Genomic DNA, 57,671 nt, shown 5'->3' with positions numbered 1-57,671 from the left:
CATTAAATTGATCAATGGCAGCAATCACAGCTAAATTAATTGCCGGTGCCCCTTGTGAACCACCAAAAATTAATAAAGTTGGCTTATCATCACGTAATCCAAGCGTTTGCCATGAAAAGTCAGACTTAATATGTGCAACCTGTTGTGCACGTGGATTGCCGACAAGCACCGCTTTACCTGCGGGAAACTGTGATTTAGCTACGTCGAAAGCCACACCAATCTTACTAGCACCCCGTGCTAAAAATTTATTAGTCATTCCTGCAACAGAATTTTGTTCGTGAATAACTGTTGGAATGTGCATCCTTTGTGCAGCGTAAACAACCGCCCCAGCAACGTAACCACCGGTACCAACCACAACATCTGGTTTGAAATCTTTGATAATTTGTTTAGACACCTTAACAGCTTTTAAAAACAAATTAACTGTTTTAATATTATCTAATGATAATGACCGCTTAAAACCCTGAACAGTAAGTTTTTTGAATGGCATGCCCGTTGCCGGTACAATACTTGATTCAACACCACGTTCTGATCCAACGTACAAAAATTCAACATCAGAATCATGCTGTTTAATGACTTCAGCTAATGCCAAAGCAGGATAAATGTGTCCACCAGTTCCACCACCTGATAAAATTACTCGCATATTATAGCCTCAATACTTTCTTCAACTCGGCAACATATTTGTCACCACGTTCTTCAAAACTTTGATACTGATCCCAACTAGCAGCCGCTGGTGATAATAAGACAACGTCACCAGATTCAGCTAATTGCAATGCGACTGGCACAGCATGTTCAGCGTCTAAAACTGTGATAATCGGCTTATGGGCTTCACGTGCTAATGCTACAATCTTTTGTTGTGTTTCACCAAAAGCGATCACCACCTTGACGTGTTTTAAATTAGGCAACAATCGCATTAGATCATCACCACGGTCCAAGCCACCGCCAAGCCAAATCGTAGGTTGTTCAAAACTATTCAATGCTGTTTGTGTTGCTTCAATATCTGTAGCTTTTGAATCATTATAAAATTGGATACCATTATTGGTAAATAAATATTGCAAACGATGTGGCACACCACCAAATATTTTTAGCACCTGTTTAATTGCTTGATCACCTACACCAGCTAATTTTGCCACAGTAGTTGCTGCTAGGATATTTTCCAAATTATGAGGTCCTACCAGTTTGATTGCCGTTAATGCCATCAAATGGTTATCATCAATAATCAAATCTTGACCATCAGTACTGCTGATAGATCCAATTGTCTTACGAGAAAATGTCATGACTTGTGCACGTGTTTTAGCTGCAAACGAATTTGTATCTTGACCATCAGCATTTAAAACCAACATCTGATTTGATGACTGATTCTTGGTGATTTGAAATTTAGCAGCCACATAATTTTCTCGCGTACCATGATAATCTAGGTGATTAGCAAAAATGTTAGTAATTAAGGCAATATCGGGTTGGATATCGGGCAACCCCATCAATTGGAAACTCGATAACTCAAGCAACAGTGTATCATCTGCACTCAAATCATCAACAACTTCACTTACTGGTGTACCAATATTACCAGCTGTTATTACCGACTGACCATCGGCAATCAACATATCTCTAATCAACGATGTTGTCGTTGTCTTACCGTTAGACCCTGTCACTGTTATCAAACGCCCATGAAATGAGCTCAGTGCGACTTCAACCTCACTCAAAACAGGAATATCTAATGATTGCGCTTTCTCCACTAATGCTGTATCATAACGGATTCCTGGATTTTTAATCAAGTAAGCAAATGAAGCATCCAATGATTCTGGGCTATCGTGTGCAATAAAAATCACGCCTTCAGCCAATAATTGACGATATAAACTATCCTCTTGAAAATCACCGCCATTAACAACTGTGACTTTGGACCCCAAAGCAACAAGACGTTTTGCCGCCGCTTTTCCAGAGCGTGCCCAACCAAATACCATCACTTTTTTATTGTTAAAATCTTGTGTCTTCATAATATCCTTATTTCTAAAATTTTATGTACACGGCAAAGCCGTTTAATTAATTCATATAGAAAATGCCAGCTACTGCTAAAATTGCTGATAAAATCCAAAATAGTGTATCAATTTGCCATTCACTCCACCCAAATTTTTCAAATGAGTGATGGATAGGCGCCATAGGGAAAATGCGTTTGTGCCAAAAATGATACCCGACAGTTTGTATAATAACAGATAAAGTTTCTATCACGAAGATTAATCCAAACCAAACCAATGAAAATGGGATACCAAGTAGAATAGATTCAATAGCTAAACCCGCACCTAATGCTAAGGATCCTGTATCACCCATGAAAATTTTAGCTTTTGGTTTATTGAAAACCAAGAAGCCAACCAAAGACCCAATAACAGCGAAATTAAATATTACAATTGCTTGATTATGCATATTCATCGCCAATATAGTATAAGCTGAATAAACAATTATGCTATTACCAGTCAACAAACCATCTAATCCATCTGTTAAATTTGTGGCATTAGACCAACCAACTAGCCAGAACCAAAGGAAGATGAAATAAAAAATGCCCAAGTGGTAAGTGCCTAACATCGGAATGTACAATGTAAATGGAAAATGTGATAACCACATAATTAGCATAATGGCTAGCGCACTTAATGTTTGAGCGACTAGCTTTGGCTTAAAAGTAAAACCATCATCTGCATGGCGAATGAGTTTCAAAGCATCATCAATACCACCAATTGCAGCATAAGCCAGAAAAGCTAACACTGGTGTTAACATTAGCAAAAATTGGTGAGCTACCAAACTTCCGATTAGTGCACTTAATGCAGCGGCAAAAACAAACAATACGCCACCCATGCTTGGTGTACCAGCCTTTGCTTGATGGTCTGGGCCAAGCTTTCTGATAACTGCTTGCTCCTTAGACTGTTTTAAAAATTTGATGACCGCCGGCATAAAAATTACCGTGACAACAAATGCGCGAGCAAACGCCCATAAATTTTCAGACATATTCTTTCCTTACTTTATTTTTTCTCTTTTAATGTGATGCCCACCTGGCTATTTTTAACCACGAGTTGATCTTTAGCTATACTCTGAGCTGTTACGAATCCTGATCCTGACCAGGTTAATTGAAAACCAACCTGATGAGCAAAGACTTGTGCTTCTGATAAACTCCAGCCAGTCATATCTGGCAAATGTGTATTACCTTTAGCATTCAAAATAACAAGTTGGTTAGTCAAAGATTTTTGGTCTGGTCTTAATGACTGCGCTGTCACTTTCCCTGATGAGCCAACTAGAGCTGTTCGAAATCCTGCTTTATTTAAGGTATCAGTTGCGTCCTTAACCGATTGTCCCGTAACATCTGGCACAGTCTGTTTTGTTGTCTTTGATTTTACCGCACTATCACTATTATTCAAAGCCTGAAGCATTAAAGGTTGAAAAACCTTGTTCATTGTCGTTTGAATGGTAGGGTCTGGGAAAATTTGTGGTTGTTTAACAGCAAGATAAAAGATATATTTAGGATTTTTTTCAGGTGCTAAAACCATCACAGAATGTATTGCATTGTTTAAGCCTTGTAAATATTGACCATTCTCAGATACCTGTGCTGTTCCCGTCTTAGCCGCAATTTGTATACCTGATTGACGTAAATCAAATTCTTTTGCAGTACCATCATCTTTATTTACAACATCAATCATATAACGCCGCACTTGTTTAGCTGTACTTGCTTTAATTGGATTAGCAACGTTGGTTGTTTTCCCTTGTTCAACCACGGCACCAGTGGCCGGATTGACGACCTTATCAACAAAATAAGGTTTGACCTCTTGACCATCATTGGCAATAGCTGAGTAAGCTTGCATCATCTGCAAGGTAGTTGTACTGATACCCTGGCCATACGCCGTGTTGGCTTGGTCAATAGGATATGTAAATGATATGTCTCCACGTTCTTCACCATTCAAACCAGATTCAGTCGGTTGCAAAAATCTGAATTTTTCAAGATATTTACGCCAGGTTGTTGCCCCCATTTTCTGCTCTGTTTTTGCAAAAGCAACGTTGGATGAACGCCAAAATCCTTCACGATACGTCAACATACCTTGATCTTGTCCAAAAGCATCGACTACCTTCTTACCATCAATTAACAATGTACCAGATTGATAGGTATCATTAGGTCGCCACTGACCTTGATCTATGGCGGCCGCTAAAGTGATGCCTTTCATTGTCGAACCTGGTTCAAAAGCACCTTGACTCAGTAAATTTGTCCATAATTTTGGGGAAATAGGTTTGCTATTCGGATTAAAGTTTGGTCGCTGTGTTGCAGCAACAACTCGCCCCGTTTTCGCTTCCATAATTGCAGCTACGGCAAACTTAGGTTTCGTTGTTTTGGATAATTCGTCCATTCGTGTCTCAAGCGTATTTTGTAATGATTCGTCTAAAGTTAGATAAACATCGTCACCATTTTTTACAGTCTTACTCTCTTGAACATTCTCTGTTTGACCATCATATTTTTTAACCCCGTTTTGACCGGCAAGTACAGAATTTTTTGCCGCCTCAATCCCCATAAAGCCAACTTGTGCGGATTCACTAGGATCGTTCCCTTCATTTGTCCTCATTGCACCGATGAGATGAGAAGCTGTTGCACCTTCAGGATATGTTCGTGCTTGTCGTGGAATAAAGTTAACGCCGGGTAAATCAAGTGCCTTAATCTTTTTATATTGTTCAATACTTAAATTTTTACTTGCTTGACCCTTAGTGGATATAAATTCAACTTGATAAGCATCTTTATTAAGGCGCTTCAATATTTCCTTACGACTCATATTAATAACTTTACTTAATTTATCAGCCGTTAAGTCTTTATCAATCACATGCCCTGAGCCATTAACATATTTACCAGTTTTACTATCCTTAACGCGCGCAACTTTTTTACTTAAAACAGCGTACATATCGTAAACAGTTGTATTTTCTGCTAAAACCTGTCCATTACTATCATAGATTTTACCACGAGTAGCTGCGACAGTTTGCTTAGCCATGAAAGCTTGTCGTGTAGCTGCATTTAAATTATGACCATCTACTGAGCCACTAGCTATGACAAAAAGACGCACGCCAAGGCCTAAAATTGCAAGTAATGTTGCACCTAACAACACACCGCCAAAAATTCTGGCGTTCTTTGCAACTTTTTTATTTGGTATCCGTCTAATTTTATTTTTCATAATTATCGATTAATATTTCTTACACTATCATCAGATAGTGTCATATTATATTTTTTAGCAACTTTATCCAAATTTTGTTTACTTGTCTGATCCTGGATATCACTGCGTAAAACGTCATTTGATTCTTTAGTGTCATCAATTTTTGATTGTAATGTATTGATACTAGTATGCGTTGCACTAATTTGGACACTAGAAAATACGACACCAATCATTAATACCATAATGACTGCTGACACAAAAGCTACCATCATCCGCTCTTTTCTTGTCCAACGTGCAGCTTGGTACCTAACACGTGTTGCTGTTTTTGGATTTGTTTGTCTGATCGGTAACGCTTCAGCAGATGTTGAATATTGGTATGCATTTTGTGCCATGACTATAACTCCTATTATTTATTTTCTTTCAATGCCTCGTAACTTAGCAGATTCCGATCTGCGGTTAAGGCTCATTTCTTTATCACTCGGTACAATTGGTTTCCGAGTTAATAATGTATAGTCTGGTTCAAATTGTCCAGGTAATACAGGTAATCCAGGTGGCAAATCAGGTGCCGATGCTTTTTCACGAAACATTTGTTTCACTAAACGATCTTCTAGCGACTGAAACGTAATAACACTAATACGCCCATGCTGTGCCAATAAATCAATAGCCTGTGTCAGTGAATCTTCTAATGCACCTAATTCGTCGTTGACAGCCACACGCAATGCTTGAAATGTTCGTTTTGCGGGATGCCCACCTTTACGACGAGCTGGTGCTGGTATTGCCTCTTTAATAATATCGACTAATTCAAATGTTGTATCAATTGGTCCTTTTTCTCGATGTTGTTCAATTTTACGTGCAATTTGTTTTGGAAAACGATCTTCTCCATAACGACTCAGGACCCGCATTAACTCATGAAATGACCAATCATTGACAATTGTTTTCGCTGTCAAACTTTGACGTTGATCCATACGCATATCGAGCTCTGCATCGTAATTGTAACTAAATCCACGTTGCCCATCATCAAATTGTACTGAGCTAACACCCAAATCGTAAACAATACCATCCACCGCGGACACATCGAATTCAGCTAGCGCTGATGTTAATGTTCTGAAATTTTGATGAATCAATACCAGCTTGCCTTGCGCGATTTCATCAGCATACTGTTCTTGATTATATTGAATAGCTATATCATCTTGGTCAAAACTATACAATGTTCCTGTAGTTAAATGACTTAAAATCAGTCCAGTGTGACCACCACCACCAAGTGTCGCATCAACATAGATACCATTTGGTTTAATGTCAAGCAAAGCAATAGCTTCATGCAACAGCACTGTGATGTGTTCAAATTCTACCATTAATATATATCTCCTTCGATTAGAACTCGAAATCAACTAGTCCCTCTGCAATATCATCAAAATTATTTGCGGTTTCTGATGTATACTCGTCCCAATTATCATCACTCCAAATTTCGAAGGCGTCGCCCGCTCCTGTGACTGTAACAGCTTTATTCAAACCAGCATACTCTTTTAAGTTCACTGGAATCACAATTCGTCCCTGCTTATCTGTTTCAGCTTCAATGGCACCAGCCATTACAAAACGTTTAAATTGACGCGCTTCTTTTTTACCTAATGGTAATTGATTTAATTGTGCTTCTAATTTTTCCCAAACAGGCATTGGCATGGCACGTAAAGCGTGCTCCATCCAACGCGTAACAATAAACTTGTCGCCTAACTGACTACGAAATTTAGCTGGAATAATAAGTCGCCCTTTTGTATCAAGCGTATGTGAATATTCACCCATGAACATCAGGACTACCTCCAGTAGAATTCTATATTACTAATTTACCACATTTCCCCACTTCTCTCCACCTAATTCTCATTTTGTCACACTTTAGTAAATTTTTGTACATAAAAAGCGTTGTTATTGGTTTAATAACAACGCTTTTTTTGTGGGGTTTAGTGGTAGAAAAACCCAATAACTGTGATAATCAGCAATAAAGTGGCACCAACTAGCCCGGTCCATTCCCAATACTTATGCCAAAAGGTAGTCCATTGCCATTTTCTACGCAGTAACACCCATGTAATAATTTCGCCAAACACGAACCAAATCAACATAAACCATAATATCCAACTGGTTCCAAAACGATATCCCATAGTAAAATGTAATGCAACCCACATGGGTATTGGTATAATATCTAATATTTTTATTTTAAAACGTTTCAGAGACGTCCATCTGTTCAATGCTAACCATATTAAACAGATGATTATCGTTCCCAACGGCCAAAACCACCATTGCATTATAAACACCCCATCATCTTATTATTATCTCTAATAACCATACCTAACCATAATCAAAAAGGCAAGTATTCTTTTCTAGTTACTTATGTCTTTTTGATCATTGCATAAGATGTATTTATTATGATAAAATATTTTTGAATACTATTGAGGTGAAACATGACAAATGACAGTAATCCAAGACCTGTTAATACTAAACTACAGGCAGAAATTGACGCAAAATTAAATCAACGCAAAGTCCAAAAGATTGAACCTAAACGTCGTACGCGAATTGAAAAAATGACACTCATCATGTCATGGTTCATGGTCATTCTAATGGTAGGTGGCATGTTTTATGCCGCAGTTAATGCATTAGGTTGGATGTAAAAAAGGTGTTATTCGAAAAATCGAATAACACCTTTTTTTATTCCACAGATATCAAAAATGGATATAATGGTTGTTTACCATTATGTATTTCCACTTCTAAGTCGCTATCAATAGTCAGAATAGATTCTTCAAGTTTTTTTGCATCTTTTTCTTTGGCATCTTCACCATAAATAATAGTAACAATTTCAGAATCTTCATCTAACATCTTTTCAACAGATTCTATTGCAGTTGTTTGTAACTTGTCAGTCACTACTGCTATATTCCCATCAATAATTCCCATCCAGTCATCGTGCTTAATCTCTCGACCATCTAAGTTTGTATCGCGGACAGCTTTAGTCACTTGTGCAGATTTAACTTCAGTCAGCATGGCTGACATGTCCTTAGAGTTGATTGAAACATCCGCTTCAGGATTATAGCCCATCATGGCTGTCAAACCTTGCTGAATCGTTTTTGTTTTAACCACCTTGACAGATACATCAGCTAATTCAACTGCTTGATCAGCCGCCATGAAGATATTTGAATTATTTGGTAGAATAACCACTTGTTTGGCACCACTAGCATTAATAGCTTCGACAATGTCAGCAGTCGACGGGTTCATTGTTTGACCACCAGAAATAACAGTATGCACACCCAAACTCTTAAATAGTTCAGCTACACCCTCTCCCGCTGCGATCGTAATCACTGCTGTATTAACTACTGTTGTGACGTTAGGTATTACCTTGGTAGCTTGAACGGCTTCGGTACGTTGTTCATCAATCACGGCTTGCTGTTGATCACGCATATTATCAACTTTAACTTTAACCAATGAACCAAAATGAGTTCCCCAAGATAACACTTCACCAGGATTTTCTGTATGAACATGCACTTTAACAATCTCATCATCGTTAATAACCAGTAGTGAATCACCTAAACCAGCTAAATGTTGATAAAAATGATCATAATCAAACTTTTGATCATAAGTTGTCCCTTGACCAATTTGCACCATAATTTCTGTACAATAGCCATACTCAATATCATTCGGATCTAGATTACTGTTTGCTTGCGCACCAGCATGAAGCTCTTTCACCATTTGATCTAGCTCAGCATTATCTGGTGCTTTAATATCTTCTTCACTGAAGTCGCCACTTAAAACTTGGTAGAATGCCTGTAGCACAAAAACTAATCCTTGCCCACCAGAGTCAACCACGCCAACTTCTTTTAACACAGGTAATAGATCCGGAGTTGATGCTAACGCACTGTGTGCTGCATCATTAATTTCACGCATAAGTTCGACTAAATCATCGGTTTCGTCAGCCACTTGATTTGCTTTAGCAGCAGCTTCACGAATAACTGTCAAAATTGTGCCCTCTGTTGGCTTCATAACAGACTTATAAGCAACCTGCGCCCCAGACATTAATGCATCAGCTAAATCTCGGGCATTAAGTGTTTCCTTATCTTCTACTGCATTAGAAAATCCACGAAAGATTTGAGACAAAATAACACCTGAATTACCACGCGCACCCATTAAAAGTCCCTTTGATGTTGCTTTTGCAAGTGCACCAATATGTGTATCTAGTGCATCACGTTCATATTGCGCACCGCTTGCCATCGATAAACTCATATTGGTACCTGTATCACCATCAGGTACTGGAAAAACATTCAATTTATTTATTTTATCTGCATTAGCTGCTAATGATGCAGCTGCAGCATTAATCATTTTACCAAACTCAACATTGGTAATAGTCGTCATTTTATCCATGATACTCCTAGTCCATAACGCGAACGCCTTGGACAATCACGTTAACTTCTGCTGCGTGAATACCTAGTAATGCGTCGAGATTATATTTCACTTTTCTTTGAACTGATTTTGAAATTTCGGATAGTTTAGTTCCGTACTGAACAACTAAGTAAACATCTACACCAACACCACTATCTTCTTGATGGACAACGACACCTTTAGCGTAATTTTCACGATTCAAAATCTGATTCATGCCATCACGGAATGTCGCTTTAGAAGCCATACCTACCACACCAGGATTTTCAATGGCAGAGCCACCAACAATCGTTGCGATCACATCATTTTCAATTGTAATATCGCCACTCTTTGTTTTAATTATAATTGCCATAGTACTAGACACAAGCTTAATCGAACACAAGCTTGCATATTTCCTCCTTAAAAAGGTTTGCTTTACCTATTTTAACATATTTCAGTAATGAACACGTTCAGTTCATACTAAAATAAAAAACCACCAAAAAAGGTGGTCGTTTTATATTTATCATACTTCACTAACCAAATAAATACGATTAGAAACGTATTTAAAGATTAAACGCGTTCAATAGAACCGTTCTTTAATCCGGCCTTTAACGTACGTGCTGTCAAATAAACTTTCTTTGCAGTAGCACCGTTAATCTTAACAGTCACTTTTTGCAAGTTTGGTTTCCAGCTACGACGACTTGAATTCAACGCGTGTGAACGTTGGTTACCAAAACGTGTACGTGCGCCTGTAATAACATCTTTTGCCATGTTCGACCCTCCTTTTCGAGCCATTTGTTTTTAAGGACTCTTTCTACAACATTAGTAAATTTTACCAGAATTTAAATACTTTGGCAAGTTATTTCGCATATTTTGCTAAAATATCTGCCAATTGTGCTTTATTATGAAATCCAGTCAAACGCTCAACCACTTCTCCATCTTTTTGGATAAGTAATGTTGGAATAGCACGAATGCCAAACTCTGATGGCATTTCTTGATTTTCATCAACATCCATCTTAACAAATTTAACATGATCAATTTCATCTGATAGCGCTTCTAAAACTGGTGATTGCATACGGCATGGGCCACACCAAGTTGCCCAAAAATCAGTAATGCTGACCCCTTGCGCTGTTTCTTGCTTAAACGTTGCATCTTCTATTGTCTTTACTGTCATGATTTTATCTCCTCAGATTTATCATTAGCTCGATCTATTTATGCATTATCTTTTGTTTGTGTAACCATGATGATGCCAGTATCAAAACTAATATGCACTACTGGTCCAATAAATTCGTTTGATGACCACATTTTGCTGACATTTTTTGTCAGCTGTAATGGGTATTTCCCATCGATGATTTTAAAATTTTCAACATTATTAAGCGGCATGAATCCCAAGTACTTTGTATCTTTAATTTTAGTAATAGTCTTTTGACCGGGCTGAACATAACTCACAATATTCTTACTATCAACAAATTGTATGCGTTCTACAATATGGTTAAAAGTTTCATCAGCCATCAACCATAGATTGCTAAGCAAATGATCTATTCGCCCACCCGTGGCACCAAAAACTTTAATAATGTCAGGATCTTGTTCTTGAGCATATAACAAGGCAAGCTCCGTATCTGTTTCATCTTTCTCAGCTTTAACATGCACAATTTGATTTGATTTCAAATGTGTTTCTAAAATTTCTAGTTCGTCATCTTCTAACGAATCAAAGTCGCCGACTGCCATTAACATAGGAATATGATGTTGATATAAGCGCCAAGCACCTCGATCTGCACCAATCCATATACCTGGTTCTTCAAATAATTTTTGCGGCCATAATTCTGTTGGGCCGCCTGCTAAAATATTAATCTGCATTATTTTGTCAAGTCTTTCAATGCTGCAATTTTACTTGCTGGGTCGACTTTGTCGTACACATATGAGCCTGCCACGAAAACGTTTGCTCCAGCTTCATATGCAGATGCAATAGTATCACCGTTAATACCACCGTCAACCTCAATATCAAAATGATAGCCCAATTCTTCACGGAGTGCCTTTAATTGCACAATTTTATTCAGTGTAGAAGGCAAGAACTTTTGGCCACCAAAACCAGGATTAACTGTCATAACCAAAACTTGATCAACCATGTCCAAAACAGATTCAATAGCCAAAACCGGTGTTCCTGGATTAATAACTACCTCAGCTTTAACGCCTTTATTCTTGATCATCTGTAGTGCACGATGTATATGTGGTGTAGCTTCAACATGCACACCAATAATGTCAGCTCCTGCATCAGCAAACTCATTAACAATTTTTTCTGGATTTTGTACCATCAAATGCACATCTAAAATCATATTAGTTTCTGGGCGTAATTGCTTGACCCAATTGGGTCCATATGAAATTGATGGCACAAAAGTGCCATCCATAACATCGATATGCAAATATTTTGCGCCTGCTGCCTCAACTAACTTAACATCTCGTTCTAAATTTGTGTAATCCGCACTTAAAATTGATGGTGCAATAATTCCTGACATGATACTCTTCTTTCTTAATTAAAAATTCCGGTTATCGGTACTATACTTTGGCTTTTGCGACTTAATTAATTCGTAGAATGCCTTATAGCTATTATACCGTGATTGCGCAATATCGCCAACCGTTACGCTTTCTTTGACAGCACATCCAGGTTCATTAAGATGCAAGCATCCCCGGAAACGGCATTGATTACGAATATCCGCCAACTCAGGAAAATAATCATCTAAATCTTCTACAGGAAAATCGAACACTTCATAAGAGGAAAAACCCGGTGTATCAGCAATCAGTGCCCCCTCAACATCAATTAAAGTGACCTGGCGTGTCGTATGTTTCCCACGACTCAGCGCTTTGGATACAATGCCTGTCTCGAGACCTAATGCTGGAGATAAGTGGTTTAGCAGTGTGGACTTCCCAGCACCAGTTTGTCCCATAAACACCGATACCTGATCTTTAAGATAAACTTTTAAATCTGTCCAAGATACCTCTGGCGATTCTGGATTAAATAGCATGACTCGATAGCCAATCTTTTCATATTGTTCTGCTACTTTTTTTGCCTGTTCTAATTCAATAGAATCTAGTAAATCAACCTTAGTGAAATAGATTAATGGTGTTACATGAGCTGCTTCAAGCGCTACTAACTGACGATCGAGTAAGTTCGGTGCAAAGTTTGGTTCTTTAAGTGCTGTAACAATTACTGCAACATCAATATTTGCTATCGGTGGTCGCACTAAAGCATTCACGCGGTCGTGTATTTTCCAAATCAATCCTTCGTCATTTTCACTTTCAAAATCAACAAAATCACCAACTAATGGTTTTTGTCCTGATTTTCGAAATTCACCACGTGCACGCGCACGTTGAATATCGCTGTTTTCAATTTGTATATCATAATAACCGCTTAGCGATCGAATAATGCGTCCTGTTTTCATATTTTAATTGTAACAAAAAAATAATCTGTTTAATAGATTAACCTGAAGCATGACTATCAATATCTTTTTATAATAAAAAAGCTAGGTTATCGAAGTACCTAGCTTTAATAAAAAATTATTTACGATCCACTGTCACTGTCTTCATCACTTGAGTCATTATTTGAAGATGAATTTGAATCACTACTTGAATCATTGCTCGATTTACTACTACTTGATGATGACTCGCTGGACGAATCTGAATCACCACTGTCGGAACTTTTTGATGATTCTTGAGGGCCTTGCGAGATGGTGATCAATAATACGATATCTTTAGTAATACTTGATCCACCGCGAATAGACTGACTAATCACTCGTCCTTTTTTGGTTTTACTATCATATTGGGTATTAAAATTAACCACAATATCATATCGATTAGCCCAATTTTGCACTTGTTCTTGTGTAGATTTATCAGTGAAATCAGGAACTACAATCTTCACGGCACCAGTTGATACGGTAAAACTGACATTTGTTGATGTGGGATCTACTTTATCATTGGCATCAATTGATTGTTCAATAATCTTGCCTTCTGCTATACTATCCGAAGCACTTTCTTGTTTAGTGATGCTATAGCCTTGTGCACGTAGCTGAGCAGCAATAACAGCATAATCAGATCCCACATAATCACCAAATCGAACCTTGGCATGCCCAGAAGACACGATAAGATTAACCGCATCTCCCTTTTTAGCCTCTAACCCATTTTTTGGTGTTGAGCGCACAACATTTCCTTTAGCAATTGTTTTTGAAGTTGTTGAACTCACGCTTCCCACAGTCAACCCAACTTTTTTAATTCTATTTTCGGCATTATTTTGAGTTAGATTTCTAACATCTGGTACACTCACTCGGCTTGATTGATAATTCAAGAAAATCATAACAGCTGCACCAATAATTAACAAAAATAATAATACCCATCGCCATTTTGAACGATCACGAAATTTAATGCCATTGTCACGTAGCACATGACGAACATAATTCGGTGTACGATCGACCATATTGGCAATGTCTTTAATGGCATAATCTTTTTTACCATATTCAACAATAATGTCTTGAACGGATGGTTCAGAAGACGTTTCATCTGGTAAATTTTTATCAGATGAAACACCCGTTTTTAATTGATCTTGAATCTGAGCCATTGGGATGATTCGCGTATCATCATTTGTTTCAGACATCGGTGTAAAGCGTTCTTCATTAGAACGTCGTGGTGATAGTGCTGTTTTTAAATCGTCGGACATCGATGTCGCACTAATATAACGATCTTGAGGTCGCTTAGATGTTGCTTTTAAAATCACATTTTCCAGCGCTTGTGGAATTCTAGGATCGAAGTCTCTTGCTGATGGCATTTCCGCAGTCGCGTGCTTTAAAGCTACTGCTACTGCTGTATCGCCTTCGAATGGCACCTGCTTGGTCAACATTTCATACAGCATGACACCCAGAGCATAAATATCAGATTTAGGTGAGGCGACACCACCACGTGTCTGCTCTGGTGACAAGTAATGTACTGAACCAATCACAGTATGCGTTTGTGTGATATTTTTACTATCTTTAGCAACAGCGATACCAAAATCTGTAATTTTAACCTGTGTTTGATCATTAATCAAAATATTTTGCGGTTTTAGATCACGATGAATAATGTTAGCATTGTGTGCTGCTTGAACAGCGCTAAGAATTTGAAGCATAATATCAACAACCTGTTGATATGGAATTGGAAAATGGTCGGCAATAAAAGATTTTAAATCTGTTCCCTCAACATACTCCATGACAAGATATTGTGACCCTTCATACTCACCTGTATCATAAATTTGAACGATGTTGTCATGGACTAATTCTGTGGCGGCAACAGCTTCGTGATGAAAACGTTTAACGACATCAGCATCGTCTTTCATATCTAGACGCATCATCTTAAAAGTTACCTGACGCTTTAGAAATTGGTCAAATGCCAAATAAACATTGGCCATGCCGCCTCCGCCAAGTGATTTAATAATTTTATAACGATTATCTATCAATGTATCCGGTAACATATTTACTTTGTTTCCTTTTTATTATCGCGACTTACTAATAATGCTGTCACGTTATCAGGTGCGCCATTGGCATTAGCGACTTGGATAAGCTTACAAGCACGGTCATCTAACGATGTCGGTTCACGCATAACTTTTTTCACTTTGGTTGCCTCAACGACTTTAGGAATACCATCCGAAGTCAAAAATAGCATATCATCTGCTACAAAGTCATGCTGACTAATCTCAATATCAGCGCGACGATCGAAACCTAAAAAGCGTGTTAGACTTTTAGCATTTTCGCTATTTTGATATTTTTGATCAAAAACCTTACCCGTGCGCCACATCTCATTTTCGAGATTGTGATCAAAAGATAGCTGCGCTAACTGGTCATCATGTAATAAAAAAGCCTTGGAGTCACCTAAGTTACCAATAACGACTTGATCATCAAATAAAACAGCCAAAACAAATGTTGTTGCCATCTTTTTTAGGTCGTCAAACCGTTTTCCAGCTTGTAAAATGGCGTCATTTTCCAACGACGTCATTTTTCTTAACCAATCATTGATTGGTGCAATTGTTTCAATTGTTGTTTTTGTCCAAGCATTACCAAAATGCTCTACAGCCATGGCACTAGCAACATCACCACCTTCAGTTGATGTCACACCATCTGCTACCATGACCATAACACGTCCTACTTGGTTAGTAAAAGCCCCAACGTAGTCTTGATTTTCGCTACGTCGCGCGCCTGGATCAGTATAAAAAGCTACTTGCATATAATTATTTTTAACCATTACATTTATTTTTTAATAATAAACACGATCTAACAGAAAATATTTATTTTTTTCGGAGTGTAGCCACGAAAAAACCGTCCGTATGGTAATCATTTGGATACACATGCAACACGTCTTCTGATCGATCTGCTTTTAAATTGTAAACTGTCTGTGTTGGCACAAGTTCAAATTCTGGATGTGTGTTTACAAACTTTGTCACAACATCGTCATTTTCTTGACGTAGAATTGTACATGTACTGTAAACTATCATACCATTATCGGCTAAGCTTTTGCTAACTGAGTCTAGTATCTCTAATTGTAAACGTGATAAATTTTGTACATCTTCTAATGTTTTATCATACCTAATCTCAGGCTTGCGACGTAATAAACCAAAACCAGAACATGGTGCATCTACCAAAATACGATCAAATTTTGTCTCTATTTTTTCATGCACTTGTCGTGCATCCAAAATACGTGCATCAATTTTACCATCAACATGTAGCCTTTTAGCATTGTTTTCAATTAATTTTATTTTATGCGCGTGAACATCAAGTGCTGTAATTTTGGCATCATCCGCAATATATTGTGCTATTTGAGTTGCTTTTCCCCCTGGTGCTGCAGCGGCATCTAAAACTTGTTTAACATCTGCCGTCAGTTGCATACTTTCTACAGGAAGCATAGCACTTTCATCTTGAATAGTTAATAAACCATCATGGTAAGCCTTTGAACTGGCGACATGCCCACCAGATACGACATAAGCATGCGCTGCTACAACTGACTTAATAGCTGTGAATCCTTCTGTTTCTAAACTCGTCACCACATCTTCATCAGTCGCTAATAACGTATTAACTCTTATTGATTGGCTCGGTGCGTCGTTAATAGATTCAATCATCTCACGTGTAGCTATCTCACCATTTTGTTTAATTAATTCTTGAATAAGCCACGTAGGTAAACTTGCTTCTATAGATAAACGGTTAATTGGATCCTCTATCTGCGCTATATCACGTAATCCTTGACGTTGAATGTTATGTAGAATTGCTGTAACAAATTTACCTGTTCCCACGTGCCCTAAAATTTTTGCAGCTTCAATTGATTCGTTAAAAACCGCGTGCTGTGGTACTTTATCCAGATATTCCATCTGAAAAAGCGCTGTATAAAGTAATTCACGAACCCATGGATTAATCTTCTTTCCACCAATAAATGGTTCTAACCAATATTCAAAAGTCAATCGATGTTGGATAACACCATAAACTAATGTAGTCAGCAATCGTTTATCGGCCTCATTTAATTTATGTTGATTAATCACTTGATTAAGTTGTAAGTTGGAATAAGCGCCATTTTTAATCTTAGCTAACGTTTGTACTGCAAGTACACGTGGATTATCACTATAAACACGTTTATCACTCATTAATTGGCTCCTCTGCCCATATATCACCATTTTGCAACTGTCCACCAATACCATTCAGATAAGCATTAATCGCCATCTCAGATTTACCAGCTGGCTGTAGCCTATCAATACGAAGTACTGTCTGATTAGCTGCTGCAATTTTTAGATTTTTTTTAGATTTTTCAACCACACGACCAGGTTCAAGCATTGTTACTTCATCAAGTGGCGTCACTTGAATGAGTTTAATACGTTGTCCGCCAACACGAACATATGCTGGATGTGTTGGATACAGACCGCGCACATGCCAATCTAGTTGCTGGGCTGTTTCTGCATTAAAGTTCAAATTTTGTAATTGATGCGGAATATTTGGAGAAAATGTTACTTTGTCTTCATCCTGTTGAACAGGTGAAATATCACCTGATGCAATTTTAGGTAGCTGTGTCAATACCAAATCCCGACCAATAAGACTTAGCTTTTCAAACATTGTGCCAACATTATCTATTGATGTAATTGGTACTTTAACAACAGCAATCACATCCCCAGCATCCATCTTTTTAACCATATACATCAAAGAAACACCTGTTTCTTGATCACCATTCATAATTGCGTAATGTACAGGTGCACCACCACGATATTTTGGTAACAATGAGGCGTGTGTGTTTACGGCAGCTATTTTAGCTGCATTTAATAATTTTGTTGGTAAAAACTGGCCAAAAGCAGCAGTCACAATAAAATCAGGTGCCATATCGATCACTTGCTGCATTTCATCAGATCCACTAATTTTTTCAGGCTGTAAGACTTTTAAACCATGCGCCAAAGCCGCTACTTTCACTGGACTTGGTGTCAGCAGATGTTTGCGACCTTGTGGTCGATCCGGCTGTGTCACCACAGCCTTAAGATCGTACCTGTCATCAGCCATTAACCCTTCCAAGATTGGCACGGCAAATTGTGGGGTGCCCATTAATACAATTGAAAATGTCATGGTCTTTCCTCTTTCTACTTAGCAACTAACACATCATTATGTTGTCCAACATTAATAAAATATGATATCACTAAAAAATACTCGTTCAACCGAGCATTTAACTCTATTTATTATAACATAGAATATTGTCATGGATTTGTCACATAAAGGAGACTGGTTCACGATCAATACTTAACTTGAAGCCATCTTTAGCTTTTTGTGACCGATCTTGTAATTCTTGTAAGTGTTCATCCATTGCATCACGTTGTTTGAACTTTAAAATAATTTGAAAATAATAACGATTTCGCATTTTTGCAATTGGTTTAGGAGAAGGTCCTAGAATAATGATGTCACTGCCGGCTTGCTTTTTTAACCAACGAGCAATTTGTAACATCTGTTTGGCTGCTTCATTTTCATCAGCGTGGCTCGCTTGAATTTGAACTGTGTAATAGTATGGTGCATAATTACCTGCATGACGCACTGCCATTTCTTGGCGATAGAACCCTTCATAATCGTGATGCTTGGCATAGGCAATTGCATAATGCTCTGGATTAAAAGTTTGCACAAGGACTTCACCAGCTTTTTGTGCCCGACCAGCACGACCACTAACCTGGGTAATGAGCTGAAAAGTTCGTTCACTAGCATGAAAATCAGGTAGACCGAGTGCTGTATCTGCATTCAAAACGCCAACCAAGGTAACATCAGGAAAATCTAATCCTTTGGCAATCATCTGTGTACCTAACAAAATATCTGCTTGATGATCACCAAATTTTTGCAACAATTTATCCATACTGCCCTTTTTACGAGTAGTATCTTGATCCATGCGTAAAACACGTGCCCCAGGTAACCACTCTGCTAATTCTTGTTCCACTTTTTCAGTACCCGTCCCATAATAACGAATCCTTTTGGACCCACAATTCGCACATATTGTCGGTATTGGTTCTTCATGACCACAATAGTGACATTTCAAAGTATGTGAATCCATGTGTAGTGTCATGGCTAAATTACAATTTGGATCTCTAGGCACAAACCCACAATCACGACACATGACAAAACTTGAAAACCCACGTCGATTTAACATGAGTACAGATTGCTCGCCCTTATGAAGCCGATCTAAAAGTTTCTCTTTTAGTTGATCAGAAAAAATTGTTTCTGGACCGTTAACTAAAGTTTCTTTCATATCAATAATCTCAACAGCAGGTAATTGTGCTTTTCCTGCACGTTGGGTTAATCTTAGTAATGTATAAATACCACGTTGCGCACGCGCACGGCTTTCCAGAGACGGCGTTGCAGATCCTAAAATAACTGGGATTTGATAGTATTCACCACGCCAAAGCGCAACATCACGCGCATTATACCGAGGATTGTCTGTCTGCTTATAAGCTACTTCATGTTCTTCATCGACGATAATTAAGCCAATATTATCCAATGGTGCAAAAACAGCCGATCGTGCACCAACGACAATTTTAACGTCACCGCGTTCTATCCGTCGCCACTCATCATATCTTTCGCCATCTGATAAGCCAGAATGTAATACTGCTGTTTGCGCACCAAAACGAGATTTTACACGTCGCACCATTTGCGGTGTTAAAGCAATTTCAGGTACCAAAAATAAAACTGTTCGCCCTTGTTTGAAAACATGCTGAGCAGCTTGTAAATAGACTTCGGTTTTTCCAGAACCCGTGATGCCTTCAAGTAAAAAGGATTGAAACCGACCACTATCAAACGTGCCAGTGATCTGCTCATAAGCATTTCTCTGCTCATCATTTAAAGGTAATGGCTCAGTAGGTGAAATATCGGTAGTCGCAAAGGGATCCCGCAACAACTCGACTTGAGTTATGTAGCACCACTTTTTTTCGACAGCTTGGCGTATCACGGCATCACTGACATCAAGTACTTCTTGCAGTTCTTTTTTGACCCAAGTTTCACCAAAATGCCCCAGAATGAAAGTCAGTAACTTGTGTTGCTGTTTGGCTGACTGCCGCAAGTTTTGCAATTCATTTTCCAAAAATTCAATATCTTCACCAAATTGATACGCACGTTGCGTTTTAATTTTGGCACGATTAGCCACAGTCACAGCAACATCAATTTTATGTTCCTGCCGTAATTTAGATAATAGGGCGATATCCTGCTCACCAAAATCTGACGCATTGTAAGTCATTTGCTCAAGACCTTTAAATAAACGATTGGCTACATCATCATCAACTTCATCTATAATTGATAATACACGTTCGTAATTGGCTTTCAAGGCATTTGGTAACATAGTTTGTAAAATTGAAATACGAAAAGCAAACGTCTCCTGCGCTAAATAATCAGATAAATTAAGTAATTCTGTGTTTAATACAGGGGTCAAATCAAGTACTTTTGTAACGAGACGTAACTGGCTTATTGGTATGTCTGTTGTTGCTCGTAATCCCACAACAAACCCCATAACGTGACGATGACCAAAAGGCACATCAACACGCATACCTGGTTGTAAAGTATTAGTCATACTTTCAGGCACAAGATAAGTGTACGGTTTGTTTGTTTGCATCGTTGGTACGTCAACGATGATTTGTGCATAGTAAAGTTCCTTCATATTATTATTATACCAAACCTGTCTAGCCCTTGAATTTATCTTACCTCAACAGATGCCACTATTAATTAAATCCACAAAAAAATCGATCAATCGACCGATTTTTTGTTTACATATGCGCCTCAATCCATTCCCATACTTGATCTTTACCATATTTTGTTTCAGATGAAAAGAATTGAAAATCACTATCTTCATCATCAAAACCTAATATGCGCTTGATATTAGCTTCATATTTATTAAATTTACTTTTTGATATTTTATCTGACTTTGTTGCCACAATCAAAATTGGAATATTATAATAATGTAACCATTCATACATTGATACATCATCTTCACTTGGATCGTGACGCGCATCAACTAAGCTCACAACGCCACGTAACTGCTTACGTGAAGTAATATACTCCTCAATCATACGACCAAATTCTTCTCGCTGTTTCTTAGAAACTTTGGCATAGCCATAACCTGGAACATCAACAAAATACAATTGATCTTCTACATTGTAAAAATTCAATGTTTGTGTTTTGCCGGGTTGTGATGAGGTACGAGCAAAATTTTTACGTTGAATTAGTGTGTTAGTCAATGAAGACTTGCCAACATTAGACCGACCTACTAGGGCAATCTCTGGCTTGCCATCCGTTGGGTATTGTGCTGCCGAAACTGCACTCATCACCATATCAACATTGTGTACATCCATTATTGAGCCGCCTTTTTCAAATGTAATTCTGGTTGCGCCTGATCAGTCACACTAGCCTTGGTAATGATAACTTTAGCTACATCGTCACGACTTGGAATATCAAACATGACGTTCTTCATCACATTTTCGATAATTGAGCGCAGTCCACGCGCACCAGTGTGACGCTTAATTGCCAGTTCAGCCATTGCTTCTAATGCATCTGGTTGAAATGATAATTCGACATCATCAAGCCCTAATAACGCTGTATATTGCTTAATCAAAGCGTTTTTAGGTTCAGTAAGTATACGTGTTAAATCTTCTACCGTTAACTCATCAAGTACCGTGACAATAGGCAATCGACCAATAAATTCTGGAATTAAGCCAAACTTGGTCATATCTTCTGGTTGCACGTGCTCTAAAATATTTTCAGAATTCAAAGCAACAGCATTTTCATTTGCATCAGAACCGAAGCCAATTACACGTTCGCCCAAGCGTTCTTTGATAATCGTATCAATACCGGCAAAGGCACCACCAACAATGAACAAAATATTCGTTGTATCAACTGCAATTAATTCTTGTTGTGGATGCTTACGTCCACCTTGTGGTGGTACACTAGCAGTTGTGCCTTCCAACATTTTCAATAACGCTTGTTGGACACCTTCACCTGAAACGTCACGAGTGATTGACACATTTTCAGATTTTTTGGCAATTTTATCAATTTCATCAACATAAATAATACCACGTTCCGCTGATTCAACATTAAAATCAGCAGCCTGCAATAACTTTAAAATAATGTTTTCTACATCTTCACCAACATATCCGGCTTCCGTCAAGGTAGTTGCATCAGCAATTGCAAACGGCACGTTCAAAATACGCGCTAAACTCTGAGCCAAATAAGTTTTACCGGATCCAGTGGGTCCAATTAAAGCAATGTTTGATTTTTGTAATTCGACATCTGTTGTTGGTGCAAAATTTTCATTAATTCGCTTATAGTGATTATAAACTGCTACAGCCAATGTTTTTTTGGCATCTTCTTGACCAATAACATAATCGTTTAACTCGTCAACAATTTGATGAGGTGTAGGTAAAGATAATACTGTAGCTGCTTGATCAGCCGTCAATTCTTCGTCAATAATATTTTGGGCCAATGTCACACATTCATTACAAATATAAACGCCATTTGGACCAGCCACAATCTTTTTTACTTCACTAGCAGACTTGCCACAAAAGCTGCAATATATTTCTTCTTCTAAACCTGGTTTTTGTGCCATTTTTTGCTTCCTTCTAATTTTTTAGTCTATCAAAGACTGTTGAAATTACATACCCTCTTATTTTAACAGATAATTAGCTCGCTACCTACTCCTAACTTTAAATACCAATCAATTATTCACTACAGTACTATTTTGCTTTTAAAGGTAAATAAAAAAAGCCTAATGGCTTATTCTATTTACTTCAATTATTAAACTGCTTTTGCTGAATCAGTAACTTTATTAACTGCTTCACGCATCGCAATATCATGCTTCAACAATGACTCAGATAATGTCGCACGTACTTGAGCTTCATCCATGTTGTATTGTGTAGCCAAATTTTTAATTTCTTCAGTTACTTGTGCTTCAGTTGGTTCAATACCTTCAGCATTAACGATTGCTTCAATTACCAAGTTTGTCTTAACACGTGTTGCTGCACCTTCTTCGAATTGCTTGTGCAAATCATCTTCAGTTTGACCTGAAATTTGGAAGAACATCTCACGTGAAATACCTTGTTGTTGCAATTGTGCCAAGTATTGATCCATTTGACGATGAACATCTTCATCAATCATAGTTTCAGGAATATTGTCACCGTCAACAGATGCATTTTCAACTGCCTTAGCGATAACAGCATCTTCAAAAGCTTCTTTAGCAGCTGAAGCTTTGTCGTCTGCCAACTTCTTAGATGTCTTTTCCTTCAATTCTGCTAATGTTTCAACTTCTTCATCAACATCCTTCGCAAATTCATCATCTAATTCAGGCAATTCCTTACGCTTCAATTCATGAATTTTAACTTCAAACAAAGCTTCTTTACCTGCTAAATCAGCCGCTTGATAGTCTGCAGGGAATGTTACCTTAACATCAACATCTTCACCTGCTGAATGACCAACCAATTGTTCTTCAAAGCCGGGAATGAATTGTCCTGAACCTAATTCTAATGAGAAGTCATTAGATTGACCGCCATCAAAATGGTCGCCATCAACTGAACCGTCAAAATCAATAACAACTGTATCGCCATTTTGAGCTTTAACTTCAGCTTCTTGCAAAACTAATTCAGCTTGACCGTCTTGCAAACGCTTAATTTCTGCATCAACATCGCTATCTGAAACTTCTGTATCTTCAGCTGGTACTTCAAGATTCAAATATTCACCAAGCTTGATTTCAGGTGCTGTTGTAATTTCAGCCTTCATTGTCCAATCTTCACCTTTGTTCATTGACACAGGTTCGATATTAGGACGTCCAACCGGTGTTACACCAGCTTCTTCTACAGCGGCTTCATATGCTGCTGGCAAAACGATATCCATTGTTTGTTGGTATAATGCTTCTTCTCCAAATTTTGAGAAAAATAATGCCTTGGTTACTTTACCCTTACGGAATCCAGGGATAGAAACCTCGTTCTTATTCTGTTGAAAAGCTTTTTCTAAACCTGCTTCAACTTGTGCGCGTGAAATTTCAAATTCTAATGTGCCTTGGTTCTTTTGATCCGCAGCTGGTGTCCAGTTAGACATTGTAAGTCCTCCAAATGTTTTAAATACCTTTTAATTTTATCTTAAAAACCACTAAATCACAACATTTTTATCTTATTTGTTACAAGTAATTAATATATGAGCATAAAACGTTCAAATATCAGACTCATAGATTAATTCGAATTTAGACACCTAGAAAAATATTCTTACCTTGCTTAAGTCAGATTTTTCCAGCTCAGCAAGGATACTTTATTATTGCGCTAAGCGGTAAACGTAATAATAGGGATAGTTATTTTTAGCAGCGTATTGATTATACAAGACTTCCTGCACAGCTGTTCCTTTTTGCCCTTGAGTTATGTAGCATGTTGAGATGAACATTGGGTTTCCCAAGTTATTCGTTATGATACCAATATGACCCGCTCCGCCATTACTATGACCTTGTTGACCCCAGATAACAATATCTCCACGTTTTGACATCCAACCATTGCGATCATTGTTATCAATGAGTTGATAAACGTTCTCTTTCAAGTAATCATGGATCGCCTCAGTATTATACAACCATGTATATGGTGTTCCACCAGCGTCACGAATAGCTTGTACAACCGAACCAGAACAATCAGCTGTTCCGTCTGCCCCATTACGAGAACCATACATTGAATAAGTTAGTTTGCCTTTACGACTTTCGAACCAGTTGATTAATTTGTTCGTGTCAACTTTTAAGTTAACCTTGTTACTCTGTAAATCTTGTTCGAGTACATTTTTAATTACCACACCATTATTAAGTTTAATCGTGTACTTCCAATTTGAGTGTGAATGTTGTTCGGATGCGGCATCAATTATTTTGACATTTTGCCCAACATATTTTTTCAAGTCATGATGACCATTAACTGATTGATCAGCATTACTAACAATATATGCGTTAGCGCCTTTTGCGTATTTAGCAGTGCCAAGATTTTTAGATTTAATTGAATCTGAATCACCATCTTTGTTGAAATGATAAATTTTATCACCAATAGTCACTGATTGATTACGTACTTGTTTAAAGTCAGAACCATAATATTCAATACCTGTCTGACTATAGTGACGCAGACCTTTAAAAGCATCGCCATTGGCTTTCATATAATAATATGTGTTACCAGTACGGACATAACTGTCTCGAATTTGCTTATGGTTAACATCATAATATTCCATATTTGAACCATAATGGCGAACACCCGTCATGGCATAACCATTGTGGTCAAAGAACATTAGTGACCCATTTATCCAAGCGTAGTTATTACGCACTTGCTTATAGCCAGTATTGTAATATTCAAGCTTACCTTTGACTGTACGTGTGCCTTTAATTGCATCGCCGTTATGACTGAAATAGTATCTTGACGCGTTGGCAGTCGCGTAATTATTTCGAACCTGTTTGAAATCAGATCCATAATATTCCAAACCTATTTTACTATACTGACGTAGTCCCTTGAAAGCATCACCATTAGCCTTCATATAATAATATGTATTACCAGTACGGATATAATTATTTCGAACTTGCTTATGGTTAACATCATAATATTCCATATTTGAACCATAATGGCGAACACCAGTCATAGCATAACCGTTACCATCAAAATACATTAATGATTGATTTATCCAAGCGTAATTGTTGCGCACTTGAACATGATTGGTACCGTAAAATTCTAAGTGACCATTGGTTTTTCGTGACCCTTTAAACGCATCACCATTCCCAGTTAGATAATATTTTGAACCACCCACAGTTGCGTAGTTATTTCGTATTTGCTTGAAATCAGGACCATATACTTCAACACCGCCGTTATAATGCCTCATACCCGTTAAAGCATGACCATCTGCTTTATCGAAAAACATTAATGATCCGTTAATCCAAACGTAACCGTATTTCATTTGACCAGACTTGACGTCATAAAATACCGTCTTATGTGCAAGTTTCGTCAGGCCTTTTGACTGCGCACCATTACTGGTAAAATTATACCAGTGACCGCCAATCTTTTTTTCACCAACGACATGTTTACCATTAACATAATATTTGGTTGCGCCATCTTCCTTTGACCAACCATCCTTATGTACTGGTTTATTGGTATAACGTTGTAAATCTTGTTCTAAAACTTTGTCTATCACAACACCATTGTCTAAAGTGACTTGATAATAGAAACTTGACGATGACTGATGAAATCGTGTTATTTTGGTTACTTTGCCACCAATACCTTGATATGCCGTAATATTTTTAGCGTCACCATTATACTTAGCATTTTTCTTAATCTCAACGCGATTATTGATACCAAACACATTTGTTTTAATAAAAGCACTGACACCTTGTTCTAATACGTTAGACACAACAACACCGTTATCTAATTTAATATTGTACACATAATTTGAATTGCCATGTTTTTGAGCTGTCGTTTTAGTCACTACACCTGATTGGTTAGCATAACTGCTTAATCGTACGCCATTTGATGTTTTCGCTGCAGCGGTCAAGGTCACTACAGAACCGGTTTTAAATTTAGACTGCGGTATTTGAACAGATCGTGTGGATACTGTTGCGCTAGAATGTGTGCTTTGTTTCGTAGTATCTCTCGAAACTGAATGTTGCTGTTCTACAATTGAACTTAACGATTTTGTGCGCGATACCTGTGAATCATCACTCGAACTTGATGTCTTGGTGCTTGATACCTGTGAAGTATGACTCGAACTTGACGATGACATCACACTCGAAGTTTGTGTTTTTGATGAACCTACTTTATTTTCATCAGCGTTAACAGTAGACAGACTACCTAAAACGCCACCGATGATTACTGTTGAAACGAGCAGTTCTTTCACTCGTAATTTTTTATTTATCAAAACAAGAAAATCTCCATTTCTCCATCTCACGTCTGACGTGATTTTATATAACATGCATATTTTACCATAACTGTCATTCGTTTAAACTTTTATTATAGAAATATCTGCCATATAAAAAAAAGGCGTATAACCGCCTTTTTTATTGATAGGATGTGCTTCTACCAACTTCATAATTTTAACCTTTTAAATATTTTACTTAGTTTGAACCTTATTGATCTGACACACACATCTGAAGTATGTATATCACCATATATTTGATTTAATATTAAGCTTACAAATGCTTAATATTAAATCCTGTCTTCTCCTGAATGGCATCAAGTGCTTGCAAATACCTGGCATAATAACCATACGGATCTTCACTATCACCTTTAGCATCAAGTAAAACAACTTTGTCCATAAAGCCATATTGCGCAATAACTCGTAACAATTTGTTATGAAACTCCCAACGTGAATCCTGATCAGCAGTACCCATATTTCGAAAACCATCATCGACGTATGGTGTGACTGGTGGAATAACTAAAATTAAATCAATTAATTCTTCATCAATTGTATTATCAAATAATGGTTGTAATTGTGCGTTATCTGCTTCGTTTAGCCACGTATCTGCATAAACTTTTGTAACCATTGCATCAGTATCAAAAATAGTTAATCCATTATTAGCTGGTGAATTAATTTCTTGAGAGTTCGCATCATATTGTCCTTGGATTAGCCGAATATAGTCCTTAACCACCAATTCATCATCACTGACATTAGATCGTTCTTGATATTCACGAGCATATTCTTCAGAAAATGGTGAGTTGCTCGTTCTTGCCAAACGTCGTACCAAAGTTGATTTACCTGTTGATGCCGAACCCATGACAGTTACTTTTTTAGTAAAGTGACGACGAAACACACGATTAATATAATCCCAGTTTGCTATGGGGCTTTTTCGGATTGCCGTTGCAGAAATTTTTAAAACGGTTCTATCCATTAAACTGACAGTAAACTGACCAGTTTGTGGCAGCCTTTTCTCCAATTCGTGCTTATAATTTTCTTCCCCAGTATAAAAAGTAATCTTAGCATCTGGATTCACAATATTTCGCTGAACAGTTGTCACCAAAATATGTGTCCACTCATCCCAACCATCAGGCATCTGCGGGATAGCATCTTCATTAATATAATCCACTTTAATAGCAGTTTCGTCACTAAATGCTTCACGCAAGTATCTAAAACGCTTTTCAACAGGTAATCCAATTTGGTACCCTCGGTCACCAGTATACCCAGAAGCAATCACAACGACACCATCATTTAACGCTGCCGCTTTATAAATTTCTGCTTGATGCCCAACATGCATTGGTGCTAACGTACCAAAAAACACACCAATTTTGTCACCAACTAAGTCATCTTTGTATAAATTCCCTGCAAATGTTCTCATGTTAATAGCTACACATAGTACTGCGCCATCACGCAGTACTATACCTCACGCTTTCTTTGTTAGTTTTCGCCACTGAATAATACCATATATTGCGTTAACTGTCAGGGCTAAATTCATCCCCAACATTGCAAATGCACTCGGATCAGCATGTCCTGTCCAAGCACGCCCCCACAAAACAAGTTCCACAAGGTCAAACAGTAACCAAGCATACCAGGATTCTGCAAATTTAGCGGTCTGCAGAATTTGAGCACCCATTGAAATTGTTGTTGTCAAGCCGTCCATATAAGGTTGTCGTGAACCAGCTTGTTCTAAAATTAAGCCAACAATTGCCAGAATTACAATAAATACTGGTACGACAAACAACCACTGTTTACGTGACATATATTTCGTTGTCACCACATCTTGGTTATCTTTTGCCACGTCTTTGTCTCGCTTCATATATCCTAGCCAAGCCGCGACACCAACGAACTGCATGACGACCCAGAAAGCACTTAAGGCAACCTCACCAAATAATTGAGATTGAAAAGCTAAAGGCATATACATTGCCGAATAGACTAATCCCCAAAAATAGTTAGTAATGCGACCCTTTGCCACTAATACAACCGTAATAATATTCATTAATCCAGTTGCTAAACCAAACCAATCATAATTATGATTGTGTGCTACACCTAATCCCCAAACTGTACTTTGTAAAGTAATTAAGACCAAAAAGAGAATCATCTCCGGTAATGTCCAACCAAATAATAACTCTTTGACAATATTTATAGGATTAAAATACCGCCAAAATTGGTTAATGCGCACATTCTTTTTCATTTTCATCGCTCCATATTGTATTTCATATAATTATAGCAATAATATCAATAAAATACTTTCAAAAACAGACTTTAAATCAAATAATCATTTGCACCATAGCACATACTAGGCAAATAATTCTAGATATTGGCTATATCCTTCTTTTTCAAGATCTTTTTTCGGCACAAAACGAAGACTCGCTGAATTAATACAGTAACGTAACCCACCTTTATCCACAGGACCGTCAGTAAACAAATGACCCAAATGAGAGCCTGCTTCGCTTGATGTGACTTCTGTCCTTGTCATACCTAGGGACTGATCAACGTGCCGATTAATATTGTCATCATCAATACCCTTGGTAAAAGAAGGCCAGCCACAGCCAGAATCATATTTATCAATAGAACTAAATAGCGGTTCTCCACTGACAATATCCACAAAAATACCATCATCCCACCATTGATCATACTTACCTGTAAATGGTCGTTCCGTGGCAGCGTGTTGGGTCACTTCATATTCTTCTGATGTTAAGCGCTGCTTTAATTCGTCATCAGTATATTTTTTCATTTGTAGAGCCTCTCTTTCAGTTCGTTATCCGTATTGAAATTTGTCTTATTTGCAAAAAAAGCCGAACTTTCGTTCTGACTTCTTTAAATATTAATCTAAATTTGTAATCTCAGCGATTGCTTGTGCATAAATTGCTGTTGAACGGTACAAATCATTCAACAAAGCAAATTCGTTCACTTGATGCATGGTATCAGGTGAATCTGGGAACAACGCACCAAACGCAACCCCACGTTTCATCAAGCGACCATAAGTGCCACCACCAATAACTTGATCGTGTGCTGGCAGACCTGTTTGTTCATGATAAACACGCAACAATGTTTCAACAATTGGATCAGTTGGTGCCACATAATGTGGTTCTTGTGAATGACCACCAATGGTTGGTACCACTTGCCATCCATCCAAATGCGCTGATAACCCAGCAACAATTGTTTCTGGTGTTATACCCTTTGGATAGCGGAAATTAAAGTTGATAAATGTCTTTTCACCGGCAACAAACTTTTGAATGCCTACGTTCATTGATAACGGTCCCATCACATCATCAGTATAATTAACACCAAATTTTTGACCGATTGTATCTTGATGAGCTGGTGTACCAAGATAAGTTAAGAATGATTTTGCCGTACCACCAAAATCAACATTTTGTAAGAAATTAGCCAAATATGTCCCAGCATTTTCGCCAGTCTCAGGCATAGCGCCATGAACCTGTTTGCCATTAACAAGGAAGTTAATCTGATCCTCATCAACATCACTTGTGCCAGAAATTTGTTCATTCTCATCTAAGAAAGTCGCAAAAGCACTTGTGAGCTTTGAAACTTGACTTGACCTGACAGTAGCACGTGCTCTACCAGGAACCATATTCGTCCTTGATCCCGCTTCAAAACTCAGCAAATCAACTGTGCCACCGTTTGTCGCGTCATCATTAATTTCAACTTGTACATTTCCCTTTTCACCATTAATAATTGGATATTCGGCATCTGGTGAAAATCCAAATACTGGCGCTTCTTCGACTTCAAAATAGCGGGTCATGCATTTCCAGTCATTTTCCTCATCAGTACCGATGATTAAACGTACACGACGTTTTAAAGGCACCTTTAAATCAGACAAAATTTTAAAGGCATAATAAGCCGACATGCCTGGTCCTTTATCATCTGAAGCACCGCGGGCAATGATTTTGTCATTTGTTACTACCGGTGTAAACGGCTCTGTTTCCCAACCTTCACCAGCTGGCATTACATCAACATGAGACAAAATCGCAACATATTCGTCAGCATCTTTGGGACCAATTTCAATGTATCCTACAATATTATCAATATTTTTTGTTGTGAACCCATCACGTTCAGCAATAGCTAAGAATTTGTCCAAAGCAGCTTTAGGTCCTGGACCCAAAGGGGCGTCGGGTGTTGCCTTGGCATCATCACGAATTGATTCAACAGCCAACAGTGACTTTAAGTCTTCAATATAAGCAGCTTGACGCGAAGCTGTTTCTTTCTTCCAATCGATCGTCATATTTTTAGAAAACCCTTCCATTTATTAATATAACTCTCATTATACTGTTTGTTTCAATTATAGCAAGTATTCAGAGCTGATCATCACAAGCATCATTTATTGTCAAAAAAAGCCACCTTCGTAAAGGTGACAACTCATCATTTAAAATCTGAAATTAATTTACTTCTTGAGATTATCAACGCCGTCTTTGACAGCTTCAACAGCATCTTCTGCCTTGTCTTTCACAGTATCAGCAGCATCTGAAATCTTGTCTTTTGCTTTACCAAAAAATCCTTGTGCTTTACCTTCTGCTTCACGAGCCTTATCACCGGTAACTTTGCCTTCTACTTCTTTTGCCTTACCAGCAACCTTGTCCTTAGCATTATCAAACTTTTCATCAACTGACATAAACATGTTCTCCTTGAATTTTATTTGATGTTACACATATATTATATCATATTCTAATTGTTTTTGTGAATGCCCCATTTTAATCTCTGAATGCTTAATCTGCTGTCGTATAAATTTATCATCCTTTTAGATTCATTTGTAAAACGATATTTTGTGCTATAAAATGTAACTATATGAGAGAATATTGTCATTTACCACGCAATATTATTTGTGTAATGTTCAATTAATTCTATCCCAGCTTGATAAACAAGGAGTATAACAAATATGAAAAAGTTAACAGAAAATATTCTTTATCAGGTTATTAAAAAACGTCCCGAACAATCGTACAAAGGTACCTATGGTCGCGTATTAATTATTGGTGGTACCAAACAATTTGGTGGTGCCGCCATCATGAATGCTTTAGCTAGCGTCCATTCTGGCGCTGGTTTAGTAACAGTTGCAACTGATCCATCCAATTTTACAGCGCTACATAGCCACTTACCTGAAGCAATGGTAGTTAATTTTAACGACTACCTGATCCCGTATATTCAATCACACGACGTTATTCTTATTGGTTCTGGTCTTGGAGACCGTTTAGATTTAGTAAAAACGACTTTTGCAGCTGTCAGTGCCAAACAAATAATGATTGTTGATGGTTCTGCTTTAACATTAGTCGCAGCAAATCATCTGGTTTGGCCGACATCTCGATTAATTATTACCCCACATCAGATGGAATGGCAACGTGTTAGTGACGTGCCAATCAGTCAACAAACTTTTGAAGCTTTAAATTCTTCGGCACGAGCTCATTTTAACGTTAAACCAATCGTGGTGTTAAAACAATTTCACACGCAAATTTATACGGATAATGGTAGCTTTGAACTCACAATTGGGGGCCCGTACCAAGCTACTGGTGGGATGGGTGACACCTTAGCAGGTATTATTGCTGGTTTTGTTGCACAATTTTCCAATACATCGCTAGACGATAATGTTTTAGCTGCTGTTTACATTCATTCCGCAATTGCTGATGAATTAGCGCAACAATCATTTGTGACGCTACCGACACAAATCAGCGCTAAACTACCATATTTTATGAAAAAATACGCAAATTAAGCTGAACTGCAAGCATGTCAGTGCGATGATTTCTCCATACGTTCTATTTCTCAAATATGATAAACTATTCTTATCGACAATAAAAGGAAGAATATATGCAATTTATATCATGGAATATCGACTCAATTAACGCTGCTGTGGAACACAAATCTGCGCGCGGTGAAATGACATGGGAAACATTAACACATATTGCCTCACGTCAACCAGACGTTTTTGCTATCCAAGAAACTAAATTAAAAAATACTGGCATGACTAAAAAACAAGCTGAGGCAATTGCTAATCTATTTCCTGACTACGAACTCTACTGGCGTTCAAGCACGGCAAGGTCTGGTTATTCTGGTACGATGATATTATCGCGTCTAAAACCCATTAGTGTAGATTATCCCAGCATAGGTGCCCCAGGTGATATGGACCAAGAAGGCCGTATTATTACCCTAGAGTTTGAAAATTACTTTGTTTCAACAGTTTACACCCCAAACTCTGGCTCGTCACTCGTAAGACTCGACGATCGTGGTATGTGGGATAATGCTTATCGTGCCTACATACAATCTTTAGATGATCAAAAGCCCGTTATTTTCAGTGGCGATATGAATGTAGCTCACGAAGAGATTGATTTGAAAAATCCAAAAACAAACCGTCACTCAGCTGGATTTACAGATCAAGAACGTGAAAAATTCAGTCAATTACTCAAAGCTGGATTTACGGATACTTTGCGTTTTCAAAATCCAGAAATACCAAGCATTTATACTTGGTGGGCACAAATTAGTAAAACAAGTAAAATCAATAATTCAGGTTGGCGAATTGATTATTACCTCGTCAGTAATCGTATCGCTAATCAAATAGCAAATACTGGTGTAATAGATACTGGTGCACGCCAAGATCACGCCCCCATTCTACTCGAAATGGATTTTTAATTGATCATCATTTACCAAAAAATAAACTGTCATAATGACAGTTTATTTATTTTTCACAAAAGTTTTCAACTGATCTTCTCCGAAATGATGTGCCTCGTAAATTAAAATATTAGCTGCTGCCACCGCATCGTCTAATGCATTATGGTGATGAGCTAAAACAATACCTAAATTGCTAGTCACTGTATTGAGCTTGTGGTTTTCAAAATTTGGAAACAAGCGCCGGCTACTACGTACTGTATCTAATAACATGTAATGAGGTTCTTCTATGCCATAATAAGCCAATGTTCCCTTTAGCACACTATTATCAAATGTAGCATTATGTGCGACAATCAACTTGTCCTCGGTAAATAGCGGCGAAATTTTGTCCCATACTTCTGGAAATTTAGGTGCATTAGCAACGTCTTGTTCGTGTATGCCATTGATTGCAACATTACGTGAGCTAAAATAAGTCTCTGGTTTAATCAAACTATAAAATTTATCAACAACTTGACTATCACGAACAACTGCAATAGCAACTGAAACTGCCGAATGCTTTTCATGATTTGCCGTTTCAAAATCCATGGCAACAAAATTCATTTTATCCACTCCTTTGGCAACTTAAAGCCTCATTGATCCTGTTTCTATACTAACTGATTTACAGTTATTTATAGTACTTTTAACATGCGTTGTAATTCTGTTTTCCTACCATTTGGTAACTCGATGGCCGTCACCTCACCGACATTTTTAAAGTCATATTTTTGGTACAGATGAATCGCAACCTGATTGTCAGTTTGTACATCAAGCCATAAACTTTCTAGTGACATCTGCTGCGCCCAATCAATTAGGGTATCCATAGACGCTTGCCCTAAACCTGCCCCTTGAAATTGTTGCAAAATTGCAATACCTAATTCACCATCAGCAATGGATGATATACCAACTGGTTGAGACATTTCATCTTGTTCTGCAATGAGAAGTAATGTAATCGCTGGCTGATGGGACATTTCAGGTTCATCTTGTCCTTGACGGACACTCCCAATCATAAAAGTATCCGTTTCTTGCATCAACAACTCAATTAGTGCTTGCCATGCTACAACACGTTGCATGCCAGCTTCCTCGAAGCTAAACGTTATCGGTTGTGTCATATCAAAAGGCATAGCTTTTCCTCAATACTTTCTGCCGATCCAATACCATGAACTTGAATAAAACGCACATCATCTTGTGCCCCTCTTGTAAAATTAAGCTCCAAACGATCTTTTGGTAGTAAATCTTTCATGTACTGTGGCCATTCAATCAATGTCACACCATCAGTACCAACATAGTCTTCAAAACCTTGATCTTGTGCACCAGTTTCTTCTAAACGGTAGGCATCAAAATGATAAATTGGAAAATCATTTGCTACATATGTATTCATTATGTTAAATGTTGGGCTTTTGACACGTGCATTCACACCTAATGCACGAGCAAATCCCTGAGTAAATGTTGTTTTCCCGGCACCTAGGTCACCCGCCAAAGCGATTACCAAGCCTGGTTTGGCAAAACTAGCCACCTGCTGGGCAAAAGTTTGTGTTTCACTTGTATTGTTTGTCAAAATTTCTTTCATAAATTAATTATAGCACGGCTTTTATATTCTATTTTTGCTATAATGAATTTAATAATCTCAAAGGACATCAGCATGATTTATCCAGACGATTCACTCACACTACACACAGATTTATACCAAATCAATATGATTTACACGTACTGGCAGACAGGAATTGATCAAAAACCAGTTGTTTTTGAGGCCTATTTTCGACAAGAACCTTTTGGTAACGGTTTCGTTGTATTTGCTGGTTTGACACATGTCATTAGTTTTCTGGAAAAACTAAAGTTCAGTCAAACAGATTTGGCATATTTAAAAAGTTTAAACTTATATAGTGACGAATTTTTAAATTATCTTCAAAATTGGCGACTAACAGCAACATTGCGCGCGCCACATGAAGGTGAAATCATGTTTGCCCATGAGCCCCTGTTACAAATTGAAGGGCCACTCGTTGATGCACAATTACTCGAAACAGCTTTGCTTAATATGGTTAACTTTCAAACTTTGATTGCAACCAAGGCTGCGCGTGTTGTCATCGCTGCTCAAGGTGATCCACTCATGGAATTTGGTACACGACGAGCTCAAGAACTTGATGCTGCTCTCTGGGGTACACGTGCAGCTTATATCGGTGGCTTTGGCGCAACATCAAATGTACGCGCGGGTAAACTATTTAATATTCCCGTATCTGGGACACATGCACATGCTTTAGTACAAGCCTATCAGAATGACTATGCAGCATTTAAAGCCTATGCACAAACGCACAACGATGTCGTCTTCCTAGTTGATACCTTTGATACATTAAAGTCTGGTGTTCCTGCCGCTATTAAAGTCGCCAAAGAGCTGGGCGATAAAATTAATTTTCAAGGTATTCGTATTGACTCTGGTGACATGGTACTGCTATCAAATCGTGTTCGTGATATGCTCGATGCAGCTGGCTTTCCGCAAGCTAAGATTTATGCTTCGAATGATCTTGACGAATATACCATCACTGACTTAAAGCAACGCGGTGCCAAAATTGACGTTTGGGGTGTGGGTACAAAACTAATTACCGCTTTTGATCAACCAGCTCTTGGCGCGGTTTACAAAATGGTTAGCATTGATGGTAAAAACACAATTAAACTATCCAATGATATTGAAAAAATTTCAATTCCTGGAAAAAAGCAAATTTGGCGTCAACAAGATGCTGATATACTAACGTTTGCTGACGAAAATAATACTGGTCGCCCGATTCTACATGATATTTTTGTTAATGGTAAAAAACATTATGACATACCAGCGATTCAACAAATACAAGTCTATGCGAAACAATCGCTTGCGGCATTGCCGAATCGCTTTAAACAACTCATAAACCCAGCTATTTATCCAGTTACCTTGTCCGAAGAATTATCAGCTGCTAAATCATTAGCCATCACCAACATCCAACAAACAATGGAGGAAAACTAATATGCATGCATTACAGGCTCAAATCATTGCTGACCTTCATGTTCAACCTATAATTGATCCGAAATCAGAAGTACGACGTAGCATCAATTTTTTAAAAATTTATTTACAAAAAAATCCACAATATAAAAGTTACGTCATTGCCGTTAGTGGTGGACAAGATTCAACCTTAGCTGGTAAACTCGCTGCGCTAGCCGTAGATGAATTAAACAAAGAATCATCACTAAATGATGATTATCAGATTGTTGCTGTTCGTCAACCTTATGGTGAACAGTTAGATGAAGCTGATGCACTTGCAGCATTGAATTTTATTTCACCTGATGTGACCGTGACTACTAATATTAAAACAGCCACAGATGCGATGACTTTGGCTTTACGTGATAGTGGCTTGTCTGTAGACGATATGAGTCGTGGCTCAATCAAACCAAAAATGCGCATGATCGCACAATATGCAGTTGCTCGTGAACATAATGGTGTAGTTATTGGTACTGATCACGCTGCTGAAGCCTTCGCTGGCTTTTTTACAAAGTATGGTGATGGTGGTACAGATATCAATCCACTATGGCGTTTAAACAAGCGTCAAGGACGCCAAATGCTCGCTTATCTAGATGCGCCCGCCGAGTTATATGAAAAAATACCAACAGCAGACTTAGAAGACCAACGCCCTCAGCTACCTGATGAAGTCGCTCTTGGCGTAAGTTATGACCTCATTGATAATTATTTAGAAGGTAAGCAGATATCAACTGAAGCTGCAAATAAAATTGAGCAACTCTATCTCACTAGTGCACATAAGCGACATGAACCCATTACGATTTATGATACTTGGTTCTATTAACCCCTTTTCATAAAATATTTGATCTTCACATTCCAATTTTAGAGGTTAACACATGACAAATGAAGCACCCGTTTGGGTTTATTATAAAAATATAGCAACGCAAGAAACCCTCCTAGAACCTCATCGCCTGGATGGTAATATCGGTGAATCTTACACAATTAATACACCAGATCTGACAAACTATAAATATGTGGATAACTCTGGTGAATTATCTGGTGTTTTTGGTAACATGCCACAATCACTTCAAATTTTTTATCAACCAACATCTTGGCAAGCTGTTCACCGTGTGACTATGTATATTCACATGAAAAACGTTGTCGTAAGCTATGCGGCACCTGATGACTATAATCATGTCACAGCTAATCTAACCAATGATAGCTATTGGGCAACCCCACTACGCGTGATCACTGGTAATGGTCAGTTCTGGTATCAAATTGGTGATCATAATTGGGTCCCTTACGACATCACATTGATGACATTATCTGATACAGCACCAAATATTGAAAATATTAATTATATTAAAGATGCAGAACTAGAGAATGATCAGCCAAATGCGATAGTTAATTTCTTGCCCGAACAATCAACAGAGGTTTTTGAATCTCCCTATGGTCTACCCATTGGTAGCGTCTTAGATGGTGATTTCGTTGCTATTACTACAGAACAGCATGATAAGAATCATTTAGTTTGGTATAAACTGGCGCACCATGGTTGGATTAACAGTATCTACATTGATAAAATATAAATAAAAATATGACCTGCTATATGTAGTGTAATGTGAACCCTTTTCATCTCTGATTGGATGCAATGCCCCACGCTCACTTAAAATCTTTTATACATTTCATATTTTTCAACTTATTTGTAAATAGATAACAAAGCCGCCCTATAAATTAATGTAGGACGGTTTTATGCATGGAAATAATTAGCATGCCTTATCGCGGTACAGATTCTATTTTGTATTGTGCAACTCGAGACGGCATCGGATTAGTTTACAACAACCACTAACTTTCTTTAACACCCCCACCTACCTTTGTAGCAACTAATTATGTTTTCGTTATAACAGATAATATCAATTAAAGGTGGTTTCTCCAATTTTTATCAAAATGAAATATCACATGACTTTTCAATCTGTCAGAGGCATCAATTCAACATAACTACCATGCTCTACGCCAGAAAAAGTAATGCTTAGTAAGCGATGATTTTCAAGTAAGATAATAGGACTTGAGCGATTTAATGTTGATGATATAATGCCACCCTGACCATCACCACTGCCATTACCATTTAGAAACTTACTATCAACTGTAATTGTCGCTGGCCGAAATTTGTCGCGTTGTATTGTTTGACGTTTGATATCGTGAATCTTAACTTGATAACGTCCTTCGGGAATTTGTCGATTAACTACATAATTTCCTGGTGTTGAAATCGTATAAACATTATTTCGTTTCATCAAAGGTTTAAACTCAGCGGGTTCAAATTTTACTGCCTCACCCTGACCAACATTAAATGTTGTTGTTCGATCAAGGGTTAAACCAAGATAACGATCACCACGCTGACCGTCAGATAACACAGGTGTATTCACTAAATGATCGGATTTTATCGTGATATCATAGATACCAGTGGTTAAACCAAGTTGCATAATACCTTTTACACCACCTACGTTTTCGATGACACTTGATATTGCAGTATTTTTACTTTGACCCAATAACTGTCGTGGTCCTTCTGGCATAACGTGATTTTTAATAATCGGTACTAACTGCCACAAAAAAACACCAAAACCACAAACAATAATAGCTGTGATAATCCATTTTTTATACATCTGACACAATCTCCCCATCGGACAAATCAATAATTTTATCAGCTAATAGCGTTAAGTCTTCTAAATTATGACTGGCTAATATAATCGTTGCCCCACGTTGTGCTTCTTCTGCCAAAAGTTCACGTATTTGTATCACACCTTTTTGATCGATTGCATTGGTAGGCTCATCCAATAAAATTAAACTAGGTTTTTCAAATAAAGCCTGTGCTATAGCACCACGTTGCTTCATACCTAAGGAAAACTTTGCAACTTTACGTGAATCATTTGTTGCCAAACCAACACGTGCAATCGTCTGTTCAATATCATCATCAGTAGCAACTTTTTTTATTTGCGATAATAGTTTTAAATTTTTGGTTAATGAGAATTCAGGAGCCAAATTATTATTTTCAATCAGCAAGCCAAGGCTTGGTGGAAAATCAATATTTTCACCTAACACCTCACCATCAACCACGATACGCCCAGAACTCACTCGTATTAAACCAGCTAGTGCCCGTAGAAACATTGTTTTTCCAGCACCGTTTCGACCACGCAGACCATATATTTTACCAGCTTCAAAAATATATGACACATCTTTTAAAATTGTTTCTTTTTTTATCTTAACCGTTATATTTTTTACTTCTATCATTTAGATTACCTGTTTTTTTCTGTATATATAGCCTAGACCCGCATATAACCCTGTAATAATCATTAGCATTATGATAGTTTTACATGTATTCAACTCTGAAAATCGGCCAAATAAAAATAATAGGGGCTGCAGTATCGGTGTTTTGACAAACAATCCAAATCCTATCATGCCAACCATCATAGCCAAACTACTAACACTACTGAAATAAGATTCAACTATACGTTGTAATAGATGCCACATCACATAAAAACATATGACACCAGTCCATCTATAATCAATGCCTGTTTGTTTTGTCAAAAAAATTTGACTAAGAATAATGGTAAAGGTGGTAACAATAACAATAATTGTAGAATGTAAATAGCTTTTGATCATCACTTGTAAGCGATTCTTATGTCTCACAAAATAGTTCAGTCCCTGACCTGTTTGCATACGCTCCTCCCAACCAATAATCATTATAAATGGCATTAGTTGAGATACTAGTAAAGTGATCTGTTGTACATAAGTGATAGTCGATTGATTCATCAAATATATTGGCGTTTCATGCGTCAATTGTTGCCCAACAACAAAAACAGCACTTAAAATAAAACATATCACTATTTGATATTTCGTTATTTGTACCATTGCAACCACTTTGCTTTCGATTCACCAATAAGGTAAATACCAATAATTACAAATATCCAAATCCCCATCATAAAGTAGGGAATAACTATCGTCACATCTGGCCATTCTCCAATCATGCTCACAATCGCATAATATTGCCAAGGTAATGACACTGTCAGCCTTGTCGTCGCCATTACCACAATAGAAATAAGTGTTGCGACAATTAATGCCAACCACCGTTTATTCGTGCCATTATAAATCACCATCATCAAAATATGCATCGTGGTTAACGACAAAAAAGCAGTAACTAATTGGAGCGACCATAGCAATAAAAAAATATTGAATTGATTGGTAGTCATTGTAATAACTGGTACTCGTATCATGCCCATAACACCAATAATTATTACAAAAATGATCGCATCTCGTATACCTTGTCGCACGTTTTTCCTAAAAATAGCGACGCGATTTTTTTGTCGCATTAATTTCTGCAAGTCTATTGTTATATTTTTAATTGTTATGGCCAAGAAAAGTGGTACAAAAAGTGTCCACCACACCAGTGCATCTAAATAACGACTGGCTTCATAACGCGACCAGTCTCCAAAATCATACACCATCCCAAATTTATACCAAGTAAAGAAAAATATACAAAAAATAATGGCAGTCACACCTAACCAACTTATATTTTTTTTACTCATGATATGTGCCACCTAACAAAATAACGATAAATTAAACTATTAAACACGATAGCCCCAATTGTTAAGATCACATAACCTAGAATAATGTGATTTAAATAAGCTGGTATCAATGGTTGCATTAACTTATTGATACTCAGACTACCACCAGCCCAGAAAGGTAAGTATATGGCCAATGTGAGTAACACAAGTTGATATAGTTTTGTAACGATTAACCCTAGTGAAACCAAAATCGTCCCAAATATAATGAACAACCAAGTATTCCCCAAGCTATACAATATATCAGTCATTAAGAGATGTTGCCAGCTCCAGACACCCCAATGCCAGATTAGATCTGATTTTAATGGCATGATCACCTCTGGACCTATGGGATCAGCATAGCTTTTTGTAATCACCAACCTACTACCAAGAACAATAAGATGATTAAGTAATAATGGACCAATAAATAATAGACCACTTGTCATAGCTGAACCAATATATAATTGTTGCAAATATTTTTTATATCCTAGTCTTGCCATAACAGCAACATCAAATCCTGATTTTTGATCGCTGATCTGATGGTTGGTCACACCACCTAATATAAACAGTGGCAAAACACTATACATTGCTGTGCTCAAAAAACTAAATGCACTTTCGCCATTGCCTACAAGAACAAAGGTCATACGTAATATCGTATGGCCTTTGTATAATCCATAATTAAACGGATGTATGCCTAAAAAAGTTAACACCATAATAGATGTTGTTATTATTAGCAATACTTTATAGGAAAGACTAGCAATAATTCGCTTGAAGAAAAAATTACTAATCATACTGTTATCTCCTTAATTCGGACGTCGTGAATCTGACGTCGCAATATATCCAGTAGCCTCATCCCACCACCCAGAAATTTGTTGTGAATATGAAGATCGTTCAGTGTTTGCCACTTTTAATCTTGTACTTTTCTTTTCTGCCGACCCGTCACTTGGAGAGTACGCATAATCTAAATAAGGACCAGCTGTAACGACTCTAGAAGCATCACCCCAACCGAACAACTTATTTGCTTGAAGTCTAAACGAACATTAGGTCTTATACCCCTCGGTAGAAGTACCAACACCAACCTTGAAATTATTACGCCTATCACTCGTATTACGATAGCGTGCTCCAGTATAATTTGCTTGGCTTTGGCATCACTGTTAAATTAAATGGCATGTAATATAACTTAGCATCGGCTTTTGATATCATTCCAATTGCCAATGCTTATCCGATTATTAGTGAACCTGTCATTGCTTTGTTCATAATTTAACTCTTCTGTTAATTCATATTGAACAATAAAAATAAGTATAACATTTACGATGCATCTCTTATGCTCATTATTCTATGTCGACAAATCTATAATTATATGTTAAACGTTAGTCTTTTTATGATATAATAATTTCTATTGCTGTAATGAAATTTTGATTGAGGAAATATTTATGAAATTCAATACCATTCAACACATTTTACAAAATATTCGCACACGACATAACCTCACACAGGTTGAATTTGCAGAGCAAATATTCGTTTCACGTCAAACCGTTTCTAATTGGGAACGTGGTGTTAGCATACCACCTGTGGCAGCACTGACCATTATTGCCAAAACATTCAACATGCCACTACCAGAAATTGTGTCTGCCCTAGAAGGACAACAAACTGACAAGACCCACACTGCTGAACGCCAACTACTTGTTGATGCTTTTTTGTCTTTGCTATATCGTCACAATGGTGTGTACTGTGACATTGATCTTATTATCAAAGAAGCAGGCATTGCACATCACCATGCAATCAAATTATTTAACTCACCATCAGCCATACTTCAATATATTGCCAAACAACTTGATGCTCAAGTCATTGCCGCCTTATCAACCAGTACAACAACAGATCCTTTTGAGATGATCGCTGATTATGTCTTACCCGTATTATATGATAATAACCATACTTTAAAAATCCTTTACACGGGTCACTATGCCAATGGCGAGTGGCTATATTTCCTAAAAAAAGTGTACACTAAGTGGGCAACCCCGTTCTTTGAAAATTATAATCTTGGCACAGCACCAGTTAGTCGTGATTTTGCTATTGATCTCACAGTTAAAACCACACTGGCCATTATATCTACTTGGCTCACACAACCAATACCCACTAAGCCCGATGATTTCCGTCAGACATTTCTCCATCTGACACATACCCCCATTTCACAAATTGTTTCACCATAAACAACCTAGTATCTCATAACAATAGAGCCTATTTTAATTTAGGTTTACTTTATGCCAATTTAACCTCCAATCAACTAGCCCCTAATCCGCTCTTGACAAACCACTTAATAATTTAGATATGAATTTCACCGTACACATAATGTATCTACCCCAACAACTATTAACTGAATTTGATAAAACTGTTATTATCCTTTTTCATGATATTAATTTTTCGGAAAATGCCTCATTTCTGTTAACTAATTAAAAGAAAAATTATGAAATGCAGTAAATTAATTACTGTTTTTACTGCTACTTACTGCATTGATTTTTTCTTTTATTCCAAAAAACGAAAAATGAGACGTCTAAAGCAACACAAACATCAAAAGCATTACCTAAAAATAAAAGTTACTGGTTCAAAAATATCTGTTTCCGCCCTGGTCATGTTGTTGTATTTGATAACAGTCCTCTTAATATTATTGCAGCGTTAGGTGAAAAAACATCAGTAACTGCTGCTACCCAAAAATCTGCCACCTTACTTGAGTCAGTTTTAAAAAATCGAATGTACTAACATGTTAGGTAGCATCATTATCTCTGGTCGTAAAAAAACTTTAAGGATGGCTTAAAAAAATAGAATCCATTTTAGATCTAGCAACAGATAGTACAAATCAACAAAAGCAATTAGCGGTGTTAGCTCAGAAACTACCATTGTATATAATGCGCTAGTCCTGGTCTCTGGTTCTTAAGCGCTGACGGACTTCAATCTACTCAACTTATTATTGTTAATGTTGAAAAAATATTTTCAAAATAAATAACACCTAGTAAAAAATTGCATTTTTTACTAGGTGTTATTTAATATGTTTTACTAAGCTAATAAGATATTTCAAATGCATTTGTCTTCATAAGTTCACTCAGTAGTTACTTAACCACTAATTTTTTTGAGATCACTTCAAGCAGGTCGTATTTTTATTTATATTATTGAACTTTATCAGTTGTCTTAATGATACGACCCGTTTCAAGATAGTTAATTGCATCTTGGAACGTCACAACAGGTACAACTTTAATATTTGGCGCGTGTTTCTTAGCTGTATCTCGTGCTAATTGATAATTTGTTTGATGCTTTTCTTCATATTTTAATATATTTTTGTTTGGTGGTAAGTATGGTGCAAAAAAGACTGTTGATCCCGCTGCCTTGGCGGCTATGACTTTTTTATCAATACCACCAATTTCACCTACATAACCGTTGGCATTCATCGTTCCGGTACCAGAAATATTACGTGCTTTTGATAATTTATTGCCAGTTAGTTGATCATAAATTTGTAATGTAAACATTAAACCACCTGATGGACCGCCAATTTCGCCCGGATCGACTGCCACCTTTGGTTTTGTTGTTACCGCCACATTATCCGTCAACACAATACCAATTCCAGATCTACCTTTTGGATATTCCGGCGACTTACTACCAGCCAATTTGATTGTCGTTCCAGTAGCTTTACCTTTTTTACCATTACGTAAATAATCTATTGTAACACTAACATCTTTTCCTTTGTTAGCTAAATACTTAATAAATCCATCAGAATTTTCATAGTGATGACCATCAACTGCAGTTATTGTATCACCTACGCGAATCGATTTCTTAAAATGTGACTGCTTACTTACACTCAAAACATAAATTCCGCGGTATTGTGTAGTAATTGGCTTGTTCGCTTTTTTAAAAGCAACTTGTTCTGCATTAGCAATTGCACTCTGCATATAGAAGCTTTGTACTTGAGCAAATACATCTGAACTTTGACCACCTGTCACGTCCTCACTTTGTGAATAATCTAAGAATGGACTGATTTTAGTTCGTAAATAACCAAAACCGTTGGCTTTAGAAAGATAGACCGATGTAATGTTATAACGACCTTTTGACGTATCTTTTTTGCCACCAATAGTCACAAACCGAGCCAAATCATCAGCTTCACCGGGACTTTCAATATAACCATCCAATGGCCAGACAAGTCCTATGATACCGATAAGTGCAACTAGAGAGACTATGGCAGCAATAATTTTACTTTTTTTTCTCATTAATGCAACCGATCTTTCAGAGCTTTGACCACAACTGGTGGTACGAATTTTGCCATATTATCAGCTGCAACACTACCAATTTCTTTAACCATTGAACTAGAAATATTTTGGTTTTCTGGTTTAGCGAGCAATAACACAGTTTCTACGTCCGCTAATGTACTATTTACCCCAGCAATATCACGTTCGTACTCAAAATCTTTACTATTTCGCAAACCACGTACAATAAATTTAGCATTGATTTCTGCCATGAATTGCACAGTTAAGCCATTGATAATAGCTACCTCAACATTAGGTAAATCCGCTACGATTTGAGAAATTAAAATTTTCTTCTCTTCTGGCGTAAATAAAGCTTTTTTCCCTGCATTGTTCCCAATGCCAACAACAACCTTATCAAACATCTTACTTGCACGACGGATAATATCTAAATGTCCATTTGTGAGTGGATCAAAACTACCTGGAAATAGTGCAATACTCATAAAGTTTCCCCTTCAAACTGATAAATTGTTACAACCGTAATGCCATACTGCTTTTGTTGAACAATTTTAAACCTATCGCCTTCATCTGGCAAATTAGCAGTATCGTTACTTTCAGCTAAAACGATAGCCCCATCATTCAATAGATGATTTTCCGACATAAAACGCATATCATCATCAATCGTTTCCTTAGCATACGGTGGGTCCAAAAAGACAAGATTAAAAGCAACATCTTCCAAAGCAAATCTTTGTAATGCTTGCCGTGCTGGGGACTTTAAAATAGTGAACACTTGACTATCATGCGTTTTTTCAACATTTTGTTGAATCACTTTTACAGCTTGAAATTGCCGATCCACTAGTGTCGCTTGTGTCATACCACGCGATACTGCCTCAATGCCTAAACCACCGGTTCCAGCATACAAATCAAGCACATGACCACCATCTAAGTATGGCATCAACATGCTAAACATTGCCTCTTTTACTTTATCCGTTGTTGGGCGTGTCTTATCCCCCATCACGGTGTCTAATCTTGTTCCGCGAAAACGACCTGATACTACTCGCATTTCACTCCTATGTCAGCTGACAACATTGCCGTATATCAACTCACTTTCCTTTCTTTAATAAGCATACGATAGATTTAAAATCATAATATTAAATCATAACTACTCATTATTTTTTTCTTCATCGTAACTTTCAAAGAAAATGTCATCATGTAGGTCACCTAGATCAGGATCAATATCTGGACGTGGTGATGGTAACACCTCTCCTACAAACTTATACTGTTTAATTTTACTAATTTTTTGATCAATATCAACATCATCTACATAAATCGTTGCAAATCCCATTTTCCGTGAGATATAAGTGAGATGACCAAATTTTTTTAATTGTGTCGCGTGGCGATTATTTTTTAAATAGACATATAATGCACGACGCGGCTGTATCTCAAATGTCATTGATAATCCTTTCTAGCAATCACATCCCCTGGATGAATATCAACTGTTTTTTTCTGAGTTGCTGCAATATTAAGTGCTAATCCGATGGCTGCACTAAAGACGATATACGATGATCCACCACCAGAAATAAATGGAAAAACAACACCAGTGATGGGTAACACACCAAGCACACCACCAAAGTTAACAAATGTTTGTAAAAATAGGAGTGTTGCAATACCGAATAAGACTAATCGATAGTATTGATTTTTCTGGCGAATACCAAGAATCACCATACGCCCAACTAATATTAACACCAAAAGAAGCACGATAGTAGTTACCACTACACCGAGTTCTTCCGCCATGACAGCCATGATGAAATCAGTATTAGATTCCGGTAAGTAAGGCTTAATTAAAGAATTTCCAAGACCAACACCAAACCAACCACCATGAGCAATGGCATAATAACCGTACAATAATTGCCGGCTAGCATCAGCAGCATTTGGATCCCAAGGATTAACAAAACTAGTTAATCGTGAAAATACGTAGTGATCATTACTTGTTAAATTAAACGTATGGTTCAATAATCGAATAAGCGGTTGTAAAAAGCCAAATCCCAATCCAGTAGCGGCTGCCGCGATAGCAATTGCTCGTTTTGACATACCTGAAGCTAACAATAATGCAAAACAGATAACTAAAGTAATTAAACCATTACCATTATCCGGCATGATAAAAACAAGGCCTAAAGCGACTATCGGCGGCCATAAGATATGGTTTCTAACAACTGATTGTAATGCCCATCGCGTATTGCTCTTCCATGGGTAACGAGAAAAGAAATAAGCAAAGTACAAGATCATTGCTAACTTTAGAAATTCAGCTGGTTGTAGGGTAATCACCCCCAAATTGATCCAGCCGTGTGCCCCATTGACTGCTGGCATAATCACCTTAGCAATAATGAGGGCCGCAATAATGATGTACATTGCTGATTTAAGCCATCGCACATTTTGTAAATGTTTTAAATTAAAATGGTATAAAAATAGTGCACCACTCAGCCCAATCATGACAAAGATCGCCTGTTTGATAAAATTACCCAACGCAGCTGAACCTTGCGTTGCCGAAAAAACCATAACAACACCCAGCATACTGAGTATTGTAAACGGTACAGCTATCCAATAATCTAGTTTTCGCAGTTTTTTGAACATAAAACACTAATCGCCCATAATTGTCTTTAAGTTTGTGGTATCTAAATTTTTTGCAATTGCCACGACAAACGCCTTGGCTGCTTCAAAATCAGCAATTGACCACACCGTTTGATGTGTATGAATATAACGCGAAGCGACACCTAAAGCAACTGATGGTATCCCAGTTAATTCACTTTGTGCAGCAGCTGCATCAGTGCCACCTTTCGATACAAAATATTGATAAGGTATATGATTATCTTCAGCTGTTGATAACAAAAATTCTTTCAATCGTACTGGCATCACCACAGTTGGATCAAATACACGCAATAATGTGCCCTGATCTAATACCCCTTGATGTTGTGCCGCACCGGATACATCATCAGCGGCACTAGAGTCAATCGCAAAGAAAATATCAGGCTTTAATAGGTTGACCGCACCGTGTGCACCACGTAGCCCTACTTCTTCTTGTACATCCGCACCCATAATCAAAGTGTTGGGTGTTTGTTCGGCCTTAAGCGCTTCAAGTGCTTCTAAAACAGTCACAACACCAAAACGATTATCCCATGCTTTAGACATCACGCGTTTTTTATTTGCAGTTAAGACTGTTTCTACCTTTGGCACAATGAAATCACCTGGCCGAACACCATAAGCACTTGCCTCATTACCGTCGACAAAACCCGCATCAAATAAAATATCGTCAACGGTTGGTAATTGCGGTCCTTTTGTCCCACCACGAAGTAAATGAGGTGATACCGAGCTCGATACTACAGGATACTCACCTTGTGATGTAAATAATGTAAAACGCTGAGAAGAAATAACTGTAGCATTCCAACCACCGATTGCAGCTACACGTAAGGCTCCGCTGGCTAAGATATCTGTGACAATAAAGCCAACTTCATCCAAGTGCGCAGCAAACATGACGCGTGGCGCGTGGTTATTTGAATGTTGCTTAACACCAAAGATACCACCCAAGCCTTCATATTTAACTTCATCTACTAGCGGTGCCAGTTCATCACGAAATTGTTGACGTACAATGTGCTCTTGACCTGATGTGCCTTGTAGTTCAGTGTACTTTTTGATACGCGCCCAAGTTTTATCATTCATCAGTAGTTACTCCTTTACTGTAACATGAGCGGTGTCATTATAAATAATGACGGTGGCTCATGTTAAATTCATCATCAAAAGTATAAGAAATCGGTTCCCCATTACCAATTTCTAGCCCATCAATATCCTCATCACTAATATGTTCTAAATACTTAACCAGTGCACGTAAACTGCTGCCATGAGCAACAATCAGCTGATTTTTTCCAGCCTTAAGTGCTGGTTCAATCACTTGAGTCCAATAAGGTAACAAGCGATCACTAGCCATTTTAAGGCTTTCTCCATACGGCTCTAATCCATTAGGATACCGACGATCTGGTGTCACCTTTGTTAATAGTGTCGGTACCGCTGTATAACTTCTTCGCCATAAGGCTACCGCTTCAAAACCATATTCTTTTCTAGCAAGATCTTTATTAAGCCCTCGCAAAGCACCATAATGACGCTCATTAAGACGCCAAGTTTTAGTCATTGGTAACCAAGATTGATTCATTTCAAATAAAATAATATTGGCGGTAGTAATTGCACGTTGCAAATAAGAAGTATGTACTTGATTAAAAAGAATTTGGTGCTCAGCTAACTTCTGCCCAACTTGTTTAGCCTGCTGGCGACCTTTAGGTGTCAAAGGAACATCCGTCCACCCCGTAAATTCATTATTACGATTAGCTGTTGATTCCCCATGGCGAACCAAGACAAGTTGCGCGACCATAAGTTAACTCCCTCGTTTTTTGTGTTACTTTTATTATAGCATTAAAAATCAAACAAATTACTAGTCAACATGGCAAAATTCAGTTAGAATATCCTGTATGCTTTATTTTATTTAGTCAGATGATATTGGAGATATTTATGCGCAACTTAACCGAAGGCAAGCCTGCTAAGCAAATCCTGTTTTTTACAATACCTCTAGTTATTGGTAACTTATTTCAACAGCTTTATAATTTTTCCGACACGCTAATTGTTGGCCAAACATTAGGCGTTAAAGCATTAGCTGCTGTTGGTGCGACCGGATCCATTATGTTTTTAATCATTGGTTTTGTGCAAGGATTTACTGCTGGCCTATCTATCATTACTGCTCAACGCTACGGTGCTCGTGATATTGCTGGTGTCCGAAAAAGTATGGCCTCAACAATTATTGTTTCTACCTTCATGACTATTATTGTGACCATAATCAGCTTACTACTCATTCATCCTTTGTTAAAGCTGATGCAAACACCTGATGATATTTTTAATGACTCCCTTATTTTTATAGCTATTATTCTTGGTGGTATTTTTGCCACTATGGGCTACAATGTCACAGCTAATGCTTTGCGTGCAATTGGGGACGCACGCTCACCACTTAATTATCTAATTATTGGTATGTTTGCTAATGTTATCCTTGAACTTTGGTTCATTCTTGGCTTACATTGGGGTGTTGCGGGTGCCGCTATCGCTACTGTTTTAGCACAACTCATTTCAGCATTACTGAGTTTTTGGCATATTTATCGATTCACCCCTATGTTACAAATACAACGTACAGATCTTAAATGGGATATTAAAGACATGCGCATTCACTTACGCGCCGGACTACCAATGGGTTTCCAAAGCGCAATCATTGCTATTGGGGCGCTTGTTTTACAAGGTGCATTAAATACCTTAGGTACAAATGCTGTTGCAGCAACAACTGCCGCACAACGTATTGACCAAGTAGCTACCTTGCCATTGATGTCATTTGGCATTACGATGGCAACTTTTGCGGCACAAAATTATGGTGCTGGACAATATCAACGTATTATAGTTGGTGTCAAACATGCTTTGTACATGAGTATGGGGTTTGGGCTGGTTATGGGCATTCTTGAAATTGCTTTTGGTCGCTATGCCGTCATGTTGTTTGTGGGTGCCGATCAACACGACGTCTTGAAATTATCACAACAATATTTTTGGGCAAATGGTGCCTTTTATTACATTTTATCAATCCTATTTATTATTCGCTATGTCTTACAGGGACTTAATGATTCAAAAACACCGACGTATGCTGGTATTGCTGAATTATTGATGCGTACTGTTGCTGCAATTGTTCTCGTTGGTCCCTTTGGATTCTTTGGTGCGAGTTTAGCGAATGTGCTAGCGTGGACTGGATCGGTCATTGTTATGATCCCTTCATATATTAAAATGGTTAAAAAACTAAAAAAAGCTAGTACATCAGTGATAAACGAACAATTATGAAATCGAGTTCGCTTTTTAAGCGCTTTCATTTTTAAAAACCGGATAAAACACTCTTTTTATATTATTTTTTAGGTACCTTTATGTTTTAATTCGTGATTAATGTTGTTATGATTAAGTAGAACGTTTATCGTTACAATATATTTGGGAGGCAATCATGTCTGCGATTGCAAATTATTTCAAACTCAGCGAATTGAATACTTCAGTTCGAACAGAGTTCATTGCTGGTCTGACGACGTTCGCGTCAATGGCCTATATTCTATTCGTCAACCCTTCGGTTCTGGGTGATGCAGGAATGGACAAAGGGGCTGTTTTCACCGCCACAGCCATCGCATCAGCTGTAGCAACATTGTTTATGGGTATCGTTGCTCTATATCCTATTGCTATTGCACCCGGTCTTGGTGTCAATGCCTTCTTTGCTTATTCAGTTGTTATCGGCATGGGTGTTAAATGGCAGACAGCTATGGCTGGTGTCTTCGTTGCTGCTTTAATTTTCTTGGTACTAACCTTCTTTAAAATTCGAGAAAAAATAATTAACACTATTCCACAGAATTTAAAGCTTGCTATTGCTGCAGGTATTGGGTTGTTTATCGCATTTATAGGATTACATGACGCTGGTTTAATTGTAGCCAATAAAAGTACTATGGTATCATTAGGACATTTAACAACACCAACATCTTTGTTGTCAATATTTGGTATTATTGTTACCTTTATCTTATTAGCGCGTAAGACGCCTGCAGCTATTTTCATTGGTATGGTTATTACCTCAATTACTGGTATACTATTCGGTTTAATCAATTTACCAACAGCCTTTGTTTCATCTGCACCATCGTTAGCGCCTACATTTGGTGTTGCTGTGATGCATATCGGTGATATTAATTCTTTGCAGATGGTCACAGTTGTTGTTACCTTCTTACTTGTTACTTTCTTCGATACTGCTGGTACAATGATTGGTTTAGCAACACAAGCTGGTTTCATGAAAAATAATGAAATGCCCCGCGCTGGTCGTGCATTAATGGCTGATGCTGTGGGAATGACTGTCGGTGCAGTTATTGGTACTTCTCCAACTTCAGCTTATGTTGAGTCGTCATCAGGTATTGCAGTTGGTGGTCGATCTGGTTTAACAAGTGTCTTTACTGGCCTATTTTTCTTACTGGCCCTGTTCTTTTCACCACTCTTGACAGTCGTAACATCACAAGTTACTGCACCTGCTTTAGTTGTTGTCGGTGTGTTAATGGCTAGCAGCCTTCGCCAAATTGAATGGGATGATTTTGCTATTGCTGCGCCTGCTTTCCTAATTGTCATTGGTATGCCACTGACTTATTCAATTTCAGATGGTATCGCTCTTGGATTTATCTTATACCCCATTACTATGATTGCAACTGGACGCGGAAAAAAAGTACATCCCTTAATGTACGCGTTAGCTGTTCTGTTCATTTTGTTCTTGGTGGTTGTCGCACATTAAACGCGATCTAGAAAATTAACACATAAAAACGATTGAGCCAATAACTCAATCGTTTTTATGTGTTAATTTATATCAGTTGCCTGAAGACGTAAATCTCTGGCATTGGCAAGTGCAGTATCAGTAATTTTATCTCCTGATAACATCATTGCAATCGCACGTTCCCGTCCATTTTCATCAAGATGCTGTACTTTAGTGATGGTACGATCATTTTCAGTTGCTTTTGAAATTAAAAAATGGTGTGTGGCGGCCGCGGCAACCTGTGGTAGATGAGTAATCGCTAATACTTGTGAATCAGTAGCAATTGTCATCATTTTTTTTGCAATTGCCTGAGCAACACGACCTGATACACCTGTGTCTGCCTCATCAAAAATAATTGAAATAATATGTTGTTGCTTAGCAAATGTTGTTTTTAACGCTAACATTAATCGCGCAGCTTCACCACCAGATGCAATTTTAACTAACGGCGCCATACCTTCACCAATATTTGTTTGAACGTAAAATTCAATTTTATCTGTTCCTGATGACACAAAACCTTCAATTGGTTCAAAATGTACTTCAAATTCAGCACCAGGCATCAACAAGTCACTCAATTGTTGGTTCACATTTTGTTCTAAATCTCGGGCAACTTGTTGCCTGACTTCTCGTAATTTAATAGCCTGTTTACGTAAAACTTGTCTCAATTCATTTTTCTTTATCTGAAGTTGTTCTATATCGTATTCATCGTGATCAATAGCTGATAATTCCTGATCAACTTTTGATTGGAAAGCTAGAACATCAGCGACCGTTGTTCCATATTTTCTTTCCAAAGAATGAATCAACTGTAACCGTTCTTCAATACGCAATAACTCTGTTTCATCATATGTTAGTTGACCCATCTGCTCATCAACATCACGTCCAACTTCTTGAGCAACGTAATAACTATCTGCAATTGTGGTTGCTAATTCGGCATAATTATCATCGTATTCTGAAATTTCTTGCAACACATGCATCGCTTCTGCTAACAAATCAACAGCCCCAACTTGATCGCCATTAAGCGCAGTTTGCGCACTCTGCAAACGATCAGCAATTTTTTTGAAATTGATCAGTTTACCGCGTGAATCTAGTAAGTGTTCTTCTTCATGCGCTTCTAATGCGGCATCATTTAGTTCTTGTTGCTGAAATTGCAATAGATCTAGTCGTTGCGTTATTTCTTGCTGTGATGTTTGAATTTTTCTAATGTGTTGCGTGATTGAACGGAAATCATTAAATAACTTGGCGTATTGCCGCTTAACGATTGCAAGATTTTCACCACCAAATGCGTCCAGCAAGGGCAAATGTTCTTCACTATTTAATAGCTGTTGTGTATCATTTTGTCCTTGAATATCCACCAAATGTTGCCCAATAACAGATAATGTTTTCAAATTAACTAAAACACTATTTATTCGAATAGTACTACGTCCATTTTGGTTTAATTCACGATAAATGATTAACTCACCATCTTCGATAGTAATACCATTATGATCAAGATCATTGAGCAAATTTGTATTATTGGGTACACTAAAAACCGCTTGTAAAACTGCCTTATGACTACCGTGGCGCACCATCTCAGAATTCGCACGGCCACCAGTTAGCATCGACAAAGCATCAATGATAATTGATTTTCCTGCACCTGTTTCACCAGTTAAGACGCTCATTCCACCGTCAAATTCTAAATTCACCTTTTCAATAATCGCAAAATTTTCAATAATAAGATTTTCTAACATACTGTTCCAATCATCAAATTAACCCGCCTATGTCTCGTTTATTTTTCAAGTAGTTTCTGTATAATATTTGTCATCTGAGCGGGTAATACACCATCTTTTAATAATACGAGAACAGAACCATCATCACTTAAAGTACCAAATACTTCTGGAAACTGTACTTGTTCAAACAAATTGGCAATAAGTTGCCCATTTCCTGGCTGTACTTTTATCATAATTTGACCCCGCTGTGCGCGTTGACTTAAAAAGCTTTGTTGTAAAGCGCGCTTTAAGCGTTGTAAACGCGGCCGATCATCTTGCTTTGGCAAATGATAGTGAAAACCACCATGAGAATTTGGTACTTTAATCAGACTCAATTCATTGATATCACGAGAAATTGTCGCTTGGGTAACTGTTTCACCTAGTGTTTCAAAATAGGCAACAATATCTTCTTGGCGCCCAATTTGTTGATTCTGAATTAATGTCAACAATTCTTTTTGTCGCACTTTTTTATTCATTGTCATTATTTCCTGTTTGATTTAATTGCATATAAGTTTGTTCTAATAATTGATCAACATCAATATCAGATTTAATTACAGGCACCTCATCACGTCTTATAATGGCCAAAAATTCAATATTTCCTTGCCCACCTTTTATTGGTGAATAAGTTAATGCGTCAATTGAGAAGCCATCCGAAACCATCATCTGCACGACACTTTGCAGTACTTGTTTGTGAACTGATGGATCCCTAATAATTCCGTTTTTACCGACATTTTCTCGTCCAGCTTCAAATTGTGGCTTGATTAAAGCAACAACTTGTCCACCCATTGTGATGATGTTTGATAAAGGTGGCAAAATTAAGCCAAGAGATATAAATGAGACATCAATCGTGGCAAAATTTGGTTGTCCAAATTCAAAATCAGCTAGTTTTGAATAACGAAAATTTGTATTCTCCATCACTTTAACACGTTCATCAGAACGTAATCGCCAAGCAAGTTGATTGGTACCAACATCTAATGCATAGACTAGTTTAGCACCATTTTGTAGTGATGCATCGGTAAAGCCACCAGTGGACGAGCCAATATCTAGCACTGTTTTATCTTTAACTGATACATCAAAGTTTTCTAATATTTTCTCTAATTTCAGACCACCACGTGAAACATATTTTAGTTTTTCACCTTTAAAATGCAATTCCGTGGTCACTGGGATTTTTTGGCCTGCCTTATCCAACCGTTCTTCATTTTCACCAAGAATTTCACCAGCCATTACTGCACGTTTGGCTTGTTCTCTGGACTCAAACAACCCTTGCTGCACTAACAAAATGTCAACGCGCTCTTTATCCACAGCACTCATATTTTATCTCCAATCAAGTTCAAAAAATCATCTAATAATGTACGATCGAATGATGTTTCACGTTTTGATACCTCAGTTACTAACTGTTGTGCTTTTGCCAAATATTGATCACGCTGTTGTCTTGCTGCTGCTACACCGATTAGATGTGGCAGAGAACCCACATCTTCTTGGTCATCTTGATCAAAATCATCTAAATCATCTTGAATTTGGAAAGCAATTCCAAAATGACTTCCAATGTTAAATAAGTCTTGATTTGTCTGAGTATGTTCAACAGTTTCGGAAAAATAGGCTAATCGGCCACCTGATAACGCCGCGTATTGTAGAAGTGCAGCAGTTTTTGGTACATAAACATCATTTATTAACCAATCTTTATCCGATACCCCCTGAGCATTATGATTTTGCATGTCATGCACTTGTCCAAGAACCATACCCGAACCACCTGCTTGATGCGATAAGTTCTGCACCATAGCCAGTAACTCGTCAGCTCCAATAGCTTCATTTTCATTCGCATTATCATTAGCCGTCACCACAACATCAAAAGCACCTGTTAGTAAAGCATCACCCACTAAAATTGCTTCTGCCTCGCCAAAACGCGCATGCACACTCGGCTGACCGCGACGTATCAAATCATTATCCATTGCAGGCAAATCATCATGCACTAACGAATAGGAATGCACCCATTCAACTGCAGTAGCTGCTTTTAAAATGCTAGATGTTATTTTCTGATCAAAACTAGCTACAATCGCAAGTGTCAATAATGGTCGTAGACGCTTACCACCATTCAGCACAGCATATTTTAACATGGTTGCAACATGATCATCACTTGATACTTTTTCCAAATCTAAATTTAATTGGTTATCAATTTTTGGTAACCAGTCATTTTGAAAGTTTGTTAATCTAGTCATTTGTCAATTCCAAATCTGTTAGATTATCATTATCATCCATCACTTTTGCTAACGTATCTTCGGCATTTTTTAATGTGGTCTGTAAATCTTTTACTAAACTTACGCCATTCTGAAAATCAACTAACGCACGTTCTAACGGACGTTCCCCTTTTTCTAGTTGGCTCACAATACTTTCTAGTTGCTGTAATTTTTCTTCAAAAGTTGGTTCTTCATTCATTTTTTAAAGCTCTCTTTTCTACTATTTTAGCAGTTGCCATACCATCTGAAAAACGGACACTAATATCGTCATCAACATTGATGTCAGAAATTTTTCTGACGACATCACCTTGATTTTCAACAATAGCATAACCTCTTGTTAATATTTTTAATGGGCTCACTAAATCTAATTTTGCCGTTAACAGATTAACAGTATCACGTGGCTGCTGTAATAAATGTGCCCGTAATTGTAGTTGGCGCTGTATCAGTGTCATAAATTGATGTTGCGTATTTTGAATACGTTGCTGCATTGTTTGCAATAACATATATGATAATTGGTCCAATCTCTGAGTATATCCCGAATATAAGCGATCTGGTTGCTGAAAAATAATATGTTCGGCTATACGCTCAACACGTTGGCGTCTCACATCAATCATTTGTTTCATGCGCATATTTAATCGTAATTGTAATTCATTAAAACGCGTGACGAGTTGTTCTAATGTCACTGGTGTCGCTAATTCAGCCGCAGCTGTCGGTGTCGCCGCACGATGGTCAGAGACAAAATCGACCAAAGTATTGTCAGTCTCGTGACCAACAGAACTGATAACAGGTATTGTAGCTGACGCAATTGTACGTGCCAATACTTCATCGTTAAAAGCCCACAAATCTTCAATTGAACCGCCGCCACGACCAACAATT

The 57,671-nt window shown here is 37.6% G+C and carries 60 protein-coding genes (2 of these 60 only partly in view); 9 read left to right on the top strand and 51 right to left on the bottom strand.

Features of this window, described 5'->3' with window-relative positions:
• The 8 genes from murG to FGL89_RS07450 all read right to left on the bottom strand — a co-directional run.
• Positions 1 to 640 carry the 5' portion of an undecaprenyldiphospho-muramoylpentapeptide beta-N-acetylglucosaminyltransferase gene (murG, locus tag FGL89_RS07485; protein ID WP_014974589.1) on the bottom strand. It extends 470 nt beyond the left edge of the window, so the window shows 640 of its 1,110 coding nt (coding positions 1-640); the start codon lies at positions 638 to 640; its stop codon lies off the left edge, out of view.
• Position 641: 1 nt separating this feature from the next.
• Positions 642 to 1,988, bottom strand: coding sequence for a UDP-N-acetylmuramoyl-L-alanine--D-glutamate ligase (murD, locus tag FGL89_RS07480; RefSeq protein ID WP_014974590.1), 1,347 nt, complete (start codon positions 1,986 to 1,988; stop codon positions 642 to 644).
• A 46-nt stretch (positions 1,989 to 2,034) separates the two neighbouring features.
• Entirely contained in the window at positions 2,035 to 2,988 is a 954-nt protein-coding gene (gene mraY / locus FGL89_RS07475; RefSeq protein WP_014974591.1) for a phospho-N-acetylmuramoyl-pentapeptide-transferase, read from the bottom strand.
• Between the two features lie 14 nt (positions 2,989 to 3,002).
• A complete protein-coding gene (locus FGL89_RS07470; protein ID WP_014974592.1) occupies positions 3,003 to 5,183 on the bottom strand; it encodes a PASTA domain-containing penicillin-binding protein in 2,181 nt (726 codons plus the stop codon).
• 2 nt (positions 5,184 to 5,185) lie between these two features.
• Positions 5,186 to 5,554, bottom strand: a complete 369-nt coding sequence (locus tag FGL89_RS07465) for a septum formation initiator family protein (RefSeq protein WP_014974593.1) — start codon at positions 5,552 to 5,554, stop codon at positions 5,186 to 5,188.
• A gap of 18 nt (positions 5,555 to 5,572) precedes the next feature.
• Positions 5,573 to 6,514, bottom strand: a complete 942-nt coding sequence (gene rsmH, locus FGL89_RS07460; RefSeq protein ID WP_014974594.1) for a 16S rRNA (cytosine(1402)-N(4))-methyltransferase RsmH — start codon at positions 6,512 to 6,514, stop codon at positions 5,573 to 5,575.
• A 19-nt stretch (positions 6,515 to 6,533) separates the two neighbouring features.
• The gene (mraZ, locus tag FGL89_RS07455; RefSeq protein ID WP_014974595.1) at positions 6,534 to 6,965 is read right to left on the bottom strand and encodes a division/cell wall cluster transcriptional repressor MraZ; all 432 of its coding nucleotides are present in this window, start codon (positions 6,963 to 6,965) and stop codon (positions 6,534 to 6,536) included.
• 149 nt (positions 6,966 to 7,114) lie between these two features.
• On the bottom strand, positions 7,115 to 7,456 hold the full coding sequence (locus FGL89_RS07450; protein ID WP_014974596.1) for a hypothetical protein: 342 nt from the start codon (positions 7,454 to 7,456) through the stop codon (positions 7,115 to 7,117).
• A gap of 156 nt (positions 7,457 to 7,612) precedes the next feature.
• On the opposite strand from FGL89_RS07450, the gene FGL89_RS07445 reads away from it, so the two are divergent.
• Positions 7,613 to 7,819, top strand: a complete 207-nt coding sequence (locus FGL89_RS07445; RefSeq protein WP_014974597.1) for a DUF4044 domain-containing protein — start codon at positions 7,613 to 7,615, stop codon at positions 7,817 to 7,819.
• Between the two features lie 37 nt (positions 7,820 to 7,856).
• Here the strand turns inward: FGL89_RS07445 and FGL89_RS07440 are convergent, their stop codons facing one another.
• From FGL89_RS07440 to FGL89_RS07340, 21 genes are all read right to left on the bottom strand, one after another.
• A complete protein-coding gene (locus tag FGL89_RS07440; RefSeq protein WP_014974598.1) occupies positions 7,857 to 9,557 on the bottom strand; it encodes a DAK2 domain-containing protein in 1,701 nt (566 codons plus the stop codon).
• Between the two features lie 7 nt (positions 9,558 to 9,564).
• On the bottom strand, positions 9,565 to 9,924 hold the full coding sequence (locus tag FGL89_RS07435) for an Asp23/Gls24 family envelope stress response protein (protein WP_014974599.1): 360 nt from the start codon (positions 9,922 to 9,924) through the stop codon (positions 9,565 to 9,567).
• A 197-nt stretch (positions 9,925 to 10,121) separates the two neighbouring features.
• Positions 10,122 to 10,322 carry a 50S ribosomal protein L28 gene (gene rpmB, locus FGL89_RS07430; RefSeq protein ID WP_014974600.1) on the bottom strand — a complete coding sequence of 67 codons (201 nt, stop codon included), beginning with the start codon at positions 10,320 to 10,322 and terminating at the stop codon, positions 10,122 to 10,124.
• Between the two features lie 88 nt (positions 10,323 to 10,410).
• Complete coding sequence (trxA, locus tag FGL89_RS07425; protein ID WP_014974601.1) at positions 10,411 to 10,725, bottom strand: thioredoxin; 315 nt, start codon at positions 10,723 to 10,725, stop codon at positions 10,411 to 10,413.
• A 38-nt stretch (positions 10,726 to 10,763) separates the two neighbouring features.
• Positions 10,764 to 11,408: a thiamine diphosphokinase gene (locus FGL89_RS07420; protein WP_014974602.1), complete on the bottom strand. Its 645-nt coding sequence runs from the start codon at positions 11,406 to 11,408 to the stop codon at positions 10,764 to 10,766.
• Complete coding sequence (gene rpe / locus FGL89_RS07415; RefSeq protein ID WP_014974603.1) at positions 11,408 to 12,064, bottom strand: ribulose-phosphate 3-epimerase; 657 nt, start codon at positions 12,062 to 12,064, stop codon at positions 11,408 to 11,410. Before rpe ends, FGL89_RS07420 begins: the two co-directional genes overlap by 1 nt.
• Positions 12,065 to 12,082: 18 nt before the next feature.
• Positions 12,083 to 12,988 (bottom strand): ribosome small subunit-dependent GTPase A, encoded by a 906-nt coding sequence (gene rsgA, locus FGL89_RS07410; RefSeq protein ID WP_014974604.1) that lies wholly within the window; start codon positions 12,986 to 12,988, stop codon positions 12,083 to 12,085.
• A 119-nt stretch (positions 12,989 to 13,107) separates the two neighbouring features.
• On the bottom strand, positions 13,108 to 15,042 hold the full coding sequence (gene pknB / locus FGL89_RS07405) for a Stk1 family PASTA domain-containing Ser/Thr kinase (protein WP_014974605.1): 1,935 nt from the start codon (positions 15,040 to 15,042) through the stop codon (positions 13,108 to 13,110).
• A 2-nt stretch (positions 15,043 to 15,044) separates the two neighbouring features.
• A complete protein-coding gene (locus tag FGL89_RS07400; RefSeq protein WP_041773160.1) occupies positions 15,045 to 15,791 on the bottom strand; it encodes a protein phosphatase 2C domain-containing protein in 747 nt (248 codons plus the stop codon).
• Positions 15,792 to 15,852: 61 nt separating this feature from the next.
• Positions 15,853 to 17,196: a 16S rRNA (cytosine(967)-C(5))-methyltransferase RsmB gene (gene rsmB, locus FGL89_RS07395; protein WP_014974607.1), complete on the bottom strand. Its 1,344-nt coding sequence runs from the start codon at positions 17,194 to 17,196 to the stop codon at positions 15,853 to 15,855.
• Entirely contained in the window at positions 17,189 to 18,157 is a 969-nt protein-coding gene (fmt, locus tag FGL89_RS07390; protein ID WP_014974608.1) for a methionyl-tRNA formyltransferase, read from the bottom strand. Before fmt ends, rsmB begins: the two co-directional genes overlap by 8 nt.
• A gap of 139 nt (positions 18,158 to 18,296) precedes the next feature.
• Entirely contained in the window at positions 18,297 to 20,714 is a 2,418-nt protein-coding gene (gene priA, locus FGL89_RS07385) for a primosomal protein N' (RefSeq protein WP_014974609.1), read from the bottom strand.
• Between the two features lie 106 nt (positions 20,715 to 20,820).
• On the bottom strand, positions 20,821 to 21,405 hold the full coding sequence (gene yihA, locus FGL89_RS07380) for a ribosome biogenesis GTP-binding protein YihA/YsxC (protein ID WP_014974610.1): 585 nt from the start codon (positions 21,403 to 21,405) through the stop codon (positions 20,821 to 20,823).
• A complete protein-coding gene (gene clpX / locus FGL89_RS07375) occupies positions 21,405 to 22,655 on the bottom strand; it encodes an ATP-dependent Clp protease ATP-binding subunit ClpX (RefSeq protein WP_014974611.1) in 1,251 nt (416 codons plus the stop codon). Before clpX ends, yihA begins: the two co-directional genes overlap by 1 nt.
• A 188-nt stretch (positions 22,656 to 22,843) precedes the next feature.
• Positions 22,844 to 24,139, bottom strand: a complete 1,296-nt coding sequence (gene tig, locus FGL89_RS07370; protein WP_014974612.1) for a trigger factor — start codon at positions 24,137 to 24,139, stop codon at positions 22,844 to 22,846.
• Between the two features lie 210 nt (positions 24,140 to 24,349).
• Complete coding sequence (locus FGL89_RS07365; protein ID WP_014974613.1) at positions 24,350 to 26,956, bottom strand: peptidoglycan amidohydrolase family protein; 2,607 nt, start codon at positions 26,954 to 26,956, stop codon at positions 24,350 to 24,352.
• A 271-nt stretch (positions 26,957 to 27,227) separates the two neighbouring features.
• A complete protein-coding gene (locus FGL89_RS07360; protein WP_014974614.1) occupies positions 27,228 to 28,370 on the bottom strand; it encodes a nicotinamide-nucleotide adenylyltransferase in 1,143 nt (380 codons plus the stop codon).
• 45 nt (positions 28,371 to 28,415) lie between these two features.
• Complete coding sequence (gene pnuC / locus FGL89_RS07355) at positions 28,416 to 29,183, bottom strand: nicotinamide riboside transporter PnuC (RefSeq protein ID WP_014974615.1); 768 nt, start codon at positions 29,181 to 29,183, stop codon at positions 28,416 to 28,418.
• A gap of 105 nt (positions 29,184 to 29,288) precedes the next feature.
• Positions 29,289 to 29,726: a peptide-methionine (R)-S-oxide reductase MsrB gene (gene msrB, locus FGL89_RS07350; protein WP_014974616.1), complete on the bottom strand. Its 438-nt coding sequence runs from the start codon at positions 29,724 to 29,726 to the stop codon at positions 29,289 to 29,291.
• 90 nt (positions 29,727 to 29,816) lie between these two features.
• The gene (gene pepV / locus FGL89_RS07345) at positions 29,817 to 31,232 is read right to left on the bottom strand and encodes a dipeptidase PepV (RefSeq protein ID WP_014974617.1); all 1,416 of its coding nucleotides are present in this window, start codon (positions 31,230 to 31,232) and stop codon (positions 29,817 to 29,819) included.
• Between the two features lie 159 nt (positions 31,233 to 31,391).
• Positions 31,392 to 31,619, bottom strand: coding sequence for a CsbD family protein (locus FGL89_RS07340; protein WP_014974618.1), 228 nt, complete (start codon positions 31,617 to 31,619; stop codon positions 31,392 to 31,394).
• A gap of 264 nt (positions 31,620 to 31,883) precedes the next feature.
• Here FGL89_RS07340 and FGL89_RS07335 point away from each other — a divergent pair, with 264 nt between their 5' ends.
• Entirely contained in the window at positions 31,884 to 32,708 is an 825-nt protein-coding gene (locus FGL89_RS07335; RefSeq protein WP_014974619.1) for an NAD(P)H-hydrate dehydratase, read from the top strand.
• Positions 32,709 to 32,803: 95 nt separating this feature from the next.
• Positions 32,804 to 33,622 (top strand): exodeoxyribonuclease III, encoded by an 819-nt coding sequence (locus FGL89_RS07330; protein ID WP_014974620.1) that lies wholly within the window; start codon positions 32,804 to 32,806, stop codon positions 33,620 to 33,622.
• Between the two features lie 42 nt (positions 33,623 to 33,664).
• Here the strand turns inward: FGL89_RS07330 and FGL89_RS07325 are convergent, their stop codons facing one another.
• The 3 genes from FGL89_RS07325 to tsaE all read right to left on the bottom strand — a co-directional run bounded on the left by FGL89_RS07325 (position 33,665) and on the right by tsaE (position 35,201).
• Positions 33,665 to 34,198 carry a 3'-5' exonuclease gene (locus FGL89_RS07325; RefSeq protein ID WP_147000478.1) on the bottom strand — a complete coding sequence of 178 codons (534 nt, stop codon included), beginning with the start codon at positions 34,196 to 34,198 and terminating at the stop codon, positions 33,665 to 33,667.
• A gap of 68 nt (positions 34,199 to 34,266) precedes the next feature.
• Entirely contained in the window at positions 34,267 to 34,755 is a 489-nt protein-coding gene (locus FGL89_RS07320) for a GNAT family N-acetyltransferase (protein WP_014974622.1), read from the bottom strand.
• Positions 34,740 to 35,201, bottom strand: a complete 462-nt coding sequence (gene tsaE / locus FGL89_RS07315) for a tRNA (adenosine(37)-N6)-threonylcarbamoyltransferase complex ATPase subunit type 1 TsaE (RefSeq protein ID WP_014974623.1) — start codon at positions 35,199 to 35,201, stop codon at positions 34,740 to 34,742. Before tsaE ends, FGL89_RS07320 begins: the two co-directional genes overlap by 16 nt.
• 72 nt (positions 35,202 to 35,273) lie before the next feature.
• Between tsaE and pncB the strand changes: the two genes are divergently transcribed.
• From pncB to FGL89_RS07300, 3 genes are read left to right on the top strand one after another with little or no spacing between them, the layout of a single operon-like run.
• Positions 35,274 to 36,623: a nicotinate phosphoribosyltransferase gene (pncB, locus tag FGL89_RS07310; RefSeq protein WP_014974624.1), complete on the top strand. Its 1,350-nt coding sequence runs from the start codon at positions 35,274 to 35,276 to the stop codon at positions 36,621 to 36,623.
• A 1-nt stretch (position 36,624) separates the two neighbouring features.
• The gene (nadE, locus tag FGL89_RS07305; RefSeq protein ID WP_014974625.1) at positions 36,625 to 37,455 is read left to right on the top strand and encodes an NAD(+) synthase; all 831 of its coding nucleotides are present in this window, start codon (positions 36,625 to 36,627) and stop codon (positions 37,453 to 37,455) included.
• Between the two features lie 52 nt (positions 37,456 to 37,507).
• Positions 37,508 to 38,197 carry a MucBP domain-containing protein gene (locus FGL89_RS07300; protein WP_014974626.1) on the top strand — a complete coding sequence of 230 codons (690 nt, stop codon included), beginning with the start codon at positions 37,508 to 37,510 and terminating at the stop codon, positions 38,195 to 38,197.
• 378 nt (positions 38,198 to 38,575) lie between these two features.
• Here the strand turns inward: FGL89_RS07300 and FGL89_RS07295 are convergent, their stop codons facing one another.
• The 6 genes from FGL89_RS07295 to FGL89_RS07270 are packed head-to-tail and all read right to left on the bottom strand — an operon-like array spanning position 38,576 to position 42,216.
• Positions 38,576 to 39,268 (bottom strand): hypothetical protein, encoded by a 693-nt coding sequence (locus FGL89_RS07295; protein ID WP_014974627.1) that lies wholly within the window; start codon positions 39,266 to 39,268, stop codon positions 38,576 to 38,578.
• On the bottom strand, positions 39,261 to 39,893 hold the full coding sequence (locus FGL89_RS07290) for an ABC transporter ATP-binding protein (RefSeq protein ID WP_135197625.1): 633 nt from the start codon (positions 39,891 to 39,893) through the stop codon (positions 39,261 to 39,263). Before FGL89_RS07290 ends, FGL89_RS07295 begins: the two co-directional genes overlap by 8 nt.
• Complete coding sequence (locus FGL89_RS07285) at positions 39,894 to 40,514, bottom strand: hypothetical protein (RefSeq protein ID WP_014974629.1); 621 nt, start codon at positions 40,512 to 40,514, stop codon at positions 39,894 to 39,896.
• Positions 40,502 to 41,188, bottom strand: coding sequence for a hypothetical protein (locus tag FGL89_RS07280; protein ID WP_014974630.1), 687 nt, complete (start codon positions 41,186 to 41,188; stop codon positions 40,502 to 40,504). Before FGL89_RS07280 ends, FGL89_RS07285 begins: the two co-directional genes overlap by 13 nt.
• Positions 41,185 to 41,994 carry a hypothetical protein gene (locus FGL89_RS07275; protein ID WP_014974631.1) on the bottom strand — a complete coding sequence of 270 codons (810 nt, stop codon included), beginning with the start codon at positions 41,992 to 41,994 and terminating at the stop codon, positions 41,185 to 41,187. Before FGL89_RS07275 ends, FGL89_RS07280 begins: the two co-directional genes overlap by 4 nt.
• A 12-nt stretch (positions 41,995 to 42,006) precedes the next feature.
• Positions 42,007 to 42,216 (bottom strand): hypothetical protein, encoded by a 210-nt coding sequence (locus FGL89_RS07270; protein ID WP_014974632.1) that lies wholly within the window; start codon positions 42,214 to 42,216, stop codon positions 42,007 to 42,009.
• A 420-nt stretch (positions 42,217 to 42,636) separates the two neighbouring features.
• Here FGL89_RS07270 and FGL89_RS07260 point away from each other — a divergent pair, with 420 nt between their 5' ends.
• The gene (locus FGL89_RS07260; RefSeq protein WP_014974633.1) at positions 42,637 to 43,413 is read left to right on the top strand and encodes a helix-turn-helix transcriptional regulator; all 777 of its coding nucleotides are present in this window, start codon (positions 42,637 to 42,639) and stop codon (positions 43,411 to 43,413) included.
• Between the two features lie 951 nt (positions 43,414 to 44,364).
• Here the strand turns inward: FGL89_RS07260 and FGL89_RS07255 are convergent.
• The 7 genes from FGL89_RS07255 to FGL89_RS07225 all read right to left on the bottom strand — a co-directional run bounded on the left by FGL89_RS07255 (position 44,365) and on the right by FGL89_RS07225 (position 49,846).
• Positions 44,365 to 45,456, bottom strand: coding sequence for a SepM family pheromone-processing serine protease (locus FGL89_RS07255; protein WP_014974634.1), 1,092 nt, complete (start codon positions 45,454 to 45,456; stop codon positions 44,365 to 44,367).
• Positions 45,456 to 45,932: a pantetheine-phosphate adenylyltransferase gene (coaD, locus tag FGL89_RS07250; RefSeq protein ID WP_014974635.1), complete on the bottom strand. Its 477-nt coding sequence runs from the start codon at positions 45,930 to 45,932 to the stop codon at positions 45,456 to 45,458. Before coaD ends, FGL89_RS07255 begins: the two co-directional genes overlap by 1 nt.
• Positions 45,929 to 46,492 carry a 16S rRNA (guanine(966)-N(2))-methyltransferase RsmD gene (gene rsmD, locus FGL89_RS07245; RefSeq protein WP_014974636.1) on the bottom strand — a complete coding sequence of 188 codons (564 nt, stop codon included), beginning with the start codon at positions 46,490 to 46,492 and terminating at the stop codon, positions 45,929 to 45,931. Before rsmD ends, coaD begins: the two co-directional genes overlap by 4 nt.
• Positions 46,493 to 46,591: 99 nt before the next feature.
• A complete protein-coding gene (locus tag FGL89_RS07240; RefSeq protein ID WP_014974637.1) occupies positions 46,592 to 46,882 on the bottom strand; it encodes a YlbG family protein in 291 nt (96 codons plus the stop codon).
• Entirely contained in the window at positions 46,879 to 48,060 is a 1,182-nt protein-coding gene (locus tag FGL89_RS07235; RefSeq protein ID WP_135197632.1) for an FtsW/RodA/SpoVE family cell cycle protein, read from the bottom strand. The genes FGL89_RS07240 and FGL89_RS07235 overlap by 4 nt, the downstream gene beginning before the upstream one ends.
• A 6-nt stretch (positions 48,061 to 48,066) precedes the next feature.
• Positions 48,067 to 49,143, bottom strand: a complete 1,077-nt coding sequence (pepA, locus tag FGL89_RS07230; protein WP_014974639.1) for a glutamyl aminopeptidase — start codon at positions 49,141 to 49,143, stop codon at positions 48,067 to 48,069.
• A gap of 37 nt (positions 49,144 to 49,180) precedes the next feature.
• On the bottom strand, positions 49,181 to 49,846 hold the full coding sequence (locus FGL89_RS07225) for a 2,3-bisphosphoglycerate-dependent phosphoglycerate mutase (RefSeq protein ID WP_014974640.1): 666 nt from the start codon (positions 49,844 to 49,846) through the stop codon (positions 49,181 to 49,183).
• A gap of 137 nt (positions 49,847 to 49,983) precedes the next feature.
• On the opposite strand from FGL89_RS07225, the gene FGL89_RS07220 reads away from it, so the two are divergent.
• A complete protein-coding gene (locus FGL89_RS07220) occupies positions 49,984 to 51,339 on the top strand; it encodes an MATE family efflux transporter (protein ID WP_014974641.1) in 1,356 nt (451 codons plus the stop codon).
• A gap of 154 nt (positions 51,340 to 51,493) precedes the next feature.
• The gene (locus FGL89_RS07215) at positions 51,494 to 52,801 is read left to right on the top strand and encodes an NCS2 family permease (RefSeq protein ID WP_014974642.1); all 1,308 of its coding nucleotides are present in this window, start codon (positions 51,494 to 51,496) and stop codon (positions 52,799 to 52,801) included.
• 62 nt (positions 52,802 to 52,863) lie between these two features.
• On the opposite strand, the gene recN is transcribed toward FGL89_RS07215, so the two are convergent.
• The 6 genes in view from recN to xseA are tightly spaced (at most 38 nt apart) and all read right to left on the bottom strand, a layout consistent with a single transcriptional unit that may run on beyond the window.
• Positions 52,864 to 54,543 (bottom strand): DNA repair protein RecN, encoded by a 1,680-nt coding sequence (recN, locus tag FGL89_RS07210; RefSeq protein WP_014974643.1) that lies wholly within the window; start codon positions 54,541 to 54,543, stop codon positions 52,864 to 52,866.
• Positions 54,544 to 54,581: 38 nt separating this feature from the next.
• Entirely contained in the window at positions 54,582 to 55,037 is a 456-nt protein-coding gene (locus FGL89_RS07205) for an arginine repressor (protein WP_014974644.1), read from the bottom strand.
• A complete protein-coding gene (locus FGL89_RS07200) occupies positions 55,030 to 55,872 on the bottom strand; it encodes a TlyA family RNA methyltransferase (RefSeq protein ID WP_014974645.1) in 843 nt (280 codons plus the stop codon). Before FGL89_RS07200 ends, FGL89_RS07205 begins: the two co-directional genes overlap by 8 nt.
• On the bottom strand, positions 55,869 to 56,777 hold the full coding sequence (locus tag FGL89_RS07195; protein ID WP_014974646.1) for a polyprenyl synthetase family protein: 909 nt from the start codon (positions 56,775 to 56,777) through the stop codon (positions 55,869 to 55,871). Before FGL89_RS07195 ends, FGL89_RS07200 begins: the two co-directional genes overlap by 4 nt.
• On the bottom strand, positions 56,770 to 56,994 hold the full coding sequence (locus tag FGL89_RS07190; protein ID WP_014974647.1) for an exodeoxyribonuclease VII small subunit: 225 nt from the start codon (positions 56,992 to 56,994) through the stop codon (positions 56,770 to 56,772). Before FGL89_RS07190 ends, FGL89_RS07195 begins: the two co-directional genes overlap by 8 nt.
• Positions 56,987 to 57,671, bottom strand: the 3' portion of a protein-coding gene (xseA, locus tag FGL89_RS07185; protein WP_014974648.1) for an exodeoxyribonuclease VII large subunit. 602 nt of this gene lie beyond the right edge of the window; only the last 685 of its 1,287 coding nucleotides appear in the window; its start codon lies beyond the right edge, outside the window — the gene reads right to left on this strand; it ends in the stop codon at positions 56,987 to 56,989. The genes FGL89_RS07190 and xseA overlap by 8 nt, the downstream gene beginning before the upstream one ends.

Origin of the sequence: Leuconostoc carnosum, from assembly GCF_007954525.1 — a bacterium.
GTDB classification, from domain to species: domain Bacteria; phylum Bacillota; class Bacilli; order Lactobacillales; family Lactobacillaceae; genus Leuconostoc; species Leuconostoc carnosum.
Note: the sequence above shows the minus strand (reverse complement) of the source record. Positions and strands in the feature narration are given on the sequence as shown.

What these genes read in the sequence shown, in the direction of transcription:
- murD (WP_014974590.1), bottom strand. Translation starts at nt 1,988, where the DNA reads ATGAAGACACAAGATTTTAACAATAAAAAAGTGATGGTATTTGGTTGG.
- mraY (WP_014974591.1), bottom strand. Translation starts at nt 2,988, where the DNA reads ATGTCTGAAAATTTATGGGCGTTTGCTCGCGCATTTGTTGTCACGGTA.
- FGL89_RS07470 (WP_014974592.1), bottom strand. Translation starts at nt 5,183, where the DNA reads ATGAAAAATAAAATTAGACGGATACCAAATAAAAAAGTTGCAAAGAAC.
- FGL89_RS07465 (WP_014974593.1), bottom strand. Translation starts at nt 5,554, where the DNA reads ATGGCACAAAATGCATACCAATATTCAACATCTGCTGAAGCGTTACCG.
- rsmH (WP_014974594.1), bottom strand. Translation starts at nt 6,514, where the DNA reads ATGGTAGAATTTGAACACATCACAGTGCTGTTGCATGAAGCTATTGCT.
- mraZ (WP_014974595.1), bottom strand. Translation starts at nt 6,965, where the DNA reads ATGTTCATGGGTGAATATTCACATACGCTTGATACAAAAGGGCGACTT.
- FGL89_RS07450 (WP_014974596.1), bottom strand. Translation starts at nt 7,456, where the DNA reads ATGCAATGGTGGTTTTGGCCGTTGGGAACGATAATCATCTGTTTAATA.
- FGL89_RS07445 (WP_014974597.1), top strand. Translation starts at nt 7,613, where the DNA reads ATGACAAATGACAGTAATCCAAGACCTGTTAATACTAAACTACAGGCA.
- FGL89_RS07440 (WP_014974598.1), bottom strand. Translation starts at nt 9,557, where the DNA reads ATGGATAAAATGACGACTATTACCAATGTTGAGTTTGGTAAAATGATT.
- FGL89_RS07435 (WP_014974599.1), bottom strand. Translation starts at nt 9,924, where the DNA reads ATGGCAATTATAATTAAAACAAAGAGTGGCGATATTACAATTGAAAAT.
- rpmB (WP_014974600.1), bottom strand. Translation starts at nt 10,322, where the DNA reads ATGGCAAAAGATGTTATTACAGGCGCACGTACACGTTTTGGTAACCAA.
- trxA (WP_014974601.1), bottom strand. Translation starts at nt 10,725, where the DNA reads ATGACAGTAAAGACAATAGAAGATGCAACGTTTAAGCAAGAAACAGCG.
- FGL89_RS07420 (WP_014974602.1), bottom strand. Translation starts at nt 11,408, where the DNA reads ATGCAGATTAATATTTTAGCAGGCGGCCCAACAGAATTATGGCCGCAA.
- rpe (WP_014974603.1), bottom strand. Translation starts at nt 12,064, where the DNA reads ATGTCAGGAATTATTGCACCATCAATTTTAAGTGCGGATTACACAAAT.
- rsgA (WP_014974604.1), bottom strand. Translation starts at nt 12,988, where the DNA reads ATGAAAACAGGACGCATTATTCGATCGCTAAGCGGTTATTATGATATA.
- pknB (WP_014974605.1), bottom strand. Translation starts at nt 15,042, where the DNA reads ATGTTACCGGATACATTGATAGATAATCGTTATAAAATTATTAAATCA.
- FGL89_RS07400 (WP_041773160.1), bottom strand. Translation starts at nt 15,791, where the DNA reads ATGCAAGTAGCTTTTTATACTGATCCAGGCGCGCGACGTAGCGAAAAT.
- rsmB (WP_014974607.1), bottom strand. Translation starts at nt 17,196, where the DNA reads ATGAGTGATAAACGTGTTTATAGTGATAATCCACGTGTACTTGCAGTA.
- fmt (WP_014974608.1), bottom strand. Translation starts at nt 18,157, where the DNA reads ATGACATTTTCAATTGTATTAATGGGCACCCCACAATTTGCCGTGCCA.
- priA (WP_014974609.1), bottom strand. Translation starts at nt 20,714, where the DNA reads ATGAAGGAACTTTACTATGCACAAATCATCGTTGACGTACCAACGATG.
- yihA (WP_014974610.1), bottom strand. Translation starts at nt 21,405, where the DNA reads ATGGATGTACACAATGTTGATATGGTGATGAGTGCAGTTTCGGCAGCA.
- clpX (WP_014974611.1), bottom strand. Translation starts at nt 22,655, where the DNA reads ATGGCACAAAAACCAGGTTTAGAAGAAGAAATATATTGCAGCTTTTGT.
- tig (WP_014974612.1), bottom strand. Translation starts at nt 24,139, where the DNA reads ATGTCTAACTGGACACCAGCTGCGGATCAAAAGAACCAAGGCACATTA.
- FGL89_RS07360 (WP_014974614.1), bottom strand. Translation starts at nt 28,370, where the DNA reads ATGAGAACATTTGCAGGGAATTTATACAAAGATGACTTAGTTGGTGAC.
- pnuC (WP_014974615.1), bottom strand. Translation starts at nt 29,183, where the DNA reads ATGAAAAAGAATGTGCGCATTAACCAATTTTGGCGGTATTTTAATCCT.
- msrB (WP_014974616.1), bottom strand. Translation starts at nt 29,726, where the DNA reads ATGAAAAAATATACTGATGACGAATTAAAGCAGCGCTTAACATCAGAA.
- pepV (WP_014974617.1), bottom strand. Translation starts at nt 31,232, where the DNA reads ATGACGATCGATTGGAAGAAAGAAACAGCTTCGCGTCAAGCTGCTTAT.
- FGL89_RS07340 (WP_014974618.1), bottom strand. Translation starts at nt 31,619, where the DNA reads ATGTCAGTTGATGAAAAGTTTGATAATGCTAAGGACAAGGTTGCTGGT.
- FGL89_RS07335 (WP_014974619.1), top strand. Translation starts at nt 31,884, where the DNA reads ATGAAAAAGTTAACAGAAAATATTCTTTATCAGGTTATTAAAAAACGT.
- FGL89_RS07330 (WP_014974620.1), top strand. Translation starts at nt 32,804, where the DNA reads ATGCAATTTATATCATGGAATATCGACTCAATTAACGCTGCTGTGGAA.
- FGL89_RS07325 (WP_147000478.1), bottom strand. Translation starts at nt 34,198, where the DNA reads ATGAATTTTGTTGCCATGGATTTTGAAACGGCAAATCATGAAAAGCAT.
- FGL89_RS07320 (WP_014974622.1), bottom strand. Translation starts at nt 34,755, where the DNA reads ATGCCTTTTGATATGACACAACCGATAACGTTTAGCTTCGAGGAAGCT.
- tsaE (WP_014974623.1), bottom strand. Translation starts at nt 35,201, where the DNA reads ATGAAAGAAATTTTGACAAACAATACAAGTGAAACACAAACTTTTGCC.
- pncB (WP_014974624.1), top strand. Translation starts at nt 35,274, where the DNA reads ATGATTTATCCAGACGATTCACTCACACTACACACAGATTTATACCAA.
- nadE (WP_014974625.1), top strand. Translation starts at nt 36,625, where the DNA reads ATGCATGCATTACAGGCTCAAATCATTGCTGACCTTCATGTTCAACCT.
- FGL89_RS07300 (WP_014974626.1), top strand. Translation starts at nt 37,508, where the DNA reads ATGACAAATGAAGCACCCGTTTGGGTTTATTATAAAAATATAGCAACG.
- FGL89_RS07295 (WP_014974627.1), bottom strand. Translation starts at nt 39,268, where the DNA reads ATGTATAAAAAATGGATTATCACAGCTATTATTGTTTGTGGTTTTGGT.
- FGL89_RS07290 (WP_135197625.1), bottom strand. Translation starts at nt 39,893, where the DNA reads ATGATAGAAGTAAAAAATATAACGGTTAAGATAAAAAAAGAAACAATT.
- FGL89_RS07285 (WP_014974629.1), bottom strand. Translation starts at nt 40,514, where the DNA reads ATGGTACAAATAACGAAATATCAAATAGTGATATGTTTTATTTTAAGT.
- FGL89_RS07280 (WP_014974630.1), bottom strand. Translation starts at nt 41,188, where the DNA reads ATGAGTAAAAAAAATATAAGTTGGTTAGGTGTGACTGCCATTATTTTT.
- FGL89_RS07275 (WP_014974631.1), bottom strand. Translation starts at nt 41,994, where the DNA reads ATGATTAGTAATTTTTTCTTCAAGCGAATTATTGCTAGTCTTTCCTAT.
- FGL89_RS07260 (WP_014974633.1), top strand. Translation starts at nt 42,637, where the DNA reads ATGAAATTCAATACCATTCAACACATTTTACAAAATATTCGCACACGA.
- FGL89_RS07255 (WP_014974634.1), bottom strand. Translation starts at nt 45,456, where the DNA reads ATGAGAAAAAAAAGTAAAATTATTGCTGCCATAGTCTCTCTAGTTGCA.
- coaD (WP_014974635.1), bottom strand. Translation starts at nt 45,932, where the DNA reads ATGAGTATTGCACTATTTCCAGGTAGTTTTGATCCACTCACAAATGGA.
- rsmD (WP_014974636.1), bottom strand. Translation starts at nt 46,492, where the DNA reads ATGCGAGTAGTATCAGGTCGTTTTCGCGGAACAAGATTAGACACCGTG.
- FGL89_RS07240 (WP_014974637.1), bottom strand. Translation starts at nt 46,882, where the DNA reads ATGACATTTGAGATACAGCCGCGTCGTGCATTATATGTCTATTTAAAA.
- FGL89_RS07235 (WP_135197632.1), bottom strand. Translation starts at nt 48,060, where the DNA reads ATGTTCAAAAAACTGCGAAAACTAGATTATTGGATAGCTGTACCGTTT.
- pepA (WP_014974639.1), bottom strand. Translation starts at nt 49,143, where the DNA reads ATGAATGATAAAACTTGGGCGCGTATCAAAAAGTACACTGAACTACAA.
- FGL89_RS07225 (WP_014974640.1), bottom strand. Translation starts at nt 49,846, where the DNA reads ATGGTCGCGCAACTTGTCTTGGTTCGCCATGGGGAATCAACAGCTAAT.
- FGL89_RS07220 (WP_014974641.1), top strand. Translation starts at nt 49,984, where the DNA reads ATGCGCAACTTAACCGAAGGCAAGCCTGCTAAGCAAATCCTGTTTTTT.
- FGL89_RS07215 (WP_014974642.1), top strand. Translation starts at nt 51,494, where the DNA reads ATGTCTGCGATTGCAAATTATTTCAAACTCAGCGAATTGAATACTTCA.
- recN (WP_014974643.1), bottom strand. Translation starts at nt 54,543, where the DNA reads ATGTTAGAAAATCTTATTATTGAAAATTTTGCGATTATTGAAAAGGTG.
- FGL89_RS07205 (WP_014974644.1), bottom strand. Translation starts at nt 55,037, where the DNA reads ATGAATAAAAAAGTGCGACAAAAAGAATTGTTGACATTAATTCAGAAT.
- FGL89_RS07200 (WP_014974645.1), bottom strand. Translation starts at nt 55,872, where the DNA reads ATGAGTGCTGTGGATAAAGAGCGCGTTGACATTTTGTTAGTGCAGCAA.
- FGL89_RS07195 (WP_014974646.1), bottom strand. Translation starts at nt 56,777, where the DNA reads ATGACTAGATTAACAAACTTTCAAAATGACTGGTTACCAAAAATTGAT.
- FGL89_RS07190 (WP_014974647.1), bottom strand. Translation starts at nt 56,994, where the DNA reads ATGAATGAAGAACCAACTTTTGAAGAAAAATTACAGCAACTAGAAAGT.